Below are 42,493 nucleotides of genomic sequence, written 5' to 3' on the forward strand. Positions count from 1 at the left end.
GGCAGGCGCGGGTTCGACTCGCTTGTTCAAATGAGCAGCGGGATCGCCGAAGCCGGCAGGCGCTGGTCGGGGTCTGAGCGCCCCCACCCGCTTCCTGTTCAGGCCTTGGACCACGCCACAGGGTATTTTGTAGCGACCGCAGTCCTGGTCGGGCTGGCGCGCGCGGTTCGCGGCGAAGGCATTTTTTCGGCACGCCTTTCGCTTGCCCGCACGGCCGAAACTCTGGCGGCAATGCCTGCGATCGAGGACGACCAGATAACCGGCTCTGACAAAGATGATCTGGATGATTGGCAGGAGAAAACCCCGTGGGGACCGGCGCTGCGGCTGCGGCCTGCGATCCGGATCGATGGAAATCCGATGAAATGGGACAGGCCCGCAGCCGATCTTGGCAGCGCCCCGCCGGCTTGGACTTAACGCCAGTCCGCGGGACGGACAGCGCCAATCTCTTCTCCGAGATCATCCAGAAATTGCAGCATGCGGGTAGTTCTGGCCTGCGCCAAGACCCGGCCCCGGTCGGTCAGCATGTCGTTCGGCAGCTTCAGAAGCTTGACCTTCCAATGGTCGATCGAGAACTGAAGCTCATTTAATGGCCGGCTTTCGGCAAACGGATCAGCGGGATCGTAAATCGCACGCCCCAGCCCTCCGGCAACTACAAAGGTGCGCGCGATACCGACAGCGCCCAGCGCGTCAAGCCGATCGGCGTCTCGAAGAATCTGCGCCTCGATCGATTCCGGCGGGATACCGGCGGAAAAGCTGTGCGCCTCGATCGCATGACCCACTGCACCAATGTCGGCTTCCGAGTAGCCAAGCGCAGACAGAATAGGTTTGGCGGCATCTGCAGAACGTCGCGACGCAAGATGGCGGTCGGGATCATCCTTGGGCAGGTTTTCAAGATCATGGAGGTAACATGCCGCCAGAAGCACCAGCATATTCGCCGAGTTGTCCGCGATCGCCTGCGCGTTTGTCCAGACCCGATCCAAATGTGCAAGATCGTGGGCGGGATCTCTGCTCATCCGATCTTGCGCAACTCGGCGGAGTTCGGACCGCAGATCAGCCAATCTTGCCCCGGTTTTCACCGACCTGACCACGGTGAAGCAGCATGTGATCCAGAATGACACAGGCCATCATTGCCTCACCGACTGGGACGGCGCGGATCCCGACACAGGGGTCATGGCGGCCCTTCGTGATGATTTCGGTTTCCTCACCTGACTTGGTAATCGTCTTACGGGTGGTGAGAATCGATGAGGTGGGTTTGACAGCAAACCGAACGACAATATCCTGCCCGGTCGAAATGCCACCCAGTATGCCTCCGGCGTGATTGGAGCTGTACTGAGGTCCGTTCTGCCCCATGAAGATTTCATCGGCGTTGGCTTCACCGGTCAGTTCCGCAGCGGCCATGCCTTCGCCGATTTCTACGCCCTTTACGGCGTTGATCGACATCATCGCCGACGCAAGATCCGTGTCGAGCTTGCCGTAAACCGGAGCGCCCAGCCCCGCCGGAACTCCGCGGGCCACAACTTCGACCACCGCTCCGACGGAGCTGCCGGACTTTCGAAGGCCATCAAGATAGACTTCCCATTCTGCTACGGACTGCGCATCCGGAACCCAGAACGGGTTCTGCTCGATCTGCGCCCAGTCGAACCGTGCGCGGTCGATCTTATGCGGTCCCATCTGCACCATGTAACCGGTGATCTGCACATCGGGGGCAATGGCACGGATCGCCGCGCGGGCCAAACCACCCGCAGCCACCCGCGCGGCGGTTTCCCGAGCGGAACTGCGCCCGCCACCCCGGTAATCGCGAATTCCATATTTCTGCCAATAGGTGATATCGGCATGGCCGGGCCGGAACTTGTCCATGATCTCAGAATAGTCCTTGGACCGCTGATCCGTATTCTCGATCATCAACTGAACCGGGGTGCCGGTGGTCTGTCCCTCGAACACACCTGAGAGGATTTTTACCGCATCAGGTTCTCGGCGCTGGGTGGTGAACTTGTTCTGCCCCGGTTTGCGGCGATCAAGCCAATGCTGGATCATCGCCTCGTCAACGGGAACGCCCGGAGGACACCCATCCACTGTGGCACCAAGTGCCGGGCCATGGCTTTCACCCCAAGTGGTGACGCGAAAGAGGTGGCCAAAGCTGTTCATCGACATGGGTGGTCTCCTTTCCGGCGTGATTAGCGGTGTCCGCTTTGGGTCTCAAGGGAATTTCCAAATTTCACCCCGGCCCGGGGCTATGCGGAATCGGACATAAGGGTTACGAAGTGAGTGGAACGCATCACTGGGAGCCGGATCGATGAAACTCTATTTCAGCCCGACCTCGCCCTATGTCCGCAAGGTCATGGTGCTGCTGCATGAAACCGGGCAACTGAACGATATAGAGTTGGTTTCTGCCTCTGGCACTCCTCTTTTACCGGCGGATCCGTTGATGGGAAAGAACCCGTTGACCAAGGTTCCGGCCCTCGAGCGCCCGGACGGTCCGACCCTGTTCGATAGCCGGGTCATCTGCGCTTTTCTGAACAACAAGGCCGGTGCGACCTTCTACCCCGAGGGGGACCGGCGTTGGGAAGTTTTGACGCTCGAGGCGTTGGCTGACGGCATCCTCGACGCCGCATTGCTGATGACCTATGAGGCCCGCCTGAGGCCGACCGACAAACAGTGGGACAGCTGGACAGACGCACAATGGTCAAAAATTGAACGGGCCTGCGCCGCTCTGAATCAGCGCTGGATGAGTCATCTGGCCGGCCCTATGGGCATGGGGCAGATCGCTGTTGCCTGCGCTCTGGGATATGTCGATTTCCGCCACGATGCCCGAAACTGGCGCCAGGGAAACAGCGATCTGGCTACTTGGCTCAAAGGGTTCGAATCAAGGCCCAGCCTGGTCAAGACGCGTCCACCGGAAACCTGATCGCGGGTGATCCCTTGAGTTTCAGGGGCTACATCTTGAATTTCTGTGTCCTTGTCGCGACATGTATGCTTATCTGCGACGTCCTGCGCGCCTATGACCGCTGGACGAACCGGTCTCTCCCGGATAGATACCCGCGTTGAGTCACCGCATTGTTACGGTGCATATGCATGTTTGCCCGGACCCGGGCGCTTGAATCGGAGAAAACCTCGTGTCCCACGCAGAAGATCACGAAGGCACCCGGAGGGACTTCCTCTACTACGCCACCGCTGGCGCCGGTGCTGTTGCCACAGGGGCGGCCGTCTGGCCCCTGGTCAATCAAATGAACCCGTCAGCCGACGTTCAGGCGCTGTCCTCGATTCGCGTGGACATCGCCGATGTCGAAGTTGGCACCCAAATCACCGTAAAGTGGCTGGGTAAGCCGGTTTTCATTCGCCGCCGCAGTCAGGAAGAAATCGACGAAGCACGTTCTGTCGACCTGTCCGACCTGCCGGACAAGGACGACCGCAACGCCAACAAGCCGGGTCTGGACGCATCTGACGAGAACCGTTCGCTTGACGAAGCCGGTGAATGGTTGGTGATGATGGGTGTCTGCACCCATCTCGGCTGTGTTCCCCTTGGTGACGGTGCTGGCGAGTATCATGGCTGGTTCTGCCCCTGCCACGGGTCGCACTACGACACCTCCGGCCGCATCCGCAAAGGGCCCGCGCCCGAGAACCTGCCGGTTCCGGTTGCCGAGTTCGTTGAACCTACCGTCATCAAGCTGGGATAAGGAGACGCGCTCATGTCCGGAATTCCGCACGACCATTATGAACCGAAGACGGGCGCCGAAAAGTGGGTGCACAGCCGCCTGCCCATCGTCGGCCTGATCTATGACACTATCATGATCCCCACCCCAAAGAACCTGAACTGGTGGTGGATCTGGGGCATCGTTCTGGCGTTCTGCCTTGTATTGCAGATCGTTACAGGCATCGTCCTCGTTATGCACTACACCCCGCATGTTGATCTGGCCTTTGCCAGCGTCGAGCACATCATGCGGAACGTGAACGGCGGATACATGCTGAGATATCTGCACGCTAACGGTGCATCGCTGTTCTTTGTTGCAGTTTACATCCACATTTTCCGCGGGCTGTTCTACGGCTCCTACAAGGCGCCGCGCGAAATTACGTGGATCATCGGCATGCTGATCTATCTCTGCATGATGGGAACGGCCTTTATGGGTTACGTTCTGCCATGGGGTCAGATGTCGTTCTGGGGTGCAACCGTGATCACCGGCCTGTTTGGCGCCATCCCGTTCATTGGCGAACCGATCCAGACTTGGCTGCTGGGCGGACCGGCGGTGGACAACGCCACGCTTAACCGTTTCTTCTCGCTGCACTACCTGCTGCCGTTCGTTATTGCCGCTCTGGTGGTTGTCCACATCTGGGCTTTCCACCACACAGGCAACAACAACCCGACCGGTGTTGATGTCCGCAAGGGCTCGAAAGAAGAAGCTGAGAAAGACACGCTTCCTTTCTGGCCTTACTTCGTCATCAAGGACCTGTTTGCTCTGGCCGTTATCCTTGTGATTTTCTGGGCGATCGTCGGCTTCATGCCGAACTATCTGGGTCACCCCGACAACTACATTGAAGCCAACCCACTGGTGACGCCCGCGCATATCGTGCCGGAATGGTACTTCCTGCCCTTCTACGCAATCCTGCGTGCCTTCACTGGTGAAGTCTGGGTTGTTCAAATCGCCAGCTTCATCACCGGCGGCATCATCGATGCGAAGTTCTTTGGTGTGATCGCCATGTTCGGCGCAATCATCGCAATGGCTCTTGCACCTTGGCTGGACACTTCGACTGTCCGTTCGGGTCGCTATCGCCCGATGTTCAAATGGTGGTTCTACTTGCTGATCGTCGACTTCATGGCCCTGATGTGGCTGGGAGCGATGCCGGCGGAAGAGCCCTATGCAACCTTCTCGCTGATCGCTTCGGCCTACTGGTTCGGCTACTTCTTCGTGATCCTGCCCCTGCTGGGCGTCATCGAAAAGCCCGAAGCAGCGCCTGAGACCATCGAAGAAGACTTCAACGCGCATTACGGCAAGGCGTCTGACGCCACGCCGGCCGAGTAAGAAGAGGGACCGGAACCCATGTTCAAGAAACTTGCAATCGGTGCCGCTTTTGCCCTGGCCCTGACACCTGCCGCGTCTTTCGCGGCCGGTGGCGGCGACCAGCATATCGAGGACTTCGCGTTTTCGTTCGAAGGCCCTTTCGGCACCTACGACCAAAACCAGCTGCAACGCGGCCTGCAAATCTATACTGAGGTTTGCGCAGCCTGCCACGGACTGAAGCAGGTGCCGATCCGCACCCTGTCTGACGAAGGTGGTGTCGGCATGGACGAAGCGCAGGTCCGCGCATACGCGGCCGAAAACTTCACCGTGTTCGATCCGGAACTGGACGATGACCGGGAGGCACGCCCTACCGATCATTTCCCAGGCTCTGGCCTGGAAAGTGCTCCTGACCTTAGCCTGATGGCCAAGGCGCGTGCCGGCTTTCACGGCCCGGCGGGTCTGGGTATCAACCAGCTGTTCAAAGGCATTGGTGGACCAGAGTACATTGCTTCGCTCCTGACCGGCTATACCGGTAAGGAAAAGGAAGAGGCCGGAGCGGTTCTTTATGAGAACACGGCCTTCCCTGGCGGTTGGATCTCGATGGCACCGCCGTTGGCTGACGAACAGGTGGAATTCAGAGACGGGCACGCAAACGACCTGCATCACCTTTCCGAGGATGTAACCGCATTCCTTATGTGGACCGCCGAGCCAAAAATGATGGCCCGCAAGCAGGCTGGTTTCGTCGGTGTGCTGTTCCTGACGGTACTGTCGGTCATGCTTTACCTGACCAACAAGCGCCTCTGGGCGCCTGTGAAAGGCAAAAAGACCTCTTGATAGGAAACACACCTGTCTGACCAAATTGGAGCCCCGCAGCAGCCGCTGCGGGGCTTTTCTTATCCAAAAGGGCAACTCAGTAGACTTCAAGCCAAGTTCACGGGAACCACCCTACTTGACCGAAACCGGTTTGACCGGCAGTCTTTATGAATTCCAGTTATTTGTTTTTTGAGGTTTACCATGAATACGCATTCCAACGCCCAGCTTGTCCGCGAAGCCTATGCCAGATGGAATGCTTGCAAGGGCACCGATCTGAATTTGTGGGATGAATACACGACCGAAGATCTCTGCCTTCGCTCGCTAGGCAGCGGAAATCATGGTCTTGATTTCAGTTGCCCCCGTGAAGGCCGCGCCCAGATGCACGAATATCTGAAAGATCTGACCGACGCCTTCGAGTTGCAGCACTGGACCATGGAAGAGACGATTTCTCAGGGCGACAAGGTCGTCGGAATCGGTAAAACCGCGTGGAAACATCGCGCGCGGGGAATCCCGGTTGAAACGCCTGTGGTCATTGTGTGCAGGTTCAGAGACGGAAAGGTCTGTGAGTTCAGCGAGTATTACGACACCGCGTCCTTCGCTGCCGCAACAATCTGACAGCGGCTGAAATCCATACGGGCCTTACACCACTAGCTGCGTGTCGGTCCGCCCTGAAATCGAGGCGGACACGATCTCCCCTTCTGTCTGGGGCGTCGAGAATGCGACTTCGGCAAACTGTTCGGTCCGTCCCATTGTGGGGCTTTCCATCAGAATGTCGTGTTTCCGGCCGATCTGGGCTGCCAGGTGCCGTTGCACCTGCTCTTCTCCTGCCTCTCGTAGCCGACCAGCACGCTCGCGGATGATCTTTCCGTTGATCTGTTGCGGAATGCGCGCGGCCGGGGTCCCTTCGCGCCGCGAGTAGGGAAATACATGCAGCCAAGTCAGGTCGCAGTCTTGGACCAGCTTCATTGAATTCTCGAAATGCGCGTCTGTCTCGGTGGGAAAACCGGCGATAATGTCTGCGCCAAAGGTCATATCTGGACGCAACATGCGTGCTTCTTCGACAAACCGGATTGCATCATCGCGCAGGTGCCGGCGTTTCATCCGTTTGAGGATCAGGTCATCACCGTGCTGCAATGACAGGTGCAGGTGGGGCATCAGGCGAGGCTCAGTTGCAATGGCCTGCATCAAGTTCTCGTCTACTTCTATCGAGTCGATTGAACTGATGCGAAGACGGCGAAGGTCGGGAATCAGCTTCAGGATCCGCATGACCAGATCACCGAGCTTCGGTTGCGCCGGCAGGTCCGCCCCCCAGGAGGTTAGGTCAACACCAGTCAAAACAACTTCGTTGAAGCCTTTGTCCACCAGCCTCTTGATTTGATCGACCACCACCCCTGCGGGAACACTTCGCGAATTTCCACGGCCATAAGGGATGATACAGAATGTGCAGCGGTGATCGCATCCATTCTGGACCTGAACGTAGGCACGGGATCGGGTTCCGAACCCGTCTATGAGGTGCCCGGCGGTTTCCGTCACGGACATGATATCATCGACCTGGACCGCTTCGGTATCACCAATGAAGTCTGCGGCCATGCCAATCCAGGTTTCCGGCTTCATCTTCTCGGAGTTCCCGATGACGGCATCCACCTCATCCATCGAAGAAAACGTTTCCGGCTCGGTCTGTGCCGCACATCCGGTCACGATCAGCCGGGCCTGCGGGTTTTCGCGCCGCAGCTTGCGAATTTCCTGCCGCGCCTTACGAACGGCTTCGGCCGTGACAGCGCAGGTATTGATGATAACTGCGTCCCGAAGACCCGCCTTTTTCGACAGCTCCTTCATTGCTTCCGTCTCGTAGGCGTTGAGGCGGCAGCCAAGCGTTGTGAATTGTGGAGCGTTCATCCCACTGTCTCCAAAAACTCTGGTGTCAGCAGACCGGAACACACATGCATCGTCGGACCTGTCATCCAAACCCCATCATCGGCCCAGTCGATCCACAGGGTCCCGCCATCTAGGTCAATCCGAACGTTGCGCCCTGTGAACCCGCGTCTAGCGGCCGCAACGGCCGTTGCGCAAGATGAGGACCCGGAAGCCAGTGTGATACCAACTCCGCGCTCCCATACACGCATACGGATATGATCCCGGCCAACGATTTGCGCGATCTGAACGTTTGTGCGTTCGGGGTAAAGCGGATGATACTCGTAGCGCGCTCCGAACTCTTCCAGCGGTATAGCTTCGGCATCTTCGACAAAGAACGTGCAATGGGGATTGCCCATTCCTGTTGCCGTCGGAGACCCTTCAATCGGGAGCTCGAGCGTGTCCATCGCCTCTGACAGAGGGATCTCATTCCAAAGAAGCTGCGGCTGCCCCATGTTCACCGAGGTCAGCTCATCGCCGGCATCACGGGCCATCAGGTCTCCGCGTTCGGTGGTCAGCTGCAGCTCCGAACGCCCGGTCTCTCGCATCAGGAAGCGCGCGATGCATCGGGTGGCATTGCCGCACGCAGCCGATTTGGACCCATCGGCATTGTAAAAGGTCAGATGGGCATCCCCTTTGCCATTTTCGATGACGGCCAACTGATCAAACCCGAGTCCAAAATGGCGATGGGCAATCGCGCGGGCAAGATCAGGAGTCACCACAAGAGACTGAGCACGGTTATCGAAAACGACAAAGTCATTCCCGAGACCATGCATTTTCATGAATGGTAAAGATGTATCGAATTGGCGTTGCATGTCGGGCATATAACCCCGGTTTCGACATGAATCCAGACTGACACTGCTATTCTGCAAAAAAGGGCTTGACCCCCCCCGAGAGCTTACATAGATAGCCCGCCTATCGGGACGGCACAAAGACCCCTGCGCGCCTGCTCGATAAGCAGCCTGAGCACTTGCGCCAATCGCGCGAACTGCATATGGATGCACCGGGATCTAACAGGATCTCTCAGATAGTGGGCCGTTAGCTCAGTTGGTAGAGCAACTGACTTTTAATCAGTGGGTCGCAGGTTCGAATCCTGCACGGCTCACCACTTTAACCGATTAATCGGAAACGAAAAGCCGCCGAGCAATCGCTTGGCGGCTTTCGTCTTTTTCATACACTGCGGGATTTTGTGATACATTTCGGCCCAAATGATACACCCACAAATGGGTATTGATGCTGTCACCTGACACATCTGGCGAGTTGGACTGTGCTACGGGTTCACGGTGAACCCAGCGACGGGTTTCGATGATTAAGTGATACTTTCTCGCTGTTTCAGAATGGCTTCACCCCGGACATCTCATTACCCCAACTCTTGAATTCCCAGATTGCAAAGGGCAACCGGTCCGAGCCCGTGTTTGCGACTGCGCCGCGGACACCCGTTACAATAGCGATTTTTGGTCTAGCCAGTTGGCAGCCTCATTCACCTGCTTCCAGAACAGAAGAAAGCCGAGAGCCCCGCGTCCAAGCCCTGTTTGCCAATGACCGCAGACGGTTGGACGTATCGACCAGTGTGGCTGAGATTTCTGTGCGGCTTACCCCAGAACGGCCTTCACCGCAGCAACTGTCCCGGCCACCACCTGATCGGCCTCTTCGCGGGTCAGGCAGAACGGTGGCGCAAAGCCAAGGATGTCGCCTTGCGGCATGGCGCGGGCGATGATTTTGGATTGCTCCAGTAGCTTGGCCGAGATCTGCGGACCGATCTTGTCAGCAGCGTCAAAGAAGATGCGGCTGTCCTTGTCTTTCACGAATTCGACCGCGCATAACATTCCTTCGCCGCGCACGTCGCCGACATGGGGATGATCTGTCAGTGCGGCACGCATGGCTTCGTTCAAATAGGCACCAACCTCGCCCGCGTTTTGCACGAGGTTCAATTCATCGATCAGTTTCAGGTTGGCGACACCCGCCGCCGCTCCGATCGGGTGCGCGGAATAGGTCCAGCCATGACCAATGGGACCGTTTTCATCGGTGCCTTGCTCCAGCACCTTCCAGACCTTATCCGACACAATCGACCCGGACAGCGGCGCATATGCCGAGGTCAACCCTTTGGCGATGGTGATCATGTCGGGCTCCATTCCGTAATGGTCCGAGCCAAACATGGTGCCGAGGCGGCCAAAGCCGGTGACAACCTCGTCAGCAACCAGCAGGATGTCGTGCTTTCTTAAGACAGCTTGAATGGCATCCCAATAGCCTGCGGGCGGGGGAACGATGCCGCCCGTGCCCAAAACCGGCTCGCCAATGAAGGCGGCAATGGTGTCGGCGCCTTCACGTTCGATCAGCGCTTCCAGTTCGGCTGCGCAATGAGCCACGAACTGCTCTTCTGTCTGGTCCAGACTGTCCCGGCGGTAGTAGTACGGTGCTTCGGTATGGATCACCTGCTCGACCGGCAGGTCGAACTTCTTGTGGAACAACTCCAACCCGGTCAGCGAACCGGTCACCAGGCCCGAACCATGATAGCCGCGCCAGCGCGAGATGATCTTCTTCTTTTCAGGGCGACCAAGAATGTTGTTGTAATACCAGATCAGCTTGACGTTGGTCTCATTTGCGTCCGAGCCTCCGAGACCAAAGTAAACCTTCGACATATTCTTCGGTGCGCGATCCAAGATCATTTTGGAGAGCGTGATCGATGCCTCAGTGCCGTGTCCGACATAGGAGTGATAATAGGCCAACTCCTTGGCCTGCTCTCCAATGGCTTCGGCAATGTCCTGTCGGCCATAGCCTACGTTCACGCAATAGAGTCCGGCAAATGCATCCAGAAGCTTGTTTCCGTCGCGATCCTCAATAAAGACGCCCGATGCAGTCTTGATCACTCGGTTCGGGCTTTCGCCGCGAGCGTGTTGGGCCAGATGGGTCGAGGGGTGGAAAAAGTTCTCGCGATCCCACTGGTCGAGTTGGTCGTTTTTGAGCATGGCTCACCTCGTATCTTTGGGGCGGGCGCGCCGCCGGTGGATGTTTGGGAGCCGCGCACAAGAAAGTGGGACCGACTCCACTCCCCGACAGCAGCGCGCAATGCCTTTATTGCCGAGATTATGGGAGTTTAGCGTGGATGGATTGGGGATACTAGGAGGAGATGGCAGCTCAGAGCTCATATCTCCCAATTGCTGCACCCTGGATGAATGGCCGCGAAGTGGCAGAAGGTCGGATTCAGGTTTCGCAGGCGACAAAAGAAAGATTAGGGCCGACTTCGTTTTTTAAGAAATACCGAGTTACGACCTGAAGGGGAAAGGACCAATGCAAACCTACTGGCTGGTGTCCAAAGCGCGTTGATCTGCTCGGCCTCGGCCTCCACGCTGCCGCCAGTTCAAAAAAGCAGACCTGAGAGCCTAGAAATTCAACGACCGCAATGTCCCTGCGGGTCCTAACGGATTATTGGCCAGAACCTTTACGTCCGCAGTATCTGACCGGCAGTCCGAAAATGCTTGCGCACATGGGTGGCAATTGCCGTGTCCTGTGCGCCGGTTCCTGTGAGATCGCAGATGGTGATGGCATCGGGCGATGCACGGCCGGGTTTAGCGCCTGTGATTACCTCGCCCAGCTCGACTGGCGTGCCTTTATCCCAGAGACCGGCTGCCTTGGCGGCCTCAAGCTCGCCGGAGACCGCGCACTGGCTGGCGCTATCGCAGATATACGCGTTTGCGACCATAAGTGCGGCGGGGTCAATCTCGTTCTTGCCGGTCTGGTCCGAGCCCATGGCGGTAATGTGCAGACCGGGATGCAACCATTCCGCCTTGAGCACCGGTTCACGCGCGGGGGTGGTGGTGACCACCAGCTGCGACCGGGCAACCAGATCCGCCGGTTCCGTCACCACCTCGGCCTCGATCCTCAACACCTCGCTCAGATCCGCAGCGCAGGCATCGGCTTTCTCCGGGTCACGGCCATACACCAGAACCCGATTGAACGGTCGCACCAAACGGGCGGCGATCATTTGCAGGCGGGACTGTACACCCGTGCCAATCACTCCAGCAGTATCCACCGTCTCGGGCGCCAGATGACGTGCGGCAACGGCACCCGCTGCGGCAGTGCGTACGTCGGTCAAATACCCATTGTCGAGGAACAGGCTTTCCACCAAACCGGTATTCGCTGAAAACAAGATCATGAGCCCATTGAGACTGGGCAGACCCAGTTTCGGGTTGTCAAAAAAGCCGGGGCTAACCTTGATTGCGAACCCGTCAAACCCGGGAATATAGGCGGTTTTCACATCAACTTCGCCATTTACCTCGTGCAGATCCATCGAAAGGATCGGCGGCATTACCACCTTGCCCGAGGCCAGCGCCGCGAAGGCCCGCTCCACAACGTCAACTGCGGTGAGGTCGAGCTTGACTGCTTCTTTCAATTCCGCCTCGGTGACGACCTGAATGTCATGCGCCATAGGTTTTGCCTGTTACTTCAAGGTCTCCGATCATCACGTCCTGCCCGATCATAAGTTTCGCAAATGTTGGCATGTCCAGGTTACGCCCTGTAATCACCGTACCAACGGGGCCGCACGGTTTGGGCAACTTGTCAGCCAGCATTGCCGCCTGACCGACGACTGAAGCCCCCTCAGCCACCATGCGATCCTCATAAAACATCACCTGCATGGCGTGCAGGATTTCCCCTTCGGTTACCAGAATGGTGTCATCCAGAAGATCGCGGCAGATGGGATAAGACAAACGGTTTTGCAATCCAATCCCTCCGCCTAGGCTGTCCGCAAGAGATGAGAACTCCGGCACCTCGACCGGTTCGCCCGCACGGATCGACGCATGCATGGCCGCGCCGCGATCCATGGATATGCCGATCACCTTGATGTCGGGTTTGATCGCCTTGGCCGCCATGGCAATGCCAGCGGCAAGCCCGCCGCCGGACAGCGGCACCAGCAGCATGTCCAGATCTGGCCGCGCCTCCAGCATTTCCGACCCGATGGTGCCCTGACCGCTGATCACGTGAACATCGTCGAAGGGCGAAATCTCCACCAGCCCCTCGGTCTCGCACAGGCGCAGGCTTTCCCGCATCGCCTCATCCTGAGTGGTGCCGATGATGCGCACATCAGCGCCGAGCGCCTTGATCCCATCTACCTTGGCCTGCGGCACCAGTTCGGACATGCAGATCACCGCCTTTACCCCGCGCCGGTTGGCGGCAAAGGCCACACCGCGCCCGTGGTTTCCCGTCGAGCAACAGGTAACACCCCTGACATCGTCAGGCAGAGCCATCACCGCCGACATCGCGCCACGCAGCTTGAACGCGCCCGTTGGCTGCATGGTCTCCATTTTCATCAGAAAGTCATGGCCTGCCACCTTCGTCATGTACGGGGACGGGATCAGTGGCGTATTGTCCGCCACACCGCGAATTCGATGTCGAGCGTTAAGTATGTGGTGAAGGTTAACTGTCATTCCGTGCGTCCGCGGGTGTCGTTTTTCATATGTGTCGTGGTGCAGTCGCTACTTTGGGAAGCCTTTCAAAGTTATGCAAAGTGCATCGGTCACCAGCGCCTATACACAAAACTACAGAGATATTCCTTTCGGCAATCGGGAAAAACGACTCCCGAGTGCCGGTTTCTTACAACTACCATCCCGCTACTGACAGGTATTTTGGGTGAAAAGGCACTGGCCAATCAACGAATTGGCTCACGTGATGTATATCTATTCTTTTCATTCATGAGGTTGCGATGCCCATCGAACATGCGCCATTCAGTCAGGAGGAATATGACCGCCGAATTGCCAAGACACGAAGGGCAATGGAAAAGGCAGGGTTGGACCTGCTATTTGTCACCGACCCGTCGAACCAGGCCTGGTTGACTGGTTATGATGGCTGGTCTTTCTATGTCCATCAGGGTGTGCTTCTGGGGCTCGAAGGGGAACCAATCTGGTGGGGTCGCAATATGGATGCCTTGGGTGGGCGGCGTACCTGTTGGATGGTCGACGAAAACATCCACGGATACGCAGACAAATTTGTGCAATCCACCGTGTGGCACCCCATGCAGGATCTGGCCAGACATATCTGCGCACTAGGGCTGGATGCTGCCCGGATCGGGGTGGAGATGGAGAACTACTATTATTCGGCCAAGGCACATGCCGTGCTGGTCGAGGAGTTGCCAAATGCCTCCCTGCAGGACGCAACGGCTTTGGTGAACTGGCAGCGGCTGGTCAAGTCTGACGAGGAAATCGGGTTCATCCGAAAAGCCGCCCGCATCTCCGAAAAGGTGATCCAGACTGCCATTGACCGCGCCGCACCCGGTGTGCGCAAAAACGATCTGGTGGCCGATATTCTCCATGCCGGAATCACCGGGGTCGGTGACGATTGGGGCGACTATCCCGCGATCGTGCCCCTGACCCCATCTGGTCTGGACGCCACAGCCGCCCACCTGACATGGAACGGGACCCCGATGAAAGCGGGAGAGGCCACATTTTTCGAGCTATCGGGCTGCTATAGGCGGTATCATGCGCCGCTGTGCCGGACCGTTTACCTTGGTACTCCACCGCAAGAGATGCTGTCGGCCGAGCAGGCCCAGATCGAAGGGATTGTGGCCGGGTTGGAAGCCGCCCGCGCGGGTAACCGGACCTGCGACATCGCCAATGCGTTCCTCGATGTGTTGGCAAAGCACGGCATTCAGCGTGAAGGGCGTATGGGTTACCCCATCGGGCTCAGCTATCCGCCGGACTGGGGTGAGCGCACCGCCTCGATCCGAACCGAAGATGACACCGTTCTTGAGCCGGGTATGGTATTTCACTTCATGCCTGCACTCTGGATGGAGAGCTGGGGGTTGGAAACAACCGAAACCATTCTGATCACTGAAAACGGGCCGGCCGAGGCCCTGTGCAAGATGGACCGAAAACTCTTTGTGAAGGGCTGAACGTGAGCACTCTTGCGGACACAAAGACCCTATTGGAGGAGTTGATCAGCTTCCCCACGGTGTCCTCTGACAGCAATCTGGACATGATCCGGCACCTTGCCGAGCGGTTGTCGGTCTGCGGAGCCGAGGTTGAAATCTGGCAGGACGAAACTGGGACCAAGGCAAACCTGTTCGCTACATTAGGACCGAAACGCGACGGGGGCATCGTGTTGTCGGGCCATTCCGACGTGGTGCCGGTGACCGATCAGGACTGGTCCTCAGATCCATTTGTGATGGAGGAACACAACGGCAAATGGTTTGGGCGCGGCGCGTGCGACATGAAAGGTTTCATCGCCGCAGCTGTCGCAATGGCACCGCACTATGCAACTCTGAATCTGCAGCGCCCGGTACATTTTGCCTTCACCTATGACGAGGAGGTCGGCTGTTTCGGCGCGCGCGCGCTGGCTGAGACCCTGCGCGAAAAAGGCATCAAACCTGCGGTGGCGATCATTGGTGAACCGACCTCGATGCGGATCATTGAAGGGCACAAGGGCTGTTACGAATATACAACCCATTTCACCGGCCTCGAAGGGCATGGGTCCGGTCCCGATCGGGGCGTGAACGCAGTGGAATTTGCGGTGCGCTATGTTTCGAAACTGCTGGAGCTAAAGGCGGATTTGCGGGGCCGCGCACCTAAGGGCAGCCGGTTCGAGCCGCCTTGGACTACAATCAACACCGGTGCATTGGTGGGGGGCATGGCCCACAACGTTATACCCGGCAAAGCCCGGGTGGAATGGGAGATGCGACCGGTTCAGAAATTCGATGCCGACTACGTAAAGGACGAGCTGCAACAGTTCTGCGTGCATACGCTTATCCCCGCAATGCAGGCCGTGCATCCCAAAGCCGGGATCGAGACCGAAGTGATCGGCGAGGTTGATGGGCTTGAGCCCATGGCGGAAAATGAAGCGCGAGATCTGATAATGGACCTTACGGGCGCCAATGGCGCTGACGTGGTGCCCTTTGGAACCGAAGCCGGCATTTTTCAGGGTCTTGGCATGTCGGTGGTCGTCTGCGGACCCGGCTCCATAGATCAGGCGCACAAGCCGGATGAACATGTCGCCATCGATCAGATAAGACAATGCCTCGATATGCTTGATCGCCTTTCCGCCAAGCTGGTCTGAAACGGCGGGGCCACAGGCACCTTTCCGTCTTCTTGATCGCCATTCTGTGGGTTTTGAACCGCCTCTGTAGGGCAATATTTGTCCCTAAATTGGCGGACTACCACCATCGCCTCAACCTGTCACAACCCTAGGGTCTGGGCTCATTGAGTCTCGAAGCCAGTAGATGACGATGGCCGCGAGCGCGATTGCTGACAGGAATACCTTCGGGCACCTGTCGTAACGTGCCGCCACACGCCGCCAGTCCTTGAGCCTGCCGCACATGATCTCGATCCGATACCACCGTTTGTAGCGGCGCTTGTCGTATTTTTGGGTCTTCTTGCGTAGTTTTCGCCTGGTAATGCATGCGTGTATCCCTTTGTCTTGTAGCGCTTCTCTGAACCAATCGGCATCGTAGCCGCGATCCCCGAGTAGCCAATCGACCTTTGGGAGGCTGCTGAGCAAAGCCCGTGCCCCGATGTAATCGCTCACTTGTCTGGCGGTCGCGAACAGATCAAGCCGTCGCCCTTGGCTATTGCAGATGGCATGCAGCTTGGCCCCTCTCGTTGATTGTTCCAATCACCTGCCGGTCAAGGGTTCATACCGCTTTTGGTTCGACCTCCCTCTCATCGCTGGCGCAAGCAATATGACGGAATGGGCGTGGATCAATTTAAGGAACTGAAGCGGCTTCAGAAGGAGAATGAACCGCTGAGACGAGGTGTGTCGACCTGACGCTGGACAAGCTGATCCTGGCGGAAGCTGCAAAGGGAAACTTCTGAGCCCCGCTCGCCGCCGGGCTTGCATCGATCACGTCCGTAACCAATTCAACGTTTCTGAACGCAGAGCCTGTCGAGTGCTTGGACAACATCGATCCACCCAGCGGTGTATCCCGCAAGGCCGGGCAGATGAGGACCAACTGGTGGCCGACATGATCGAACTGGCCAGGCAGTACGGCCGATACGGCTACCGTCGGATAGCAGTGTTGCTGAGAGACGCCGGGTGGTCTGTCAGCGATGGACGGATCGAACGGCTGTGGCGACAAGAGGGGCTGAAAGTGCCAACAAAACAGCCGAAGAAGAGCCGGCTCTGGTTTAACGACGGGTCATGCGTTCGGCTGAGGCCGGAGTATCGTAACCACGTGTGGAGCTACGACTTCGTTCATTGCCGGACGGATGATGGCAAAGCCTTCCGGAACCATAACATAATCGATGAGTTCAGCCGGGAATGCCTGTCCATCAGAGTGGAGCGGAAGCTGAATTCGACCAACGTGATCGACGCCCTGACGGACCTGTTCATACTTCGAGGGACGCCCGGCTTCATACGCTCAGACAAAGGCCCGGAATTTATCGCCCAGGCCGTCCGCGACTGGATTGCCGCTGTCGGTGCCAAGACTGTCTACATCGAGCCCGGGTCACCCTGGGAGAACGGCTACTGCGAAAGCGTCAACGGGCGCATGCGGGACGAGCTGCTCAACGGCGAAATCTTCTACAGCCTGCGCGAAGCTCAAATTCTGATCGAACAATGGAACCTCTCGGCAGAATGCGCTGCATTCGCCCGCCGGTCAGCGGGAAACACTACAACACAAAACGCCCCCACACTGCTCTGGGCTACCGCCCCCCAGCACCTGAAACCGCCATCCCGATGGATCACAGGCCGATGATGCACTAACAATCAACTTGGACCAGTCAGATCGGGTTGCTCATGGTGACCAAACGCACGAAAGCGCCCCAGAGGGCGCTTCGCAGGATAATTTGGTTGCGGGAGGGCGCAACCGCCGTTGCAGAACGGAGCTCAGGTGTCTTCTAACACCCTAAAAATAGGAAAGTTTGGATACAAACGACGTTACGCTGGCGTTCTCGACTTCCAGAAACTAACTTGGTTCTTTCTCCAAACCAGACCTTCGTGCATGATGCAGCATTCCGGCCCGACGGACTACCGCTATGCGGACTTTGCTGCCGCAAGATTTTTGTGACCGAATGGCTGGTATCTGCGATTCACGACATTGACGACAGGATCTTGGGGCTAAATTAGGACGTTAACACCTGAGTGAAATAAGCCCCGTTGCTGCAGGTTTCCTCCGTTCGACCGCGAATTGACTCACTCGAGAAGTCCGATCACGGACTCGGTTTTTCGAACCCTTTGCGGAGCTATGATATCGATAGCCAGGTGTTTCAGCGCGGACCCGGGCATGCACTAACTTGTTCGCCCGAATCAGCCGTGAACAATCCGTGTTTGTGACACCGGGGCCAGTCGCTGCATTTCATATCTGCGACGATGGTGCTGCGGCAGACCGGCGTACTTTGATGCTGTTGTTTCTTGGAGGCAAGATAGCCACAAGGCGCTCTTCCGTTTATGCTTTGATTTGAACCGGTTTTGGAGCGTCGCGTATGCAAGACCAACCGCCAGAAGATGAAGCTGTCGAACTGCGTGCCGAATTGGAACGGCTGCGCGAGCGCGAGGCGGCCACGCGACGCATCCTGGAGATCATCGGCGAGGCGACGTCCGATGTCGGACCTGTCTTTGATGCCATCCTTGAAACCGCCGCGCGACTTTGCAATGCGCCTTTCGCGTGCCTGTTCCAGGTCAACCCAGAGCGGACGCATATGACAATTCCGGCATCCTACGGATCGCGCTCCCGGTTCGTCGATCTCATCAACGAGGACCCCCTGCCACTGGATCCGTCGCAGGCGCAGACCGCACAATGCGTGCTCGAAAAACGCTCGCTTCAGGTTGCCGATTTCCGCGACAGCGACATCTATCGGTCCGGTCAGAAACACCGGGTGCATGCCGTCGAGGTCGAAGGCATCAGGACTGTCCTGACCGTTCCGCTGGTGATCGGCGACGAGGGTATCGGCGTAATTGTCCTTTACCGGCGAGAAGTGGCTCTGTTTTCGGATGACGACGTGCGCCTGATCGAGGTATTTGCCGCCCAGGCCGCAATCGCTATCGAAAATGTCAGCCGGTTCAAGCAAACGAAAGAATCTCTCGAACAGCAAACCGCGATGGCGGATTTGTTGAAAGTCATCAGCCGGTCGACTTTTGATCTGCCGAAGGTGCTACAGGCGGTTCTGGAGTCAGCCGCGCGGCTCTGTGACGCGTCGATTTGCATCCTGTTCGAACGGGTCGATGGCGCGTTGCACATGGGAGCGAACTATGGATGCACGCCGGAAATGGTGGATTTCCACCGCGCCAATCCCAATCCGATCGACCGCTCGAACATTGCCGGGCGAGCGACACTGGACAAAGCGACCATCCACGTCCCCGACATTTCAAAAGACCCCGATTACAAGCTTAAGAGATCCGTTGAACTGGGCGGGTGGCGGTCCATCATCGCCGTGCCGCTGATCCGCGACGGCGAAGTGTTTTCGGTCTTGGCCCTTGCCCGGCCAAAAGCCGAAGGTTTCTCGGACCGCCAGATCGAAGTGATGGAAAGCTTTGCAGATCAAGCGGTTATTGCAATCAACAACGCCAACCTCTTCGACGAGGTACAGCAACGCACCGCTGAAGTCAGCGAAGCGCTGGAGTATCAGACCGCCACAACCGAGGTGCTGGGCGTCATCTCGCGCTCGCCCAACGAATTGCAGCCGGTGCTGGACTCTATCCTGCAAGTCGCTTCACGGATCTGCCTGCCGCAAACCGCCTATGCCTCTCTCTTGAACCCCGAAGACGGCGCCTATCACGTGGTCGCCACTCACGGCATGACCGAGGATTTCCGGGCGTTCCTGACCGAGGTTGCGTTCGAACCGGACCTCAAAAGCTGCACGGGCCGCACGGCCTATCTTAAGGAAACGGTCTATATCGAAGACACCGACACCGACCCGCATTTCGAATGGAAGGATGCCGCGAAGCGGGGCAATTTCCTCTCGGCCCTCGGCGTCCCGCTGATCAAGGACGGGGTGGCGGTCGGGGTCATAACCCTGGGCCATGCCGACCGGGGCGCCTTTTCGAAGAAGCAGATCAATCTGTTGGAAACTTTCGCGGCCCAGGCCGTAATCGCGCTCAGCAACGCGCGCCTTTTTGACGAACTGCAACAGCGCACCGCTGAAGTCGAAGAGGCACTCGAATACCAGACTGCCACGTCGGACGTGCTCGAGGTGATCTCGCGCTCGCCTGACGCGGTGCAGCCGGTGCTGGATGCCATTCTTGAGGTGGTCGAGCGCATCATGGGGCACAAAGGCGGCTACATCGCGCTGCTGAACGAAGAAAGCGGTTTTTTTGAGCCCCGCGCCGTCAGCCATGCATCGCCGGAAATGGTCAAGATCGTTGAAAGCTCGCAATTTGCGCCGGACGACACAACCACGACGGGCCGCGTCGCCATGACCGGCAAAACGATCCACATTCCCGATCTGGCGAATGATCCGCAATACGGCTGGTCCCAAAACGCAAGCATAGGAGATTATGCCTCGACTGTCGGAGTTCCTCTGAACAACAAGGGCCGCACGGTGGGAGTCATCACGGTCGCCCATACCGAGACGCATGTGTTTTCAGAAAAACAGATCGCGCTGTTTGAAACCTTCGCCGCGCAAGCCGTGATTGCGCTCAATAACGCCAGCCTCTTCGACGAGGTGCAGCAACGAACCGCCGAGGTGACCGAGGCGCTGGAATATCAGACCGCCACATCCGAGGTGCTGGGAGTTATTTCGCGCTCGCCCAACGAGTTGCAGCCGGTGCTCGACACGATCCTGCGGGTCGCCTCGCGGATTTGCTCCCCGGAATACGCGTTTATGGCCATGCGCGGCGAGGACGGCCTTTACCGTGTGGCCGAGTCGCACAACGTCACGCAGAAGTTCCTGAAATACCTCGATGACAACCCCGTCTCGCCCAACGAAGGGTCCTGCATCGGGCGCACCGCGCTGCATGGAAAGACGGTCTATATCGAGGATACGCGCAACGACCCGACCTACACCTGGAAGGAGGCCGCCGAGATCGGCGATTTCCTGACCACCCTTGGTGTGCCTCTGGTCAGCGAAGGGATTACCGTCGGAGTGATCGTGATGGCCCAAAGCGAGGTCTCGGCCTTCACGCAAAAGCAGATCGAACTTCTGGAGACCTTCGCCGCACAGGCCGTCATCGCCATCAACAACGCGCGCCTTTTCGACGAACTGCAGCAGCGCACCGCTGAAGTCACCGAGGCGCTTGAGCAGCAAACAGCTACGGCGGAGGTCCTGGAGGTCATCAGCAACTCGGTCGAGGATGCACAGCCCGTCTTCGAGAAAATCCTCGCCAGTTGTCGTGGGCTGATCCGGTGCACCAGCCTGTCCGTCCTGACCCTCGACGACGATAGTCAGGTACATCTGAACGCCGTTCACGGTGAAGAAAGTGCACTGGCGGCAACGCAGGGGTTTCAGCCGGTTCCATTGGAGAAAACCATCATCGCTGAGGCGGTGCAGAAGAACCGCCTGATGCACTACCCGGATGCGCTGAACGGGCCGGAAACGTTTGACGTCTTGTCCAGGCTGGCGGCGAAATACGACAACTTCTCGGTCCTTGTTGCGCCAATGCTTTGGCGGGGCAAGGCCATCGGCGCCTTGTTCGTCACGCGCAGCCTGATCGAATTCAAGGACTCTCCGTTCACAAAAAAAGAAGTCCACGTTTTGCAAAGCTTTGCCGACCAGGCCGTCATCGCGATCCAGAACGCGCGGCTCTTCAATGAGACGCAAACCTCGCTCGCGCGTCAGACGGCCAGCGCGGATGTGCTGAGGGTGATCAGCCAGTCGCCCACCAATGTCACACCGGTCTTCGAAGAGATCGCTCAAGCCGGTGTGCGGCTGGTTTCGGCGGACATGGTCGGCGCAATGATCGTGGGTGACGGGCAGTTCGACATTGTGGCCCGCGCCACGTCTGACGGTCTTGTTCCTCTGGAGGGCGATCCCGGTTTTCCGACCGATCCGGCCAGCAACTTTCCCGCCCAGGTACTGGTCAACCGGGAAATGCTGCATCTGCCAAACTGGGACGAGATCACGCTTCCGGATTTCGAGCGCTCGGCATACGACACCCACGGTGTGCGTGCCTCGCTAATAACGCCGCTCCTGCGGCGTGGGGTCTGCATCGGCGTGTTGGCCTTTGCGCGCAAAACCGCCCGCGCCTTCAGCAAAGAAGAAATCGAACTGGCGCAGACCTTCTGCGACCAGGCCGTGATCGCCATCGAAAATGTGCGGCTCTTCAACGAAACCGAGACCGCGCTGGCCCGGCAGACTGCCAGCGCCAACATTCTGCGGGTGATTAGCGCGTCGCCCAACGACGTGATCCCGGTGTTTGAGGAAATCGTTCAGGTCGCTGTCCAGCTCGTCAAATGCGATACCGTTATCACGATGATGAAGGAAGGCGACGCGCTCAACCAGGTGGCGGTGGCAACGCCAAACGGTCTGCAGAAAGACCCGGCCAAAATCGGCGTCAGGATCGATCCGGATCACAACTTTCCTTCTCGAGCGCTGGTGGAAAAGCGCATGCTCCACATCCCCGACTGGCTGGACACCGAATTGCCAGAGCATGAGAGCGTCATGCAGAAGCGTGTCGGCATTCGCTCCAGTTTGGCGGTGCCGCTGTTTCGCGGCGACGAACGCGCAGGGATTCTTTATTTTGTCCGCAAGGACCATCGTCCGTTCACCCAGGAAGAAATGGACATCGCGCAATCGTTAAGCGATCAGGCCATCATCGCCATCGAAAACGTGCGGCTTTTCCGCGAGGCGCAGGAGGCCCGGGAAGAGGCCGAAAAAGCCAACGAGGCCAAAAGCGCCTTCCTAGCCACCATGAGCCACGAGATTCGCACCCCGATGAACGCCGTGATCGGGATGAGCGGGCTGCTGATGGACACCGAAATGGATGCCGAGCAGCACGACTATGCCCGCACCATCCGCGACAGCGGCGATGCGCTCTTGGGGATCATCAACGAAATCCTCGACTTCTCGAAGATCGAGGCAGGGCAGATGGACATCGAAAGCCATCCCTTCGACCTTCGCGACTGCGTCGAGTCCGCGCTCGACCTGATCGCGGGGCGGGCCGCGGAAAAGCAGCTCGATATCGCCTATATCATGGATGACGACGTGCCGGCCGCGATCAGCACCGACTTGACGCGGCTTCGTCAGATCCTGTTGAATCTGCTGTCCAATGCCGTGAAGTTCACCGATGAAGGCGAGGTCGTGCTTTCGCTATCAGCCAGCCCGGCCGACGGTGGAAAAGTTGCCCTGGATTTCGCCGTGCGCGACACCGGCATCGGCCTTACCAAAGCCGGGATGAAACGCCTCTTTCAGTCTTTCAGCCAAGCCGACAGCTCGACCACACGGAAATATGGCGGTACCGGTCTGGGGCTTGCGATTTCGAAACGGCTGGCGGAACTCATGGGTGGTGCGATGTGGGTCACCAGCGATGGTGCCGGCAAGGGATCGACGTTTCATTTCACCATTCGGACCAAGCCCGCGAAGCTTCCCCAGGCGGCTGCGCGCAGCCTGATCGGAGAGCAATCCGAACTGGTTGGCAAGCGCCTTCTATTCGTGGATGACAACGCGACCAACCTGAAGATCCTTTCGCTGCAAACCGGGAAATGGGGCGCGGACCCGCAAGCCTTCTCGCAACCCCAAGACGCGATCAGTGCCTTGGAGGAGGGCGCGGCCTTCGATCTCGCGATCCTCGACATGCACATGCCCGACTTGGACGGCATCGGCCTCGCGCGCGCCATTCGAAAGCTTCGGCCCGAGTTGCCGTTGATCCTGTTCAGCTCGCTCGGGGTCCGGGATGTGAATGCTGAAGACGGATTGTTTGCCGCCTACCTCGCAAAGCCCCTGCGGCAGTCGCAGCTCTTCGACACGCTGGTTACGCTTTTCGCTCCTCTCGAGAAGACGAAGATCGTTTCTCAACCCACGGAGAAACCCAATACTGACCTGGACATGGCCAAGCGCCATCCGCTGCGGATCCTGTTGGCCGAGGACAACCTCGTGAACCAGAAGCTTGCCACGCGCCTCTTGGAGCAGATGGGCTACCGGGCCGACGTGGCCAGCAACGGCGTGGAGGCCCTGGAAAGTGTCGCACGCCAAACCTACGACGTCGTGTTAATGGATGTGCAGATGCCCGAAATGGACGGGCTTGAGGCGTCGCGCCGGATCAACACTGATCACCCCGATGGCAACCGGCCGAGGATAATCGCGATGACCGCCAACGCGATGCAGGGGGACCGCGAAATGTGCCTTGAGGCCGGGATGGACGACTACATCGCCAAACCGATCCGCGTCGATCGCCTTGTAGAGGCCCTGATGAACGTACCGAAACGATGAGATTGCAGAGATGACCGATACCCCGATTGACCAGGCCGTATTCGCTGAACTTCAAGACGCCACCGGCCCCGAATTCGCCGCCGAGTTGGTGACGACATTCCTAGACGAAGCGCCTGGGATGATCGCCGATCTTCGCGACGCAGCGACGCAGGGCGACGAGGATCGACTGCGTCGCGCCGCACATTCGATCAAGTCGAACGCGAACGTTTTTGGCGCCACGTATCTGGCGGAGATTGCGCGTGCGATCGAATTGGAAGGGCTCGGCGGGAACAGTCTGAGCGACCTCGACGCGGAATACGCCCGGATGTCTGCCGCGCTAAAGGTTCTGCTGGATGGCTGACGACAGCGGCCATATCCTGATCGTCGACGACAATAAGGTGAACCGGCTGCTATTGTCGCGCAATGTCGAGCTTTTGGGCCACCGGGTTTCTGTCGCAGAGAATGGCCGGATCGCGATGGAGATGCTGGCCACAGAGACATTCGACCTTCTTCTGCTCGACATTGAAATGCCCGAGATGGATGGCTTCGAGGTGCTCGAAGCTCTAAAGGCAGACACGGCGCTGCGGAACCTACCGGTAATCGTCACTTCGTCGGTGGAGGGTCTCGACAACATCGTCCGCTGCATCGAGCTTGGCGCCGAGGACTACCTGCCCAAACCCGTAAACAAAGTGCTCCTGAGGGCACGACTCGCGTCCGGCATGGAAAAAAAGCGGCTTCGCGACGAACAAAAGGAGCTTCTGAGGCGGTTCGCGACCAGCGAGGTGGCGCAGGACCTTGAGGAGTCCGGCTTTTCCATCGGCGGCCAACGCGTCTACGCATCGGTTCTGTTCTGCGACATCCGCGGCTTCACCGCGCTTAGCGAGGATCAGCCCCCCGAAGCGGTGATCGAGTTGCTCAATTCTTACTACACCCTTGCGTTCGAGGCGATCGGCAGCAATGGCGGGATCGTGACGCTGATGATCGGCGATGGGCTCATGGCCGTCTTCGGCGCACCACAACCGCTAGAAAACCCAGCCCAATGCGCCGTGACGGCTGCCCAGGACATGCTGGCCATGATGTCGGATTTTAGAGCGGAACGCGCCGCCATGGGCGAAGCCGGTATTCAGCTTGGGGTTGGCATCGCGACGGGTGAAGTCGTCGCCGGCTATGCCGGCACCGACCAACGCGCGACCTATACCTGCATCGGAAACACCGTAAACCTCGCCGCCCGACTTGAAGCGCACACGAAAACTGCACGATGTGAAATATTGATCGATGAGGACACGAGGAGTGCCTTGGACGACAGTGGTTTGGCCCAGCCCCTTGGTCATGAGCATTTCAAGGGGTTCTCTTCGCCCATCGGGGTTTATTTCATCAAACCTTCGCACGAATGATCGGCAGTTCACTAGATTGTCTCAATTAAGAATGGAACTGGGTTGAGCGGATTAATATCTGCTGACCGCGAATGCCGCGAAAAGTAACATTCTGAAATGGCTGCAATCGACATTTCGGCTTGGCGACCCGATCGATGCCACGCCTTAATTCGTGCCGAAAACAGAAGGCATCCGCATGGAAAATCAGTTGCGCAGTGCCTGAATATCCACCCATGAATATGTTGGTGCTCCGTGCCGTCCGCCGCGTCCGGTTTTTGCGCATAACGCTAGTTCGAGCGGACCGCAGCAATCGACACTTAGGGCTCGGAACCGACTTGCGGCATTGCAGAACAAATCCTTCTTTGAGCACCGCGTGAATGTCAGCTATCAACCCGTCCGCAGGAATTGCTCGCAAACGCAGTCAATGTTCGGAAGTCGGCCATATTGATGAGCCACTCCTTAGCGGCGAGGAAATGACGAGAGGCGGTGTCCGGCAATTCCCTTGCCTGGCCTGCGAATTGCCGATTTTGCAACTGAAAGGGAAGTAACCGAAAAGTAACCAAAAAATGTTGTTGTTCAATTGGTTAAGCGGTGCTACACGTGTGGCACTGTAAACCTAACCGCCTTATTGGGATTGAAACGGACGGCATATCGTCCGGGACGCACTCGATGGCAATGATCCTGATCTCGGTTGAGGTCAGTGGTCTGCTATCTGGAGCGCACTCCTAAGTCAGGCCATCGCGATTATTGTCACGTGCGGTTCCTTATGAAGGAACATGCCGATGACGTCTTCGTCTGCTCCCACGGGCACTCTGACCCTTTCTCAAATTCCCGACTCCCTGCTCGCTCTCGTGCGCCTCCTGGCGCGTGAGGTGGCGCTCGCGGACTTTGCAACCCGTTGCACTTCCGAGATCGGAAGGGCGGCCAATGCCTAACCTCCCCTTCTCTGACAAGGCCGAGTACCTTTCCGTTCGCCAAATATCTGAACTGTTTGGCTACCACACTAAGACGGTTCGCCGATGGATCGCCTCCGGCGATTTGCCTGCGACCAAGATTGGTCGCGACTGGCGGGTCGCCCGCAGTGACTTGAAAACCCTCGCCGCAAGCCGTTCCAACCGGGTTGCAGGCCATGTCCTCTAATGTGCCAAAAAGTCACGTGTTTTCCCGCTGTCGGGAAAACACCCCCACGGACTTCGGATATAAATTCGCTGCCTTGTTTTCCCGAATGTACGCCCGTGGGCCTCCTAGTCCCCCTGCGTCCCTCACTGTCCTCAATCTACTCAATTTTGGAGATGACACCATGTCTTACGAAAACACCAACACCATCACTCTTGCCGACGTTCTTGGCATCCTGACCAACGGAGATTTCGAGAAGGATCGGCGTCACAAGGCCCGCCTGTCTGCCGTGCGACGCATCGCGCACTTTCTGCATCGCGCCCCGTCCGACATTCCCGCGAACGTTCGCTCCCTGCGCCGGGATTTGAGCGGTCTTCACCCCGCTCAGTGCGGCGTTACGCCGAAGAGCTTGAGCAGCATCAAAAGCAACTTGGCCGATGCCCTGCGTGTGGCCGGTGCTCTGCCCTCCAACGAGCCGACTGCAGAGCGCAGTGCTGACTGGGAGGCCTTCTTGGGCCACGCAGCGGCAGGGCATCAGGTCTGGGGGCTGAGCCGGTTTGTAAACTACTGCTGCAATCGCGGGATCAATCCCCAAGATGTCACGGATGACATCGTATCCAACTATCGGAACTTTCTCGACGACGTCCTCCTGAAGAACGAACCGGCTGCGCACTGCAAGGCGATGGTCGAGACCTGGAACCATCTCGTCAAGCGCAACGAGTTGAAGCTGCCGGTTTTGAAACTGGACCGTCCGCAACGATACATTGCCCGCCCCCTGACGTCGTATCCGGAAAGTTTGCAAGCGGAGATCAGGACCTATCTCGACCGTCTGTCTCACGCCGACATCTTTGACGAGAACGGGCCTGACAAACCTCTGCGTGAGACGTCCCTGCGGAACATCGAGGCCCATCTTCGTCAGTTTCTCGATGCTCTGGTGTCCGACGGGGCAAAACCTGATGACTTCTTGCATCTGGCTGATGTTGTCACGGCGGCCAACATGAAGAAGGCCTTCCGAGCAATCGCGAAACGGGCGGGCTCCAACTCGATACCTTCTGGCCTCAGCAACATCGCCGCAACGCTCACGGCAATCGCACGCCATCATCTGAAAATGCCCGAAGAAAATTTGGAAAAAATTCTTTCGATCAAGAAAAAGGTGTCGTCGGACCCGGTAGGGATGAGCACCAAGAACGCTGAACGTCTGTCCCAGTTCAATGACTGGAACAACGTCGCGCGGCTCGTCTCGTTGAGCGAGGTGCTCATGGAACGGGCCAACACCACCCCCGTGTCGCGCAACAGCGCCCTCTTGGCCATGCATGCGGTTGCGCTGGCCGTCCTTCTGTCCTGTCCGATGCGGGCAAAGAATCTGGCGGGCCTGGACCTTGATCGCCATATCTCCGCCCGGCTGAATGGAACTCATACGCTTTACACGATCCGGATCGAGGGAACGGAAGTGAAGAATGATGAGCCGATTGAGGTAGCGCTGAACAACCGCACCTCCAAAACCCTCCACCGTTACATCACGCAGTTTCGCCCGCAACTGTCGGACGTGCCCGGGACAGCATTGTTCCCCCGGCGGAGCGATGGCAAACCGCGCGGCCCGGATAACTTCAGCTCCGACCTCAAAGCCCTAATCTACCGTGAAACCGGATTGGAGGTGCACACCCACCTCTTTCGGCATATCGCCGCCAAGCTGTACCTGAAGGAGCGCCCTGGCGACTTCGAAACGGTCCGCCGTTTGCTGAAGCACAAGAAGCAACAGACAACGATGGATTTCTATGCGGGCCTGTCCAACCAGTGGGCGCACGATCACTATGATGAAGTCGTCATGTCCAAGTGGGGAGGAAGCCATGGCTGAGCGCATTCCCCTCGTTCTCAAGTTCAACGATTGGCCCCAGGCGGATAAGATCGCTTGGGATGCACTGTTTGCACCGGGCGACATCTTCGACGATCTTGGACCTTGTGCGCATTGGTCCGAAGGCAGCCGAAAAAAACGGGAGCAAGGCTACGGTCAGTGGCTGTCTTTCGTTCGTCGCACCGATCCCAAAGCGTTCAACGAAACCCCGGCAATTCGGGTTACCGAAGTTCGCGCAAGTGCGTTCGTCGAAGAATGCGAAGCCCGCCTGCGTCCTGCCTCCACGAACGGGCTCATATCTGATCTTTTTGTGGTTGTCCGTGCCATGTCGCCGGATGCGGACTGGAATTGGTTGGCAACAGCGTCCAAGCGGTTTCATGGCAAGGCAAACCGCAAAAACTTGCCTCCGCCGCACCCTGTTGGGGCCGGGGAAATTCTCAGCCGGTGCCTCGATCACATGCAGAAGGTTGAACGCTCTGACCACTTGGCTCCATTGACGCGATCCATTCGTTACCGCCAAGCATTGATGATTGCGTTTCTGATTTGCCGTCCCGTCCGCCGACGCGCTCTTCTGGGCATGACCAAAAATCAGCATCTGAAGGTTACGCCCGAGGGATTTCACCTGCACTTTGCCGCCAGCGACATGAAGGACAGACGCGCCCGAGATTTCAGCATGCCCAAGATGCTCATCGCCCCCATGCGGCACTATCTGGATGTTCACCGCCCGGTACTGCTGCAGGGCAAAATCACCGATAGTCTCTGGATCAATCAGTACGGTGATTCCATTACGGCTGATGGGCTTTCCCGGGAGCTACCAAAGGTGACCAAACGCCTCCTTGGTGTTGGACTGGGACCGCACGCCTTCCGGCATATCGCTGCGACCACAATCGCGGAAACCGACCCAGAGCATGTGAATATCATTCGTGACATACTCGGCCACAGCACATTGGATATGGCCGAGAAGCACTACAATCGCGCCACCGGAATCTCCGCATGCAACGAGTTTCAGGCTATCGTAGAAGGCATCTGTAAGTCGCGATGATAACGCAGAGGCCCTCCAACACATTGTTGGTGGGTCTTGCACACTGCAGTGCAGTTTGATGTTGTTGCCGAAGCCGCCATTCGACAAGAGCGCGGCGAATTCACGCTGTGAGCCCATACCGGAAGTGCTTCAACTCCGTTGCTCGCAGATGCAGCAACACAATTAGTCGGGTCGTCAGCCACGCCGCAGAAAGAAAAGCGGTCGTTCATGCAGAGTGCAGCGAGTTTCCCGATGCCGATGACCGAGTTGCGGACGAAGCAGACTCTGGTGCAACATCAATGGCGCATCCGACTGGTCAGACATATCTTCCGTGTATAGCCTGTAGCCATGGTCCTACAGGGATTTGTGGTGGGGTATTTGGACATGGTGGAAGACACGTACCCGCAAGACCTTTTAGCTGAGCTTCGTAGTGGGCGTCGGCGGGAAGAAGCAACTCGGATCATTCTCGATGTCATTCAAAACTCGCGCGATGACGAAGGCCCTGTTTTCGAAGCCATACTTAATCAAGCTGCAGAATTGTGTGCGGCAAGCCAAGCGTCTTTGCAGCTTGCTAATGCAGAACGGACACAATTCGAAATTGCGTCTTACTGGGGGTTCAAGGCAACCGCCTTCAGTGTGGGAGGTTCAGCGCCATTGGACAGCGGCAGGCCGATCCCAGAGGCCATTCGAACCGGGCACACGGTCAACATTACCGACCTGAGAGACACCGATTTCTATCGTGAAAATGACCCAGTTGTCAGCCATGTAGTAGACGTTGAAGGTGTGCGCTCATGGGTGATTGTACCTCTAATGAACGGACAGCAGGCGATTGGCGCAATAGCTCTTAGCCGCAAAGAGGTTAAACCATTCGTAGAAACTGAAATTCAACTGGTGGAGAGCTTCGCGGCGCAGGCTGTCATTGCAATTGAGAACTCTCGCCAGTTCCGGGCGTTGGAAACCCTCAACGCCGAACTCGAGGACAGAGTCAAAGAACAAGTGAGCGAAATCGAACGCATGGGCAAGCTCAAGCGATTCCTACCCGCCGCTGTAGCCGACACCGTGATCTCTTCTGGTTCGGAGAAGCTGTTGGCGAGCCACCGCGCACTATTGGGCGTTCTTTTCTGTGACATCCGTGGTTTCACCGCTTTCTGCGAAACCGCTGAACCGGAGGAAACCATTGAGGTGCTGCAAACCTATCACGAGGAAATGGGCCGACTGATTAACGCCCATGGCGCTGGGGTTGATCACCGTATGGGCGACGGGATCATGGTTCTTTTCAACGACCCGTTACCTTGCGACGATCCCGCAGGTGATGCCGTTCGTCTTGCTATCGCGATGCGCACTCGTATGGGCGAGCTTTGCAGCGACTGGAAGCGTATGGGTTTCCGTCTCGGCTTTGGGGTTGGAGTGTCGCTGGGCTACGCCACCGTCGGCATGGTAGGTTTTGAAGGGCGTTCCGAATACACCGCATCGGGCACTGCCATCAACGTCGCTTCGCGTTTATGCGACATGGCAAAGGATGGTGAAATCCTTCTCAGTACCCGCGCCGCAATCGCCGTCGATGACGATTTTCCTTCTACCTCTGCCGGTAAGGTCACACTCAAAGGCATACGAGAACCGGTCGAGGTGTTCAGGTTGGCCCAAGGCAAAAAGTCATAACGAGCAAACATTAGCGTACGAGACCGCTGCGGAGATCGCAGCGGCAGCTCCGGGCTCAGTGGAGTAGCCCCCTGAAAGTGGTCCACCATCTGGGATAGATTGTCCCGCAAATTGGAGGATCAGCGATGGCTGGAAAGCGAGAGAAGCCGGAAGAGATTGTATCGAAGCTTCGACAGGTTGAAGTTCTGCAAGGACAAGGCGCGACGATTGCCGAGGCGGTGCGCCAGATTGGCGTTACGCAGCAGACGTTTTATATAGATGGCGGAAGCTTTATGGCGGGATGCAGCGGTCGCAGCTTGCTCGTCTGAAAGAGCTTGAGAAAGAGAACCAGCGGCTGCGTCGCGCTGTGTCGGACCTGACGTTGGACAAGCGCATTCTGAGCGAGGCCGCACGGGGAAACTTCTAAGCCCTTCGCGTCGTCGCAAGTGCATCAACCATGTGCGGCGGGAGCTTGGCGTGTCCGAGCGCCGCGCCTGCCGCACGCTTGGTCAAACGGAGGTCGACCGGCCGCAGTGTCCGCGACCTGTGAATTGCGGTCCAATACTCTGCTGCGCCATGAACGAATGGCGACTATCCCTGCCGCCGCGCAGCGTCGAAGACCGAGCAACTGCGGCGATTTTCATGCTGCGAGCGCACGCAGCGAGCAATTCAAATTCACAGGTTGGGCTCAGAGCAGACTTGCGGTGGCGCAGCGGAGCAAGCTAGGGCTACGCTCTGGAAGCAGCCATTGCCGAAAAGCATATACTTCAACATTTCAGCGGCGTGGTCCAATTCTCGGGCATTCGGCTGTTTGAAGCGGTCGTTAAACGAAATGCGACGGAGTGACGGCTTCGAGCCCACAGGAGACCAACAGATCCTTCGCTGCGTGCGCTCGCAGCGCAGATTATGCTGCAACGGCTAAGAACTCGATGTCGCAACGCAGCGTGAAGACCTGCCATTCATACAACGCGCAGCGAGAACGAAACGCTCAAGGATCGAGTCGCGGACTTTGCGGTCCTTCGAGCGAATGCCCCAAACAACGGCAACCTGCGCAAAGCTGCCGGTCATCCAGTCCGGTTGTCTCGCAGGTGCAGCAGTTCATTGGGACACACGACGCACCCAAAAGCGACCATCCGACGCCGATGCAGCTAGTGCCAGGAGGGAGCCAGAACCGACCATCGCCGACCCAAAGCCCGGAAGTTAGACGGGCAAGACCATGTGATAGTGAGTGCCCACGCCGTGGTCCTTCTCAAGTTCTGGAACACGAGTTTCCACGGAAACCTGCATTCCGATCCTCTTGTAAAACTGAACAGCGTCATTCTCCGCGGCAACGTCCAGGCAAACTCGCTTGCACCCGGCGTCCCGTGCCTTTGCCTTGGCGACATCAACCAGTCGTCGCCCGACCCCCATGCGTCGTGCGTCTTTGGAAACCGCCAGATCGAAGACGAAGTAGGACCCATCCAGCCCGTGCGGAAAAAGCTGCGCCATGAGGTCGAAGGCGTGGTCAAGGTGCTTTCGGAACGCAGGGCTTTCGTTTTGCCCTTGTCGTCCACGGGTATGGACGAAGTGCTCGTCAAATTCTTCAAGCGTGTGGGTCACGAGGACACCAAGGATATCCTCTCCCTGCATGGCAAGCGTGGTTTGTTTGTGGCAAACTATGCCCTCGGTCTCCGGCCAATCGTAGGCGAAGACTCGCCTCCAACGCTCCTGAGATCCAAACAGAAACTTCATCAGAGGAGGGTCAACGGTCCAGATCAGATCGGCGACTGGTTCCGGCGGATGATCGGCCTTCGCTGGAAGAATAGACAATTCCATTGCTGAATGACCCTCTCGATACTTGGCTCCCTGACTTACCATGCATCATTCCGATACGAGTTTCAAAATCGGAGGCATTTACTTTGCGTTAACCGGCAGATCTCTTGAATGGTTGGATGCCCGCTTCGTCCAAGTCCATCTAAACGACCTTGGTGCAGGGTGCCTCGAACGTCCGGTTCCTACTTCGCTGACCAGATGCCGGAAACGGACAGCAAGGAATGCTGCACTTGCGGCTAAGGCCCGCTCAGTCGGCAAAGCCGCCGGTCGTGCGGATCGCAGCATTCTGCAAGATGGGCTCGAAGCAGTCTTGCGGCGATGCAGCCGCGCCAGCTTGAGGCGCTCTCCGGAAGCAGCCGTTCGCATGGCCCACGTTCTTCTCTGCGTTCAAGCGGATGGCCTTGTCTGCCGACCTTCGGCAATCAGAAGCGGTCACCGCGATCCACCTCGGCCTTCTTGACCCAGTCGTTCAGCGTGTTCGCCGCACAGCCGATCTTCGCCGATACCGACACGATCGCCGCCCAACGGCTCTCATGCTGTCCGGGATTGTCCAGAACCAGGCGAACCGCACGCTCGCGCACTTCCGGGGAATACTTGTTCGTCGTCTTGCTCATGATGCTCCACCCTACTCAAGAGTTGGAGCCTCCGGCAAACCCGGTGCGGTTCAAAGCAACCGAAGCTTGTTCTTGACCGCTCTCGGCTTCATACGCGGAGATCACTTTGCAGTGTTCGGATCGTCGCTTCGCGACCGCGCCGAAGCAGCCTCTTCAGTACGATCACCTTGGTGGCCGTCATTCTGCGGCGTTAGCGGGGCGCCGGAGCCTTGCTCCAAGAGCCGCAATGCCTTTTTCAAACTTTTGGCAGCAACCGCACGATCTTCGGCTGCCATCGAAGCGACATTCAGGTCCAGACGTAGATGGGCGTCCCGCTCGTGCATCTCATACTGATTGTATTCGAGAGTCGCGCAGGCATCGAGAACACGATAGGTGGCGATAGGGTAGGCGATGCCTTTGACCTCGATTTCGCCACGCTGTTCACAGACAACCTGATCTTCTACATGTGCGAAGGTTTCGTAAGAAATAAGGATTTCACCGGGTGCGGCCATGGTCTCCAAACGGGACGCAATATTCACAGCGCCGCCGATAATCGTATAGTCCAGCCTGTCTTCGCTTCCGAAATTGCCCACAGTGCAGTAGCCGGTATGGATACCCATGCGGGCGGTCATCGGCCTTTCGATACCGGACCTCCGCCACTGGTCCTGAAGCTGATCCAACCGTTGCCGCATCTCCAGTGCCATCCTCACACAGGCAAGCGCGTCAGCCTGCACACCACGCGTCTCGGGGTCTCCAAAGAAGATCAGAATGGCGTCACCGACATATTTGTCGATGGTGGCGCCGTGACGGAAAGCGATCTGCGACATTTCGGTGAGATAGTGATTCAGATGCTGCGTCAGCTCCTCGGATTCCAGCCGATCGGCGGTTTCGGTAAAGTCGACGATATCGGAAAAGAAGATGGTCAGCTTTTTCCGGCTGCTGACGAGTTTGACTTCCTGCTTGCCACTAAAAATCGAGTCATAGACCTGAGGCGAGAGGTATTTCGCCAATTGATTTGACAGTCGCTCCAACGCGGTCGTTTTGGCGGACAGTTCCTTTTCCCTCTGATCGATGACACCCATGTAATGCGCCATCGCGCCAGAGATTTGGCCAATCTCATCCGGGCGGGTGTCCGAGAGCCTGTGTTCGCGGTCGTCGGCATATCGCGCCAGCGATTGCCGCATCTGTTCGAGCCGTTGGAAAACTCGCCTGTTGAGAACCCTCTGAACTAGGAATGCCCCCAGAACAAGCATCAGGACCAGGCCGAGGATGACCATCAGCGTGAACCGCGTTGTTTCATTCACCAGTCGGACCTGGGTCGCCAACTCAGTTTCCGCGCGCCAGAACTCATTGCTGGCGCTACTGAGAAGCCGGTTCGCGATCAACGAGTTTTCTTCGACCAGGGCCTTGATTTGAAACGCGTTGGTAAGCTGAGTAGATTTCTCCGACAAGATCTCCTGATGGGACGAAGCCCAAAGCTCGGCGATGTCGTGCACCGCCATGAGTTCCGGGGAGTTGGGTTGAACGTTCGTGTCAGCATGCATGATATGTCGCGTCAGAGCATCGAAGCTGGTTTCTGTGGCCTGCTTGTTCTTCGGAAACCGCGCCCTGTTCATATCCAGCAGCATGTTGTTGATCTGAAACACAGCCTGAGACGCAAGTGCGCGCAATTCCGCATCCGTCGTCTCCTCCGTATTGCGCAACACTCCAAGGTTTTGTGCAAAGGCATCGGCAAAAGTCACAACCTGCTGATCGACCATGATCTGGTTGTCCACCGCTCCTGTCAGTTGCGTGAAATTGGCGATGAGCAAATCGGCATTGCGCCGCAGCGCATCAATGCGGTCGGGAGTTTCGAACAGCCCGGCCAATTCCCCGATCAGAGCGTTCAGCGATACTTCTTTGTCCTGGATGCGTGCGAGCAACGTGTCATATTCCGACCTTGCTGACGTCTGGCTAAGCGCAGGGGCAATCGAGCTGGTTGCAGAAGCATCCTGAGACAGTTGAGAAAGCTTAATCAATCGTGGCAGCGACTGGCTGCGGAGCAGATCGAGTTCGCCTCGAATTTCGAACAGCCGGATCGTGATCAGAACAAGACCCAGCACTAGCAGCGCCGCGATTCCGGCGAGGATAGCGAACAGCATTGTGGAAATACGCTGACGCGCATTGATCCAGTCTCTGTGGGTATCCTCCATCGACCTAGCCTATCGGAAGGGTGGGCTGATCATCAAACCGCCATCGCTCCAGAGCCGGTTGAGGCCACGCTCGATTTTCATCTGACTGCCCGGACCCAGATACCGGTCGAATATCTCCCCATAATTGCCTGCTCCGGCAATTACGTTGCGCGCCCAGTCGGTTGCCAGCCCTGCGTCATTGGAACTTTCCATTTCGTCGACACCAAGCAGGCGACGCACTTCAGGATCGGGGCTGTCAAGAAAGGCTTCGACATTTGATCGCGTAATCCCCTTTTCCTCGGCCAGGATGGTCGCAAAAATGGACCAGCGAACGATGTTTGCCCATCGCATGTCACGGGTTGCCACATATGCGACCAACGGTTCCTTTGAAATAACCTCATCATGAAGAACATAATTGCCGGGATCGTCGAGAGCAGAAGTCCGCATGGTTGCCAAAGCAAACCGATCGGTCGTCAGCAGGTCGCAGCGACGCGAAAGAAAGGCGTCATTGCGTCCCTGGGACGATTCAAATGGCAGGATTTCCCAATCCAACCCGTGTCGCTGGACGAAATCCTGTAGGTTTCCGATCGTTGTCGTCGCGCGCGAAACACAGACAGTTGCCCTTGGCACATCGGCCAGCGGACCATCAAAGGTTCCGCGATGGGACATGAAACCTTGGCCGTCGTAATAGAGCACCGCTGCAGGCGTCAGGTGAAGCGAGATATCCCGGGAAAAAGTCCAGGTTACATTCGAGACGTATATGTCGACCTCACCATCCGCAATGCTCTTCAAACCGGCGCGTATCAGGGTTGGTGACATTTGCACTGCGTTCCGATCACCGAACACTGCGAGCGCGACCACCTTGCAGAATTCGGGGAAGAAACCCTCATAGCCATCCTCGCCGATGCGGGTATCGCCGACCAGCCGGTTTCCGATGGAACACCTGACATAACCGCGCTCGCGCACAGCATCCAACACGCTTTCGCCTGCAAGGGATGGTGCGGCAGTCGGGCCAACCAACGTCAAGAAGAACGCGAACAGGGTTGCGAATGACCTCATACCAGCTCCATTTCATACGGCATTTTACCACAATCGGTAAGTTGAGCGAACTAAGCGGAATCTGAGCGTTAGATGCGTTGCTGTCTGTGGTCGCTTTCGGACACCTGCAGCGAATTTTCTGCCTTCCTAAAAGCCTATTATCCGGCACAAACTTGGACGGTGTAGATGAGCCACTAGGTTCCGTGAGCGCCCAATACTGATCAGATTTTCTGTGCAAGGCGACATATGTCCGCTTTGACTGACCTTGCCGCAACGATCCAGCGCCAACGCGCAAGGTTGGCAATGGGTGGTGCGAAAGTGGAGGCCGCTGAATCCAAGGTCGGGACTGTCCGCGTCTCGCTTGTCTAATCTGGCCGCAGCGAAAGTGCGGTTTTGGTTCGGAGGGGAATGTCACCCGCGAATGACCGGTCTGGAGACATGCGCGGCGAAGCAGCGATAGTGTTGCTGCAGATGCGAAAGGATGCTGCGTCGGCGAAGGGTCAAAATCGAACGACGGCTAAGTCCGCGTTGCAGCCGTTTGCCTATCTTCGATCGAAGGTCTGCTCTCGCCCTCTCACATTCTTCAATGTCACTTGGAAGCGCTGCCCGTGACCGTTTTTTGCAATCTTAATACGTTGATTTTACTTGATAATAAATTGCAACCCGGCTGCAATCAAAAGTAGCAGACAAGGTTGATTTCGTGCCTATAATAGGCAGGGCCAAAGCGATCCTGATGAGGAAAGGCCCGAACCATGCGTGCTGCGATCTACGCCCGTTATTCTACCGACATGCAAAGCGACGCCTCGATCGAGGACCAGCGTCGGCTGTGCCTCCGCTTGATGCAGGGCAACGGCTGGACGGAAACGGAAACCTATTCGGACCGTGGCCTCAGCGGGTCTTCCCACTTGCGCCCCGGTTACCAACGATTGCTGGAAGACGCGCGGAACAACCTGTTCGATGTCGTCGTTGCCGAAGGTCTCGACCGGATCAGCCGGGACCAGGAACATATCGCGGCCTTCTTCAAGCAGATGCGATTTCAAGGCATCCCGATTGTCACCGTTGCTGAAGGCGAGATTTCCGAACTGCACATTGGCCTCAAGGGGACGATGAGCAGCCTGTTCCTCAAGGATCTGGCCCAGAAGACCCATCGCGGCCTTGAGGGGCGTGTCCGCAAAGGCAAGTCCGCAGGTGGCGTAACCTATGGATATGATGTCGTACGCACCTTCATGGCCGATGGCGAGGTGTCCACCGGCGAACGAGTGGTCAACGAGGAACAGGCCACCGTCGTCCGACGCATATTTGAAGATTATGCCGCGGGTCTTAGCCCCCGCGTAATCGCTGGTAGACTGAATGACGAAGGTATTGAGGGGCCTCGCACCAAAGGCTGGGGGGCGTCTACGATCTACGGAAACTGGCGACGCGGCACAGGCATTCTCAACAACGAACTCTATGCCGGACGGCTGGTCTGGAACCGTCAGCGGTTCATCAAAGATCCGAGCACCGGCAAACGGCAAGCCCGCCTCAACCCGCCAGAGAACTGGATCATTGAAGAGGTCACGGACCTTCGGATCGTCCCTGTAGACCTGTGGTCGCGCGTCAAAGCCCGCCAAGAGGCAACCCGCAGCGATGTGATCCGCGAAGGTATTAACCGCCCCGAACGCGCCCACCGGGCTAAACACCTGTTTTCTGGGCTGTTGAAGTGCGGATGCTGTGGCGGCGGTTACACCATCGTTGGAAAAACCCATTATGGCTGCGCCAACGCTCGCAACAAAGGGACGTGTGACAACCGCCTGACCATCAAACGGGAGGATTTGGAGGCCCGCATCCTGACCGGCCTCAAAGACCAACTCTTGCATCCTGACCTGATCGCCGAGTTCGTGGCCGCCTATCAGACAGAATACAATCGCCTGACTGCTGAAGCGTCCAAGGGCAAGGCCAATTGCGAACGCGAACTTGCAAAGGTCACCAAGCAGATTGACAAGATCATCGACGCCATCACGGAAGGTATGTTCCATCCAAGTATGAAGGCGAAGATGGATGACCTGGAAGGCCGCAAGGCGGCACTGGAAACCGAACTTGCCAACACAAAGCCAGAGCAACCTGTACTCCTGCATCCCGGCCTTGTCGGCCTCTACCGGGACAAGGTCGCGAATCTGAGCGCTTCGCTCAATGTTCCAGAGACCAAGATCGAAGCCACGGCTATCATCCGGTCTCTGTTGTCAGAGATCAGGCTCATCCCTGAGCGCGGTACGCTGGCTATTGAACTCGTGGGTGAGTTGGCTGGTTTGTTGGCATTGGGGCAAACAAAAACGGCCTCGGAAACAAATGCTCCGGGCCGTTCTGTAACAATGGTTGCGGGAGCAGGATTTGAACCTGCGACCTTCAGGTTATGAGCCTGACGAGCTACCGGGCTGCTCCATCCCGCGACACTTTGTTTTGGGCGCTTTCGCTTTTTTGCGTATGGCCGAGTTTAGCCTCGTTTGTGTTTGGCGAGGCTTGGGATTTCATCGTTTAGAGAGATTGGAAGGCCTTATTAGGTTTGGCGGTGACCTACTCTCCCACGACTTAAGCCGCAGTACCATCGGCGCTACAGTGCTTAACTTCCGGGTTCGGGATGGGACCGGGTGTTTCACTTGCGCTATGACCACCAAACCGAATAAGGCCTTCCTGATATTTTTAAGTCATTGTTTTTTGGGGTTGTATGCTTTTGACCAGTCTTTCTGTTACTGGATCAAATCAAGCCTATCGGACAATTAGTACCGGTCAACTGAATGCATTGCTGCACTTACATCTCCGGCCTATCGACGAGGTGGTCTACCTCGGTCCTCAGGGATACCTTGTTTTGAGGGGGGCTTCCCGCTTAGATGCCTTCAGCGGTTATCCTGTCCGATCATAGCTACCCTGCACTGCTGCTGGCGCAACAACAGGTCCACCAGTGGATCGTTCACCCCGGTCCTCTCGTACTAGGGGCAACTCCTCTCAAGTATCCTACACCCACGGCAGATAGGGACCGAACTGTCTCACGACGTTCTAAACCCAGCTCACGTACCTCTTTAAACGGCGAACAGCCGTACCCTTGGGACCTGCTCCAGCCCCAGGATGAGATGAGCCGACATCGAGGTGCCAAACACTGCCGTCGATATGGACTCTTGGGCAGTATCAGCCTGTTATCCCCGGCGTACCTTTTATCCGTTGAGCGATGGCCCTTCCACTCGGGACCACCGGATCACTATGGCCGTCTTTCGACTCTGCTCGACTTGTCAGTCTTGCAGTCAGGCTGGCTTCTGCCATTGCACTCAACGAGCGATTTCCGACCGCTCTGAGCCAACCTTCGCGCGCCTCCGTTACGCTTTAGGAGGCGACCGCCCCAGTCAAACTACCCGCCACGCAGGGTCCCGGATCCGGATAACGGACCGCGGTTAGACATCAAGCAGAACAAGGGTGGTATCTCAAAGGTGGCTCCACAGGAACTGGCGTCCCTGCTTCAAAGCCCACCACCTATTCTGCACATGTTGTGCCTGATGCCAGTGCGAAGCTGTAGTAAAGGTGCACGGGGTCTTTCCGTCTAACCGCGGGAAGCCTGCATCTTGACAGGCAATTCAATTTCGCTGAGTCGATGTTGGAGACAGCGGGGAAGTCGTTACGCCATTCGTGCAGGTCGGAACTTACCCGACAAGGAATTTCGCTACCTTAGGACCGTTATAGTTACGGCCGCCGTTTACCTGGGCTTCAATTCAGAGCTCTCACCCCTCCTTTTAACCTTCAGGCACCGGGCAGGCGTCAGACCCTATACGTCGTCTTGCGACTTCGCAGAGCCCTGTGTTTTTAATAAACAGTCGCCACCCCCTGGTTTGTGCCCCCAGCCCCTAGTTGCCTAGGAACCGGGCCTCCTTCTCGCGAACTTACGGAGGTATTTTGCCGAGTTCCTTCAACATCGTTCTCTCAAGCGCCTTGGTATGCTCTACCAGTCCACCTGTGTCGGTTTAGGGTACGATCTTATAGGAGGGCTATTTCCAGGAACCTCTCAGCAGCCCATTCAATCCGATAAGGATGAACTACCTTCGAGATCCGTCACCACTCCATGGCCCAGGAATATTAACCTGGTTCCCATCGACTACGCCTTTCGGCCTCGCCTTAGGGGTCGGCTTACCCTGCTCAGATTAGCTTTAAGCAGGAACCCTTGGACTTTCGGCGAGAGTGTCTCTCACACTCTTTGTCGCTACTCATGTCATCATTCTCACTAGTGATCTCTCCACCGGATGGCTCACGCCCCGGCTTCATCGAAAGCCTCTCTCCTCCAATACGCCCGAAGGCGTTAAGGAGGAATGAGACTATGTCACACTACGCTCTGCTACCATGCCTTACGGCATCCTAAGCTTCGGCTCATGGCTTGAGCCCCGTTACATCTTCGCCGCAGGACAACTTATTTAGACCAGTGAGCTGTTACGCTATCTTTAAAGGATGGCTGCTTCTAAGCCAACCTCCTGGTTGTTTTGGTCGTCCCACCTGCTTTCCCACTTAGCCATGAATTGGGGGCCTTAGCTGTAGGTCAGGGTTGTTTCCCTCTCCACTACGGACGTTAGCATCCGCAGTGTGTCTGCCATCTAGTACTCCCGGGTATTCGGAGTTTGGTTAGGATCAGTAAGCCTGTGGGGCCCCATTACCCATCCAGTGCTCTACCCCCCGGGGTATTCGGATGACGCTCTACCTAAATAGATTTCGCAGAGAACCAGCTATCTCCGAGTTTGATTGGCCTTTCACCCCTAGGCACAACTCATCCCGACCTTTTTCAACAGGTGTGGGTTCGGCCCTCCAGTAAGTGTTACCTTACCTTCAGCCTGGTCATGCCTAGATCACTCGGTTTCGGGTCTGATCCCACGTACTCATTCGCCCTATTAAGACTCGCTTTCGCTGCGCCTACACCTAACGGCTTAAGCTTGCACGTGAGACCAAGTCGATGACCCATTATACAAAAGGTACGCTGTCAGGCCGCAAGGGCCCTCCAACTGATTGTAGGCGTTCGGTTTCAGGTACTGTTTCACTCCCCTCGTCGGGGTGCTTTTCACCTTTCCCTCACGGTACTGGTTCACTATCGGTCAGTAAGGAGTACTTAGCCTTCGAAGGTGGTCCTCCGATCTTCAGACAGGATTTCACGTGTCCCGCCCTACTTAATACGTCCGTCAGTGCTTCGAATACGGGGCTGTCACCCGCTATGGCCATGTTTCCCAACATGTTCTTCTCACACATCCAGCTCGGCTGGTCCCCGTTCGCTCGCCGCTACTAGGGGAGTATCAATTGATTTCCTTTCCTCCGGGTACTTAGATGTTTCAGTTCCCCGGGTTTGCTCTTAAAACCCTATGTATTCAGGTCTTAAGTACCTGTTTCAGCCCGTTATTGATCACCAAAGGTAACAATAACAAACTGTCAGGTGGGTTGCCCCATTCAGAGATCCATGGATCAAAGCTTATTCTCAGCTCCCCATGGCTTATCGCAGAGTATCACGTCTTTCATCGCCTCTTACTGCCAAGGCATTCACCAAACGCCCTTCTCGCGCTTGATTTGATCCAGAAAGAGAAAGACTTAACTTTCGCGGCCACCCAGCTGGTAACTAAAGGCAACCTCTTTTTCTGAACCAAAAGCATACTATCCCGCTCTCGATCATGTCGGTGATCGAGAACATTCGCGATCCTCGCGGACCGCATTTGGTTAGTGTACTTGACTTGGACAACTCTGTTCGTTTCAGCCGGGATATCCATGAACGAGCGAGGAAGCACTCGGTCCAGGACCTTCCACCGAAGTGGAACCAACTGAGATCAACGCCTTACCCGGCGCAATCAAACAGTGTTGATATTTCTCTCTATACGATGTCAATTCGGTTCTCCGTCATCCTCGCGGG

General features: G+C 57.1%; 27 protein-coding genes, 2 tRNA genes, 2 rRNA genes and 3 pseudogenes (1 of these 34 running past the window's edge). 19 read left to right on the top strand and 15 right to left on the bottom strand.

Annotated features, from left to right (window positions below; translation table 11 throughout):
• Positions 1 to 414 carry the final stretch of a CoA transferase gene (locus tag ACP15U_RS08605; protein ID WP_425044746.1) on the top strand. The gene continues 927 nt to the left of window position 1, outside the view, so only the last 414 of its 1,341 coding nucleotides appear in the window; its start codon lies off the left edge, out of view; the stop codon is at positions 412 to 414.
• Here the strand turns inward: ACP15U_RS08605 and ACP15U_RS08610 are convergent.
• Complete coding sequence (locus ACP15U_RS08610; protein WP_425044747.1) at positions 411 to 1,013, bottom strand: HD domain-containing protein; 603 nt, start codon at positions 1,011 to 1,013, stop codon at positions 411 to 413. The genes ACP15U_RS08605 and ACP15U_RS08610 overlap by 4 nt on opposite strands.
• Positions 1,014 to 1,050: 37 nt before the next feature.
• On the bottom strand, positions 1,051 to 2,151 hold the full coding sequence (gene aroC / locus ACP15U_RS08615) for a chorismate synthase (RefSeq protein ID WP_425044748.1): 1,101 nt from the start codon (positions 2,149 to 2,151) through the stop codon (positions 1,051 to 1,053).
• Between the two features lie 142 nt (positions 2,152 to 2,293).
• Here aroC and ACP15U_RS08620 point away from each other — a divergent pair, with 142 nt between their 5' ends.
• From ACP15U_RS08620 to ACP15U_RS08640, 5 genes are all read left to right on the top strand, one after another.
• Entirely contained in the window at positions 2,294 to 2,905 is a 612-nt protein-coding gene (locus ACP15U_RS08620; RefSeq protein WP_425044749.1) for a glutathione S-transferase, read from the top strand.
• Between the two features lie 208 nt (positions 2,906 to 3,113).
• Complete coding sequence (petA, locus tag ACP15U_RS08625; RefSeq protein ID WP_425044750.1) at positions 3,114 to 3,674, top strand: ubiquinol-cytochrome c reductase iron-sulfur subunit; 561 nt, start codon at positions 3,114 to 3,116, stop codon at positions 3,672 to 3,674.
• A 12-nt stretch (positions 3,675 to 3,686) separates the two neighbouring features.
• Complete coding sequence (gene petB, locus ACP15U_RS08630) at positions 3,687 to 5,015, top strand: cytochrome b (protein WP_425044751.1); 1,329 nt, start codon at positions 3,687 to 3,689, stop codon at positions 5,013 to 5,015.
• An 18-nt stretch (positions 5,016 to 5,033) separates the two neighbouring features.
• A complete protein-coding gene (locus ACP15U_RS08635; RefSeq protein ID WP_425044752.1) occupies positions 5,034 to 5,828 on the top strand; it encodes a cytochrome c1 in 795 nt (264 codons plus the stop codon).
• Positions 5,829 to 6,008: 180 nt separating this feature from the next.
• Entirely contained in the window at positions 6,009 to 6,422 is a 414-nt protein-coding gene (locus ACP15U_RS08640) for a nuclear transport factor 2 family protein (RefSeq protein WP_425044753.1), read from the top strand.
• A 24-nt stretch (positions 6,423 to 6,446) separates the two neighbouring features.
• Here the strand turns inward: ACP15U_RS08640 and mtaB are convergent, their stop codons facing one another.
• The gene (gene mtaB / locus ACP15U_RS08645) at positions 6,447 to 7,703 is read right to left on the bottom strand and encodes a tRNA (N(6)-L-threonylcarbamoyladenosine(37)-C(2))-methylthiotransferase MtaB (RefSeq protein WP_425044754.1); all 1,257 of its coding nucleotides are present in this window, start codon (positions 7,701 to 7,703) and stop codon (positions 6,447 to 6,449) included.
• Entirely contained in the window at positions 7,700 to 8,542 is an 843-nt protein-coding gene (dapF, locus tag ACP15U_RS08650; RefSeq protein WP_425044755.1) for a diaminopimelate epimerase, read from the bottom strand. Before dapF ends, mtaB begins: the two co-directional genes overlap by 4 nt.
• Before the next feature lie 208 nt (positions 8,543 to 8,750).
• Between dapF and ACP15U_RS08655 the strand changes: the two genes are divergently transcribed.
• A tRNA-Lys gene (locus tag ACP15U_RS08655) sits at positions 8,751 to 8,826 on the top strand.
• Positions 8,827 to 9,310: 484 nt separating this feature from the next.
• Here ACP15U_RS08655 and ACP15U_RS08660 read toward each other — a convergent pair.
• The 3 genes from ACP15U_RS08660 to eutB form a co-directional block, all read right to left on the bottom strand.
• Positions 9,311 to 10,684 (bottom strand): aspartate aminotransferase family protein, encoded by a 1,374-nt coding sequence (locus ACP15U_RS08660; RefSeq protein WP_425044756.1) that lies wholly within the window; start codon positions 10,682 to 10,684, stop codon positions 9,311 to 9,313.
• Between the two features lie 473 nt (positions 10,685 to 11,157).
• Positions 11,158 to 12,144: a cyclodeaminase gene (locus ACP15U_RS08665; RefSeq protein WP_425044757.1), complete on the bottom strand. Its 987-nt coding sequence runs from the start codon at positions 12,142 to 12,144 to the stop codon at positions 11,158 to 11,160.
• Complete coding sequence (eutB, locus tag ACP15U_RS08670; protein WP_425044758.1) at positions 12,134 to 13,141, bottom strand: hydroxyectoine utilization dehydratase EutB; 1,008 nt, start codon at positions 13,139 to 13,141, stop codon at positions 12,134 to 12,136. The genes ACP15U_RS08665 and eutB overlap by 11 nt, the downstream gene beginning before the upstream one ends.
• 275 nt (positions 13,142 to 13,416) lie before the next feature.
• Between eutB and ACP15U_RS08675 the strand changes: the two genes are divergently transcribed.
• Both ACP15U_RS08675 and argE read left to right on the top strand, forming a co-directional pair.
• Positions 13,417 to 14,601, top strand: a complete 1,185-nt coding sequence (locus tag ACP15U_RS08675; RefSeq protein WP_425044759.1) for a M24 family metallopeptidase — start codon at positions 13,417 to 13,419, stop codon at positions 14,599 to 14,601.
• A 2-nt stretch (positions 14,602 to 14,603) separates the two neighbouring features.
• Positions 14,604 to 15,761, top strand: a complete 1,158-nt coding sequence (gene argE / locus ACP15U_RS08680) for an acetylornithine deacetylase (RefSeq protein ID WP_425044760.1) — start codon at positions 14,604 to 14,606, stop codon at positions 15,759 to 15,761.
• Positions 15,762 to 15,872: 111 nt separating this feature from the next.
• Here the strand turns inward: argE and ACP15U_RS08685 are convergent, their stop codons facing one another.
• Positions 15,873 to 16,316, bottom strand: a complete 444-nt coding sequence (locus tag ACP15U_RS08685; RefSeq protein ID WP_425044761.1) for an IS5 family transposase — start codon at positions 16,314 to 16,316, stop codon at positions 15,873 to 15,875.
• 48 nt (positions 16,317 to 16,364) lie between these two features.
• Here ACP15U_RS08685 and ACP15U_RS08690 point away from each other — a divergent pair.
• The 9 genes and pseudogenes from ACP15U_RS08690 to ACP15U_RS08730 form a co-directional block, all read left to right on the top strand.
• Positions 16,365 to 17,405, top strand: a pseudogene (locus ACP15U_RS08690) (IS3 family transposase); the annotation flags it as partial.
• A 719-nt stretch (positions 17,406 to 18,124) separates the two neighbouring features.
• The gene (locus tag ACP15U_RS08695; RefSeq protein WP_425044762.1) at positions 18,125 to 24,004 is read left to right on the top strand and encodes a GAF domain-containing protein; all 5,880 of its coding nucleotides are present in this window, start codon (positions 18,125 to 18,127) and stop codon (positions 24,002 to 24,004) included.
• Positions 24,005 to 24,014: 10 nt separating this feature from the next.
• Positions 24,015 to 24,344 (top strand): Hpt domain-containing protein, encoded by a 330-nt coding sequence (locus ACP15U_RS08700; protein ID WP_425044763.1) that lies wholly within the window; start codon positions 24,015 to 24,017, stop codon positions 24,342 to 24,344.
• Positions 24,337 to 25,377, top strand: coding sequence for an adenylate/guanylate cyclase domain-containing protein (locus ACP15U_RS08705; RefSeq protein ID WP_425044764.1), 1,041 nt, complete (start codon positions 24,337 to 24,339; stop codon positions 25,375 to 25,377). Before ACP15U_RS08700 ends, ACP15U_RS08705 begins: the two co-directional genes overlap by 8 nt.
• 906 nt (positions 25,378 to 26,283) lie before the next feature.
• Positions 26,284 to 26,496: a helix-turn-helix domain-containing protein gene (locus ACP15U_RS08710; RefSeq protein WP_425044765.1), complete on the top strand. Its 213-nt coding sequence runs from the start codon at positions 26,284 to 26,286 to the stop codon at positions 26,494 to 26,496.
• Positions 26,497 to 26,656: 160 nt separating this feature from the next.
• Positions 26,657 to 28,327 carry a tyrosine-type recombinase/integrase gene (locus ACP15U_RS08715; RefSeq protein ID WP_425044766.1) on the top strand — a complete coding sequence of 557 codons (1,671 nt, stop codon included), beginning with the start codon at positions 26,657 to 26,659 and terminating at the stop codon, positions 28,325 to 28,327.
• Positions 28,320 to 29,366, top strand: coding sequence for a tyrosine-type recombinase/integrase (locus ACP15U_RS08720; protein ID WP_425044767.1), 1,047 nt, complete (start codon positions 28,320 to 28,322; stop codon positions 29,364 to 29,366). Before ACP15U_RS08715 ends, ACP15U_RS08720 begins: the two co-directional genes overlap by 8 nt.
• Positions 29,367 to 29,729: 363 nt before the next feature.
• The gene (locus ACP15U_RS08725) at positions 29,730 to 31,004 is read left to right on the top strand and encodes an adenylate/guanylate cyclase domain-containing protein (protein ID WP_425044768.1); all 1,275 of its coding nucleotides are present in this window, start codon (positions 29,730 to 29,732) and stop codon (positions 31,002 to 31,004) included.
• Between the two features lie 125 nt (positions 31,005 to 31,129).
• A pseudogene (locus ACP15U_RS08730) lies at positions 31,130 to 31,523 on the top strand (transposase); the annotation flags it as partial.
• Positions 31,524 to 32,183: 660 nt separating this feature from the next.
• On the opposite strand, the gene ACP15U_RS08735 reads toward ACP15U_RS08730, so the two are convergent.
• From ACP15U_RS08735 to ACP15U_RS08750, 4 genes and pseudogenes are all read right to left on the bottom strand, one after another.
• Positions 32,184 to 32,840, bottom strand: coding sequence for a GNAT family N-acetyltransferase (locus ACP15U_RS08735; RefSeq protein WP_425044769.1), 657 nt, complete (start codon positions 32,838 to 32,840; stop codon positions 32,184 to 32,186).
• A gap of 383 nt (positions 32,841 to 33,223) precedes the next feature.
• A pseudogene (locus ACP15U_RS08740) lies at positions 33,224 to 33,409 on the bottom strand (transposase); the annotation flags it as partial.
• Positions 33,410 to 33,510: 101 nt separating this feature from the next.
• Complete coding sequence (locus ACP15U_RS08745) at positions 33,511 to 35,580, bottom strand: adenylate/guanylate cyclase domain-containing protein (RefSeq protein ID WP_425044770.1); 2,070 nt, start codon at positions 35,578 to 35,580, stop codon at positions 33,511 to 33,513.
• Positions 35,581 to 35,589: 9 nt separating this feature from the next.
• On the bottom strand, positions 35,590 to 36,618 hold the full coding sequence (locus ACP15U_RS08750; RefSeq protein WP_425044771.1) for an amino acid ABC transporter substrate-binding protein: 1,029 nt from the start codon (positions 36,616 to 36,618) through the stop codon (positions 35,590 to 35,592).
• A 767-nt stretch (positions 36,619 to 37,385) separates the two neighbouring features.
• On the opposite strand from ACP15U_RS08750, the gene ACP15U_RS08755 reads away from it, so the two are divergent.
• Positions 37,386 to 38,990, top strand: coding sequence for a recombinase family protein (locus tag ACP15U_RS08755; protein WP_425044986.1), 1,605 nt, complete (start codon positions 37,386 to 37,388; stop codon positions 38,988 to 38,990).
• Here ACP15U_RS08755 and ACP15U_RS08760 read toward each other — a convergent pair.
• The 3 genes from ACP15U_RS08760 to ACP15U_RS08770 all read right to left on the bottom strand — a co-directional run bounded on the left by ACP15U_RS08760 (position 38,947) and on the right by ACP15U_RS08770 (position 42,157).
• Positions 38,947 to 39,023: transfer RNA gene (locus ACP15U_RS08760), tRNA-Met, on the bottom strand. The two genes, ACP15U_RS08755 and ACP15U_RS08760, sit on opposite strands and share 44 nt — an antisense overlap.
• Before the next feature lie 111 nt (positions 39,024 to 39,134).
• Positions 39,135 to 39,249, bottom strand: a 5S ribosomal RNA gene (gene rrf / locus ACP15U_RS08765).
• Between the two features lie 80 nt (positions 39,250 to 39,329).
• Positions 39,330 to 42,157, bottom strand: a 23S ribosomal RNA gene (locus tag ACP15U_RS08770).
• Positions 42,158 to 42,493: the final 336 nt, after the last annotated feature.

This window comes from Primorskyibacter sp. S87 (genome assembly GCF_049801055.1).
Classification (GTDB): domain Bacteria; phylum Pseudomonadota; class Alphaproteobacteria; order Rhodobacterales; family Rhodobacteraceae; genus JBNAGF01.

What these genes read in the sequence shown, in the direction of transcription:
- ACP15U_RS08610 (WP_425044747.1), bottom strand. Translation starts at nt 1,013, where the DNA reads ATGAGCAGAGATCCCGCCCACGATCTTGCACATTTGGATCGGGTCTGG.
- aroC (WP_425044748.1), bottom strand. Translation starts at nt 2,151, where the DNA reads ATGTCGATGAACAGCTTTGGCCACCTCTTTCGCGTCACCACTTGGGGT.
- ACP15U_RS08620 (WP_425044749.1), top strand. Translation starts at nt 2,294, where the DNA reads ATGAAACTCTATTTCAGCCCGACCTCGCCCTATGTCCGCAAGGTCATG.
- petB (WP_425044751.1), top strand. Translation starts at nt 3,687, where the DNA reads ATGTCCGGAATTCCGCACGACCATTATGAACCGAAGACGGGCGCCGAA.
- ACP15U_RS08635 (WP_425044752.1), top strand. Translation starts at nt 5,034, where the DNA reads ATGTTCAAGAAACTTGCAATCGGTGCCGCTTTTGCCCTGGCCCTGACA.
- ACP15U_RS08640 (WP_425044753.1), top strand. Translation starts at nt 6,009, where the DNA reads ATGAATACGCATTCCAACGCCCAGCTTGTCCGCGAAGCCTATGCCAGA.
- mtaB (WP_425044754.1), bottom strand. Translation starts at nt 7,703, where the DNA reads ATGAACGCTCCACAATTCACAACGCTTGGCTGCCGCCTCAACGCCTAC.
- dapF (WP_425044755.1), bottom strand. Translation starts at nt 8,542, where the DNA reads ATGCCCGACATGCAACGCCAATTCGATACATCTTTACCATTCATGAAA.
- ACP15U_RS08660 (WP_425044756.1), bottom strand. Translation starts at nt 10,684, where the DNA reads ATGCTCAAAAACGACCAACTCGACCAGTGGGATCGCGAGAACTTTTTC.
- ACP15U_RS08665 (WP_425044757.1), bottom strand. Translation starts at nt 12,144, where the DNA reads ATGGCGCATGACATTCAGGTCGTCACCGAGGCGGAATTGAAAGAAGCA.
- eutB (WP_425044758.1), bottom strand. Translation starts at nt 13,141, where the DNA reads ATGACAGTTAACCTTCACCACATACTTAACGCTCGACATCGAATTCGC.
- ACP15U_RS08675 (WP_425044759.1), top strand. Translation starts at nt 13,417, where the DNA reads ATGCCCATCGAACATGCGCCATTCAGTCAGGAGGAATATGACCGCCGA.
- ACP15U_RS08695 (WP_425044762.1), top strand. Translation starts at nt 18,125, where the DNA reads ATGCAAGACCAACCGCCAGAAGATGAAGCTGTCGAACTGCGTGCCGAA.
- ACP15U_RS08700 (WP_425044763.1), top strand. Translation starts at nt 24,015, where the DNA reads ATGACCGATACCCCGATTGACCAGGCCGTATTCGCTGAACTTCAAGAC.
- ACP15U_RS08705 (WP_425044764.1), top strand. Translation starts at nt 24,337, where the DNA reads ATGGCTGACGACAGCGGCCATATCCTGATCGTCGACGACAATAAGGTG.
- ACP15U_RS08710 (WP_425044765.1), top strand. Translation starts at nt 26,284, where the DNA reads ATGCCTAACCTCCCCTTCTCTGACAAGGCCGAGTACCTTTCCGTTCGC.
- ACP15U_RS08715 (WP_425044766.1), top strand. Translation starts at nt 26,657, where the DNA reads ATGTCTTACGAAAACACCAACACCATCACTCTTGCCGACGTTCTTGGC.
- ACP15U_RS08720 (WP_425044767.1), top strand. Translation starts at nt 28,320, where the DNA reads ATGGCTGAGCGCATTCCCCTCGTTCTCAAGTTCAACGATTGGCCCCAG.
- ACP15U_RS08725 (WP_425044768.1), top strand. Translation starts at nt 29,730, where the DNA reads ATGGTGGAAGACACGTACCCGCAAGACCTTTTAGCTGAGCTTCGTAGT.
- ACP15U_RS08735 (WP_425044769.1), bottom strand. Translation starts at nt 32,840, where the DNA reads ATGGTAAGTCAGGGAGCCAAGTATCGAGAGGGTCATTCAGCAATGGAA.
- ACP15U_RS08745 (WP_425044770.1), bottom strand. Translation starts at nt 35,580, where the DNA reads ATGGAGGATACCCACAGAGACTGGATCAATGCGCGTCAGCGTATTTCC.
- ACP15U_RS08750 (WP_425044771.1), bottom strand. Translation starts at nt 36,618, where the DNA reads ATGAGGTCATTCGCAACCCTGTTCGCGTTCTTCTTGACGTTGGTTGGC.
- ACP15U_RS08755 (WP_425044986.1), top strand. Translation starts at nt 37,386, where the DNA reads ATGCAAAGCGACGCCTCGATCGAGGACCAGCGTCGGCTGTGCCTCCGC.